The sequence below is a fragment of the Streptomyces sp. NPDC043726 genome (genome assembly GCF_056436565.1).
Window position 1 is genome coordinate 261492 of record NZ_JBWKCI010000009.1, and the last position, 57399, is coordinate 318890.

A 57399-nucleotide genomic window follows, 5' to 3' on the forward strand; every position below is an offset into this window, starting at 1 on the left:
GTCGGCCGTGGGGTGGTTCCCGCCCGTACCGCCCGTGCGGGTTGCGTGGTCGGGTGCGGGTGGCCCTTGTGGGGCGGAATCGCCGTCGGCGGCTGCGGGGTGCTGGCGGCGTCCGCTCGGCCTCGGCTTCGCCGTCGGCCGTGGGGTGGTTCCCGCCCGTACCGCCCGTGCGGGTTGCGTGGTCGGGTGCGGGTGGCCCTTGTGGGGCGGAATCGCCGTCGGCGGCTGCTGGTGGCGATTGGGGGGGGGTGGGTGTGGCGTCGGTGGCTGGTGGTGGCGGTGGGGTCTCGTTGGGCTCGGTTGGTCTCAGGGTCGGCCTCGCCTGGGGTGTCCGGGCGGGCGTCGGCTCCTTGCCGTTCGTGGGCGTGGAGGCTTGGTCGAGTGTCGGGGCAGGGGGGCTCGGGTGCTGGAAATGCCGGTCTTGTCGGGGGTTCTGGCACGTGTAACGCTCAAGTCGGGTGAGTTCACCAGTCGTTGAGTTCCCGGCGTCCTTCGGGGCGGCGTCCGTACAGCACAGGGAGTTCCTATGAGTGGCACTGGTACGGGTCTCACCGTCGCCCCGGAAGAGGCCGAGGCGCTCGCCTGGGTGATGCTGGCGGAGTTGTCTGGGGCCGAGCCCCCGCCGCCGCCCACCGCCGAGGTGGACTCGGTCGTGGGGGACGGCGGCGGGGAATGACCACCGATGTCTCCGTCGGTACCCGGAGCGAGCGCGCGGAGGCCGGCGAGGGGGACGTGCGGGGCGCTGCCCTCGCCGCCCGGACCGCGGCCCGGCTCCTTGCCGGCATCCACGGTGACGTACGCGACGCCGCGCTGTTCGCCATCGCCCGCCGGCTGACCGTCGACCCCGCCGACATCCTCGCCGCCAACGAACGCGATCTCGCCGCCGCCCGTGCGGCCGGGCTCTCCGCGAGCGTGCTGGACCGGTTGACGCTCACCCGTGAGCACCTGGACGCGCTCGCCGGCACCGTACGCTTCCTCGCCGCCCAGCCGGACCCCGTCGGCGCCGGGGTGGACGGCTCCGTCATGCCCAACGGCCTGGAGGTACGCCGGATACGGGTGCCCCTCGGCGTGGTCGGGATGATCTACGAGGGACGCCCCAACGTCACCGTCGACGCCGCCGCCCTCTGCCTGAAGAGCGGCAACTGCGCGCTGCTGCGCGGCTCGTCGACCGCCCGGCACACCAACACCGCCCTCGTCGCGGCCATGCGCAAGGCGCTCGCGGACACCGGCGTGCCCGTCGACGCCGTGCAGATGGTGCCCGGGACCACGCACGCCGCCGTACGCGAACTCATGTCCCTGCGCGGCCTGGTGGACGTCCTCGTCCCGCGCGGCGGTGCCGAGCTCATCCGGACCACCGTGCGCGAGTCCGCCGTACCCGTGATCGAGACCGGCGTCGGCAACTGCCACGTCTACGTCGACGAACACGCCGATCTCGACAAGGCGCTGGCGATCCTGCTCGACGCCAAGACCCAGCGGACGTCCGTGTGCAACGCCGCCGAGTCGCTGCTCGTCCACGCGGCCGTGGCGCCCGTCTTCCTGCCCCGCGCCCTGTCCGCGCTGGTCGAGCGGGGCGTGCTCGTGCACGGCGACGCACGGGTGCGGGCCTGCCATTCCGCCGTCATCCCGGCCAACGGCGAGGACTGGGGCCGTGAGTACCTCGATCTGGAGATCTCCGCCGCGGTCGTCGGTTCCCTGGACGAGGCCGTCGAACACATCCGCCGGTACGGCACCGGGCACACGGAGGCGATCGTCAGCGACTCGCAGTCCGCCGTACGCCGGTTCGTCGCCGCACTGGACACCGCGGTCGTCGCCGTCAACGCCTCCACCCGCTTCGCCGACGGCGGCCAGCTCGGCCTCGGCACCGAACTCGGCGTATCCACACAGAAGTTGCACGCGCGCGGCCCCATGGGTCTCACCGCGCTGACCACCACCAAGTACGTCCTGGTGGGCGACGGTCACACCAGGGGCGGAACCACCGCCCGACTGACCTAGACGGGAGGTCCGTTCATGCAGATCCGCATCATCACGAAGACGAGGCCGGCGGGCCGGCTCGTGTACCGGGACGACGACGCGCGGCGGGGCCGCCGGCGCGCCGTGCCGGCACCGCCGCTGGGGCTCGCCGGGGTCGAGAACGACCCCGGCGAACTCCACATCGTCCGCAGTATCGACTGATCGCCGGAGCACCACACAGGGCGGCGCCCGTCGGATCCCGCGACGGGCGCCGCCCTGTGTCCGGACTCAGATCCCCGGCCCGCCCGCGTCCCGCGCAGCGTACTCGCGGGCCGGCAGGACCCGTACGCTGACCTGGCGGCGCAGCTGGGCCGGCAGGCCACCACGGGCCGCGGCCGGGAGCAGGACCAGGTCGTCCTGGTGCACCACCTCGCGGCCGGACCGCCCGCGCAGCAGCGACAGCTCCTGGAAGCCGAGCGAGGCGAGACCGCGGGCCACCACACGGCCCTCCTCGTCGAGGAGTTCCACCGGGTCGCCCGCCACGAACTGACCCGCGGCGCGGGTCACCCCCGTCGCGGGCAGCGCCCCCCGCCCCTGGACCAGGGCGTGCACCGCGTCCGCGGTCAACTGCACTGTTCCGCGCGGGCTGCTGGCGTGCTCCAGCCACAGCAGATGGTCCGAGTTGCGGTCCCCGGTGCGGTGGAACAGTGTGCCCGTCTCCCGTCCGGCCAGGGCGTCGGCGGCGTGCCGGGCGGCGGTGAGGACCACCGGCACGCCCGCCCCGGTGGCGATCCGCGCCGCCTCCACCTTGGTCTTCATGCCGCCGGTGCCGACCTTGGACCCGGTGCCGCCCAACTCGACGTGCGCCAGGTCCTGTTGCCCGTGCACGTCCTTCAGGCGCTGCGCCCCGGGCCGCCGGGGGTCGCCGTCGTAGAGGCCGTCGATGTCGGAGAGCAGCACCAGCAGGTCGGCGCGGACGAGGTGGGAGACGAGGGCGGCGAGCCGGTCGTTGTCGCCGAAGCGGATCTCCGACGTCGCCACCGTGTCGTTCTCGTTGACGATCGGCACCGCGCCCATGGACAGCACCTTGGCGAGCGCGCGGTAGGCGTTGCGGTACTGGGCGCGGCGGCCGATGTCGTCGGCGGTGAGCAGGACCTGGCCGACCCGCAGCCCGTAGCGGGCGAAGGAGGCCGTGTACCGGGCGACCAGCAGCCCCTGGCCCACGCAGGCCGCCGCCTGCTGCCCGGCCAGGTCCTGCGGGCGTTCGGTGAGTCCCAGGGGGGCGAGTCCGGCGGCGATGGCGCCCGAGGAGACGAGCACGATCTCGGTGCCGGTGGACCGGGTGCGGGCGAGGACGTCGACGAGCGCGTCCACGCGGTCCGAGTCCAGGCCGCCGACGGCCGTCGTCAGCGAGGACGAACCCACCTTCACCACGATCCGCCGGGCCCTCAGGACGTCGGGGCGCAGGGCCTCGCCCGCCGTGTTCGTGGGCCCGGTCATCGTTCCGCTCCCGTTCCGACGGCGAGTTCCCGAGGCTCGCTCGGGGATGGCTCGCGCCGCTCTCGTAGGTCGCGCAGGAGCGCCTGGACGGTCTCCACGACCAGCACGGGGCGCTCGTACGGCAGGTCATGGCCCTGCTTCGGCACGGTGTACAGGGTCGCTCCCGGTATGTCGTCGGCCAGGCGCTGGGCCTGGGCGGGTGGGGTGTAGCTGTCCAGGGCGCCGACGAGGATCCGGGTCGGCACCCGGCCGAGCGGGCCGAGCCGCCCCGCGCAGTCGTGGGTGGTGAGCGCGGCGAAGAACTCGGCGACGGTCAGCGGCGGGATGGCCCGCATCGCGTGTGCGTCGGCCCGTGCGGAGTCGGTCTGCGGGCCCCGCCCGAACAGGGCGTGCCACAGGGGGGCGGTGGAGGGGTGCGAGAGCGGTCCGGTGAGCAGCCGGTGCACGGTCCTGGCCCAGCCGGGGGAGCGCAACAGGCCGTCGGTCAGCAGCCGTTCGGCCTGCGCCCGCCGCTGCGCGCTCCGGTCCCGGGGGACGAACGGCACCGCTCCGACGTCCTCCACGCAGGTAGAGAACAGCGCGGCGCCGGACACCCAGGGTCCGAACAACTCCGGTCGAGCGGCGGCGAGTTGCTGTACGGCCATACCGCCCATGGAGTGTCCGACGAGCAGGACGGGGCCGTCCTCCGGCGCGGTCGCCCGGCGCAGCACGAGGTCGAGGTCCTGCCCGAGCAGCGCCATGTCCAACGGCGCGGTTCCCCTCGTCGACCGCCCGTGCCCGCGCTGGTCGTAGGTGACCGCGCGCAGGGCGGGGAACCCGGGCCGGGGCCGGGTGAGCGCGTCGATGATCGGCCGCCAGTCGATCGCCGACATGGTCCACCCGTGCGACAGCAGGACGGTGGCCTCGGCGTCCGGTGACCCGTGCGCGTATACGACGATCTCGGCGCCGTCGTCCGTGACGACGGTCCCGGCGAGCCGGCGCGCGTCGAGCGCGCTCGCGGCACTCATGACGTCCCGCCGCGGGGCTTGCCCGGCACGGGCCGGATGGTGATGGTGACCCGAGGACTCCCCGGGGCCACGAAGGTCCGCGCGGACCCACTGGTCAACGTCACCCGGGGCCTCTCCGGCAACCGCCGAGCCTTCAACGCGAGCAACACCCGCATCCGATCCGCCGACACCACCCCCGCCCCCCGCCGCCCCTCCACTCCGAGCGGCTCGGGCGAGGGGTTCAGCGGGACGGGCCGAGGGGCGCGCTGCCCGTCGGGGGTGAGCGGTGTGTGGGCGGGGTGGTGGGGGGTGGTGCGCGGGGTGTGTTGTCCGTCGGGGGTGAGCGGTGTGTGGGCGGGGTTGTGGGGGGTGGTGCCTGGGGTGTGTTGTCCGTCGGGGGTGAGCGGTGTGTGGGCGGGGTTGTGGGGGGTGGTGCCCGGGGTGTGTTGTCCGTCGCGGGCAGGCGCCGCGTAGGCAGCGTTCCGGGGGACGGTCCCCGGGGTGCGCTGTCCGTCAGGGGCGAGCGGGCCGCGGCCCGGCTGTGCGGGGATCGGCCCGCGTGTACGCCGGCCGTCGGGGGCCGGCGGCGCGTATGAGGGGTTCCCGGCGGCGGAACCCGGGGTGCGCCGACCGTCGCCGACGACCGGTCCGCGGGCAGGCTGCGCGGGGATCGCTCCGGGCGCACGCCGACCGCTGGGGGCGAGAGGCCCGCGCGAAGGGTTTGTGGGGACGGCCTTCGCGGCCCGCCGACCGTCAGGGGTGAGTGGTCCGCGTGGCGGGTTCGGGGGTGTCCCGCCGGGCAGTCGTCGCCCGTCAGTGGTGACCTGCGTGCGGGTACGGTCCCCGGGATTCGCGCCCGGCGCGCGTTGACCGTCCGCAGGTGCCGCACCTCGCACACCGCCCGGAGTCGGCCGCCCGTCCGCAGGCGCCGCACCTCGCACACCGCCCGCCGCAACCGTCCGCCCGCCCGCGGGCACCGCGCCCCGCGCACCGCCCGCCGCAACCGGCCCCTCGTCCGCGGGCGCCACACCCCGCGTACCGCCCGCCGAAGTCCGCCGCCCCTCCACCGTCGCCGCGGCCCGCATACCCCCTGCGGTCCCCGCCGCCCCCCGGCCCTCCCCCGTAAGGGCTGACCGAGTGCGGTCCGTAGGTACCGGTCCTGCCGGGTGGCCTCCGGCGGGTGGGATCGGGAGGCGTTCCGGGGGCGTGGCCCGGCCTCGGGTGCCGTAGCCGGAGAGCGGCGTCCGGCCCAGGGCCGTCACGCCGCTGCGTATCTCGGGGCGTTCGACGCCGACCACCCCCTGCTCCCCGGCCGGCCGGCGCACCCGCTTGCGCGGTGCCCGGGGCGTCGGCATGCCGCTCACCGGGCCGCGTGTGCAGGAGGACGCCAACTCAGCCAGTTGCCATGCCTGTTGGACCTGTCCGAAGCTGATGCCGAGGGCGCCCGCGATACGGCGCGGAGTCCAGCCGTGCCGACGCAGGTACCACACGTACGCCGGCCGCTCCCGGGGCGTCGCGCTCAACCTGCGCCCGCCGCCCGCCAGATACGCGGCCAGTTGCGCGCCGGTGGCCTCCAGCGTGCCGGCGACACGCAGCAGCTCACGTCGTTCCCGCGCGTTGAACCCGCCCCAGATCCCGGCGCCCTCGTCGCGCAGCAGTGCCTCGCGCAGACACTCCCGGGCCACCGGGCAGCGCCCGCACAGCCGTTTGGCGATGGCCTCCCGGTCGAGGCCGCCGGAGGCTCCGGGGAGCGGGAAGAACGTCTCGGGGTCGGTGTCGCGGCAGGCCGCGCGCTCGGTCCAGGGGTCGGGGTCCGCGTGGTGCGGTGGTGCGTGCATGGCGGTCGGCCCTTTCTCGGTGTGATCCCGGTGGCCGGTGCAAGCGGTTGTCCGCGGCCGGTGTCTCGGCTGTCCGCCCGGATTGAATTCCATGCGCGTTGAATTTCGCTCTAGTTGGAGTCAACTCCGCTCTCGTACCTTCGAGTTCAGAGGCCAGCCCGGGAAGCCACCGGTATCAGAGGGCCTCTGACGCAACGTTTCTGCACCACCTTGTGCCGCCGTGCGCGCCCGTTCGTCGTGTGCGCCCTCGGCGAGTAGCGCCTCTCAGGCGCGCGCGAAGGACAGCACCGTCAGACACCGGGGGGAGTGTTCGGCATGCGCAGATTTCCATGGCGAGAGTCAACGAACGGCGACTGCGACGCCGTTCGGGTGCCAAACCACCGGGCTGGACGTGATCAGTGCCTTCTTCACCAGTTGGCTTCCACCGCTTTGGAGATCTCGTGACCGTCGTCACCGCGCCCGTCGTCGCTCTGCCCCGCCATCAGGTCACAACCGACGAACTCGTCGAACAGATCGTGGAGTTGTACCCGGACCATCCGCGGCTCGAGTCTGCCTGCCGGGCCATTCGTGCCACCACCGTCCAGACGCGCTGGTACACCCGTCCCCCCGGCGAACGGCTGGCCACGCCGCACTCGCTCGCCCAGCAGGCCCGCGACCACCTGCACGACTCCGTGGAGCTGGCCGAGCGGGCCGCCCTGGGAGCGCTGCGGGAAGCCGGCGTGGTGCCCGGTGAAGTCGACGCCGTGGTGGTGACCAGTGCGACTGGACACACCATGCCCGGGCTCGACGTCCGGCTGGTGCAGCGGCTGGGGCTGCGGCCGTCGGTCAGGCGGATAGCCGTGACCCAGGTCGGCTGCTGCGGTGGGGTGTTCGGCCTCTCCACCGCCATGGAGCTGGTCGCCGCCCGTCCGGCCGCCACGGTCCTGGTGGTCTGCGCAGACGTGTTCAGCTACTACCTCAATCCCGTCGACACCGGCATGGACGGGATGATCTTCAAGGGCCTCTTCGGTGACGCGGCCGGCGCCTGCGTGGTACGCGGCCGGGCGAACGGCCCCCACATGGAGCTCCTCAGTTCCTGGGAGTGCCTGCACTCCGGCAGTCAGGACGTGGTCGGTACCCGTACGTCGGGCGACGGACTGCACGGCTACAACTCGCCGGAGCTGCTGAACGCGATCCGGGGTGTTCTGCCGAGGCTGAACGACTGGCTGGACGCCTCGGCGCCGGCCGACTGCGGCGGCGCCCCGGAGTTCGTCGTCTCGCACACCGGGGGCCCCAAGATCATCGATACCCTCGCCGCCGGTCTCGGCGGACCGCCCTTGTTGTTCGGCCCGACCCGTGACTCGCTGCGCGACGTGGGCAACGTCGGTTCGGTCTCCGCGCTGGAGGTGCTGGAGCGGACCTTCGCCAAACCGCCTGCTGACGGGGCGCGCGGACTGCTGCTGGCGGTCGGGCCGGGCGTCACCATGATGGCCGTGAAGGCCGTCTGGCACGACGGCGTCTGACGCGGATACCCGCGGCGAGGCGATAAGCCGGACCTGTGAACCGAAGAGACCCGGAGGGCCCCAGGGGGCCTTCCGGGTCCATGTCGTGCCCTGTGCGACGGCCGAGGGGGCTTGGCCCGCCGGGCTCTTCCCGGCTTCCGGGCGGGCGACGCGACCGGTCCCGACAGTGAGCGCCTAGCCCTCCACGCGCTCACCCGGCCTGCGGGGCTCCAGGTCGATGGACAGGCGCAGCTCGAGGGCCGGTACCACCCAGGCGATGAACTCGTCGTACTCCATGTCCGCCAAAGGCTGGACCTTCAGGACGTAGCGCAGGATGGCCAGCCCGATGATGTGGGCAGAGGCCAGTGCCGCGCGGGCTTCGGAGTCCGCGACCTCCTTGTAGCCCGTCGAATTCGTCCAGGCCTTGGTGCTCGCCTCGATCCGGTACCTGAGCACGTCCGACGTGACGCTGTCGGCGAGTCCCGCGCGGTAGATGGCGGTCATGGCGTAGCGCGTGTGGTCGTTCTCCCAGAAGGAGAAGTAGGTGTGGGCGAGCCAGGTCGCCTCGGAGGTGGCGTCGTCGGCGATCGGCATGCCGTCGAAGGCGGCCGAGACGCTGAAGGAGGAGTTGACCGCGGCGTCGAACACTCCCTCCTTGTTGGTGAAGAAGTGATGCACCAGGGCCGGGTCCACGCCCGCCCGCTCGGCGATCGCGCGGATGGTCGTCCGGGCGTACCCGCGGTCCGCGAAGAGATGGAGCGCAGATTCCAGGATCTGTTCCCTGGTGCCGCTGTCGCCGGGGCGGCGTCCGCTGCGGGCGCGCTTCGGTCGCGTCCGCCGGGCCGGCGGAACGTCTGTGGAACCGGTCCTCTCGGGCTCCCCCGAGGCGGAAGCGGAACCGTTGGAACGCCTGGAAGTCATGAGATCACTGCACTCTGGATGGGGAGCTTCGGAACAAGAATTCACTGTACAGTGAAAATATCTTATCAGGTGGGACACCTCGAGACCATGAACATGCGGAGTCTTGGGTTCTTCCTTACTTCGACCGTTCCTGTTCACTCCGCCGCCAGAACTGTTCGCATCGAGGGGGCGATCAGCTCCGCCAGCGCCGCCACCGGCAGATCGGCGATCGGCCGGAGCCGCAGGACGTAGCGCGTGAAGGCCACACCCAGCAACTGAGCGGCCAGTATCCCGCTGCACACCGCCGCCCGCTCCGCGCCCAGGGCGCCGCGCAGACTGCTGGTGAACTGCTCGTGCAGCATCTGCCGCAGATGCTCCGCCGCCCGTTCGTTGGTCGCCGCGCAGCGCAGCAGCAGCCGCATCGAGCCCTCGTCCAGGTCGTCCTCCCACGGCGCGAGGAAGCGCGTGATCAGCTCCTGCGGAAGCAGCCGCGCGGGAGTGCCCGTGAGGTCGGGTAGACCCAGGTCGACGTCGAGCGCCGCGTCGAAGAGCTGCTCCTTGCTGCCGAAGTAGCGCATGACCATGGACGGGTCGATGGACGCCGTCGCCGCGATGGCCCGTATCGTCGACCGCTGGTAACCGTCGGCAGCGAAGTGCATCCGCGCCGCGCGCAGTATGGCCTCGCGGGTGCGCTGGGAACGCGTCGACAGCAGCCGTTGTGCCATGGCGACGAGCCTTTCTGCGTCCTGTGCGTGCGCGTGCCCGCGCGGCGGTGGCCCGCCGCGCGGGACGCGGGTCGAGAGATCCGGCCGGGCTGAGAGGGTCCTGCACGGTGTCCTCTCGTCACGTGTGCTCGGCGCGAGCGGGCTCCGTTTCGGGTGCCTCAACCTGTTCCCCCTGGGCCGGCCGGGCCGGGGCGGCGGTGGCGGCGGGCGGCCGGCGCCGCGGGGTCGGGCCCTCGGTGCCGCACCAGCGGTGCAGCGCCTGTCGTACGCGCTGTTGCCGGCCGACGGGCGAGGAGGTGCTGTCCACCCAGGCAGCGTAGCCGTCCGGGCGGACCAACACCGTACTGATGCCCGCGAGTTGGGGAAGCGGACCGTCGACCCGGACCGGGCAGACCCGCGAGCCCCAGGCGTCCGCGAGCTCGGCGGCGGCGCCGTCCGCGCTCACGTCGAGCAACAGGAACCTTCCGTCACGCATGAGTTCGTACAGCCGCACCGGAGCCCCCTCCGCCTGCGGCACCGCGAGGTCCGGCACCCGCTGTCCGGGGCGCAGCCGCGCGCCGCCCAGCGCGACGGGACGGCCCCGACCGGCGTACCCGGTCCGCAGCCCCGAGAGCGCCTCGCCCGCCAACTTCTGGATCCTGCGCCGCCCGAGGAGCCGCGCCAGCACCATCCGGCGCAGCCCCGTCACCACCGGCGAGGGGTGGGTCGCCATCCGGGTGGCGTGGTCGGTGGCCTTCAGGATCCGCTGCGCCTGCGGCCGGCGCTCGCTCTGGTAGGTGTCGAGCAGTCCGGCCGGCGCCCAGCCCTGGAGCGTGGCGGCCAGCTTCCAGCCGAGGTTGACGGCGTCCTGGATACCGAGGTTGAGGCCCTGTCCGCCGAGCGGGGAGTGCAGATGCGCCGCGTCGCCCGCCAGCAGCACCCGGCCGGTGCGGTACTGGTCGGCGAGCCGCTGGTGGATTTTGAAGCGGGCCAGCCACCGCGGATCGTGCGGCTTCGGGTCGAAGCCGAGCACCTCCGTCAGCCGCTCCGACAGCTCCTCCAGCGTCACCTCGTCCCGCGTCCACGGGTGGCCCCGGTGCCCCACCGCGACCCGGTAGAACCCGTCCCCGAACGGCACCGACACCATCATCGCGCCGCGCCCGGTCAGGATCGTCACGTCCTCCGGCGGCGGGGTCTCCAGCCGTACGTCCGCGAGGATCGGCGCGATGTCGTACGTACGGCCGCGGAAGGCGATCCCCGACAGCTCGCGCACCGCGCTGTGCGCGCCGTCGCAGCCCACCACGTAGTCGGCGGACTCCTCCCACTCGCCGGACTCGGTGCGCACCTGCAGCCGTACCCCGGTGGCGTCCTGCTCCAGGCCGAACACCTCGGCCCCGCGCTGCACGATCACCCCGAGGTCGATCGCGCGCTGCTGCAGCGCCTCCTCGGTGCGGCTCTGCGGGACCACGTACAAGGCCGGAAAGGGACTGTCGATCGCGGTGAAGTCGATCGTGGCGCCCTGCGCCGGCAGCATCCGGCCGACCGGCCGGCCCACCGCGGTGAGCGAGTCGGCGTGCCCGCGCAGATCGAGCACCTCCAGCGTCCTCGCGTACAGGGCCATGGCACGGGACTGCCCGGACGACTCGGTACGGCGCTCCAGCACGGTGCAGGCGACGCCGGCGGCGGCGAGTTCACAGGCCAGCGCGAGGCCGGTCGGTCCCGCACCGACGATGATGACGGATTGCTCAGGGGTGGGTGCCATGGGTCTCTCCTTGGACATAGGTCAGCGATACGGCCGGTGCGGTCGGCGCACCGGAAACGGCGGACGGCCGGCCGGCTCGCGCCGACCAGGCACCCGAGCCGAGCGCCAGGGCACCGAGCAGCAGCCAGCCCACGGCGCCGGGCTCCACCACGAGGAACGTGACGACGAGCGGACCGTAGGTGTTGCGGGCGGCGTTGCCCAGGCTGAAGAAGGCCAGATAGACCTGGCGCCGGTCCTCCGGCGCGAGGTCGTAGGAGATCGCCCAGGCGCCCGCCTGCTGGTACATCTCCGCGAACGCCTGGAACACCACCGCGCCGAGCAGCACCGTCACCGCGGCGGCCGTCGGCAGCGCCCCGGTGGCGGCCGACGCGCAGCAACAGGCGGCGAGCAGCAGCCCGCTCAGCCGCAGCGCGCGGCCGCCGTCCTCGGCGGACTCGATGCCGCGGGCCGCGCGCACCTGGAAGAGCACCACGACGGCCGTGTTGAGCACCAGCGTCCAGGCGATCACGGACCGGGGCAGCTCGTCGTGGGCCAGCACCCACAGCGGGATGCCGACGGTCAGCACCGTCACATGCAGGCTCGCCACGGAGTTGAGGCAGGTCAGCACGGTGAACCGGCGGTCCCGGAAAACAGCGAGCCGCCGCCTCCACGGCAGCGGCCGGCCCTTGCCGGCCCCGTCCGCCCGCAACCGGGTCAGCACGGCCGCGGCCAGCACGAACGACAGCGCGTTGACGTACACGACGGTCAGGTACACGCCGTCGCTGTCCCGCAGCAGCGCCCCGGCGGCCGCGAGACCGCCGAGCGCGAGCCCCAGGTTCTGCAGCGACCGCGCCGTGCCCATCGCGCGCACCCGCTGCCCGGCGTCCACGGCCGTCCCGAGCAGCCCCTGCACCAGCGGCGAGGCGGCGCGGTCGGCCACCGCGAGCAGGGAGACCACGAGCAGGAAGGACCCGAAGGAGGACGCGAACGGGTAGCACGCCAGCAGCGCCGCCCGGGTCAGATGGGCGGCGATCAGCATCCGGCGCGGTCCCGCCCGGTCCGCCAGGATCCCGGTGGGCACCAGCAGCGCGAAGGACACCGCGCCCGCGACGCCCAGGCCGAGCCCCACCTCGGCGCTGCCCAGGTCCAGGTAGCGGGTGAGGAAGACGACGGAGACCGCCATGTGGAGCCCGCTGCCGAGCGCGTCCACGAACACCGCGGCCAGCAGCGCGAGCGCGCTGCGCGGCAACCGCTGCCGCGCGGCGGACTTCTTCATGCCGGCTCCGATCGTCGGAGGTTCAGTGGGCGGCGGAGGATCAGGGGCGGTCCCGCATCAGTAGTAGTGCCGCATCAACTCGTCGACCCACGCGGGCTGTACGACGTCCTCGCGCGGGCCGAACTGCGTCAGATACGGCTTGAGGTCGAGCACCGGTGTGCCGTCCACGGCGTCCAGGCCGCGCACATGGATGTCGAGCCCGTCCACCTTCAGCAGCCTGCAGCGCGAGACCCCGATGCGGTTGGGGCGGTTCTTCGCGCGCTGGGCGAAGATCCCGGCCCGCGGCCAGTCGGGGTTGCCGCGCGGATGCCGGGCCCCGGTGTGGATCTTCTCCGGTGCCACCCGGTGGAAGTGGAAGACGACCTCCAGGTGGGAGAAGGTGTCGAGGCCCAGCAGTGCCTCGGGGGTGAACCGCTGGGCGTCCAGCCGGATCACCGAGGTCACGTCGCCCCAGTGGTCGTCGGAGAGGCCGGAGCGGTCGGTGTGCACGCGCCCGATCGGCACCAGGTCGGTCACGGCGTCCGGCCGGGGCTCCTCCAGGTGCGCGAACCAGACCTCGTCCCGGACCAGCAACTCACCGGTGACGGCCCGCTGCACGGTCAGGAAGATCTCGTCCGCCGGCACCTGGAGCAGTTCCGCGAGCCGCTCCTGGAGAAGCAGTACCAGCGCGCGCAGTTGGTCCTTGCCGAAACTCTCCTTGCACACCACGAACCCGACCGGGGCCGGGCGGACGTCACGGCTACGCCATTCGGGCCGGTGATAGGTTCCCGGCTCGAGCCGCTGCCACCACACCCAGCAGCGACCGGCGGGCAACTCCAGTAACTCCGTGACGTCGCAGGCGAGTCGCTCCAGGACGGCGCGGCCGGGGCCCGCGTCGGGTGAGAACAGCCTGATGATCGGCATGTCAGCCCACCCCGCCCAGCGGCTTGACGCCGATCGCCAGGCAGGTCCGTACGAGGACGAGGAACTCGTCGCCGCACCGGCGGATCCCCAGCGCCTCACGGTGGGCCGCCGGCGCCCCCGCGACCCGGAGGCGGATCGCGGCCTCTTTCCCGGGGCTGTGCGAGGCGGTCTCGCACCAGCGTCTCACCGGCGCCCCGGCCGGGCTCTCCACCCGGCTGCCGCGCGCGGCCTCGACCTCGAGACCGGCGCCCCGGAAGAAGCGCACCGAGCTTTCCACGAGGTGGCTGCGACGGTGTCCGGGGTCGCGCGGATTCTCCGACTCGTGGCCGAGCGCGTCGATCACAGGGTCCGCGGGGCCCTCCGGGTCGATCACCGCGAGCCGCCCTCCGGGGCGCGGCAGCCGAGTCGTCTCCCGGACGGCCTTCGGCCCGTCGGGGAAGCGGGGCGCGGCGAGCCCGGACACGACCAGCTCGAACGAGCCGCCGGGATGGGGGAGCCGGTCGACCGCCGCCCGCACGGTCCGTTCCGCCATCGACCGCCGCGCGGCGAGTCGCCGGACCGTCTCCAGCGGCGCGGGGTCCTGGCCGGCACTCACCGTACGGTCCGGGAACTCGTCCGCGAAGGACAGGGCCGGCCCGCCGGTGCCGCAGGCGACGTCGCGGAGGGCGCTGCCGGTCCGGTGCCCGAGCACTTGGTGCGGAGCCCGCGTCGTGGGGCACGGCCGGTGGAGCCCGCCTGCGGCGAGGTCGTCGTCGGTGCCTGCGTCCTGCCGACCGGAGAGGGTCTCACTGGCGGGCATCTGATTCCCTTTCCCGTGGTGCTGCGAACTGACGTGACGTCATGAACCGACGCCGACGAGCGAGGTGAGAACCGGCAGCGGATCGCGCGCCGGGCCGGGCCCGCAGGGATGCAGGGTGTGACCCAGCCCTTCGAGCACATGGACCCGGACCGCGGGCGAGTGGGTGCCGATCAGCCGGCGGGCGGACCAGTCGGCGTACATGGCCGGCTCGAACACCACGGGCGGAAGTTCGTCCTCGGCACCCTCGGTCAGATAACCGACCAGGTCGAAACCGCCGTAGATCAGCTCGATCAGGGGAATCCGCGAGGTCAGGAAGGTGTCCGTCTCCACCACCGTGCCGATCAGGACGACGCGGTCCGCGCGCGGCGGCGCGCCCGACTCCAGGAGCCGCAGCAGCGCCTGCCCGCCGAGCGAGAAGCCCACGAGGCAGAGCGGGCCGGTCATCAGATGCCGGTTGCCGTCCAGCAGTCCTCCGAGCCGCCCCGCGCGTCTGAGCTCATCGCTCGCCGAGGCGGGCGCGAGGAGGTCACGGGCGGGCATGTCGCACTGCAACACCTGGGCTCCGGAGCCGACCAGACGCTCCGTCAGGCGGTCGAGGAGGAGGTCGTCGCGGCCCTCGCCGTCGAGAGCGGAGACCGTGCCGGGACCGGCGAGCAGCACGGTCGAGCGGGCCGGGCCGGCGGGAAACGACCGCCGGGTGCGGTAGGCGGTGCCGTCCGGCTCCCGGCGCCACTGGACATGACAGTGAACGCTCATGGGCGCACCTCCGGTCGGCCGTGGGCCGGGCGCTCGCCACGGCCCCTTGCGTTGCGGGGAGTTGGGTGCACACCCTGGAGGACAGCCCGTCGCAGAACGCCTCGACACCGAACGGGGTCGCCGTGGAGGAGGACGTCGCCGGCGTGCGAGTGCCGCGTCACTCCGGTGCCGCCGGAGGTGTTCCAGCCGCTCGCGAGAGTCCGGTGCACCGGCGACGGCGGAGCGATGTCCGTGTCCGCGTCACCCGAGCCGATCGTCTCGCCCATCGCGGTCTCCTCTCCTGTTCCGGCCCGGGCGCTGTGGAAGGCCGCGCCGCGCCCGGCGTTCGCGCGGCCCTTCCCGGCCCGTCCCTCACGGGCCGGGAAGGCCGTGCAGCGCTCGCCCCGAATCCGATCCCTCGGCGGCACCGGGGTTCCCTCGAGCGCTCTTCCGCGGACCCGTCCCTCTACGAGCCCGGGGGGTTTCGCTGTGCTTCGGTTCGTGTAGCCGCGGCAGTGGGGTCAGACCTCGACCTCGATGACCGTCGGCTCCGTGATGTTGGTGGCTTCCAGCAGGAGCGTCTCGCTGGGCGCGGTGGCCGAGGCGGCGCTGACCGCGCTGAGCGTGACGCCGTCCGGGCTCGGCTCCAGGTGGATTCGGATGACCTTGGTCTCTTCGGGCATGTCCGTGTTCCCTTCGATGAGGGGCGGCAGCGATCGCGCCGCCCGCGGACGGGGCCCGCTCACGACGCTGGGAGCGGGGTCGGTGGGTGTCCGGCGAGAGCGCTGGGCACGGTCGGCACGCGGCCCCTCGGGCCCGGTCCGACGCGGGGTGGCATGGCCGGCGTACGTCCGGTCCGGAACGGCGTGATCGTGGCGGAGAAGGGCGTACGACGGTGGGCAGAAGGGGCGGCCGATCCGCCCTCGGTCACCTGGAATGGGATCTTCCGCACGGGTCCCCGCCTCCCGGAAGGCCAAAGTCAACATCCGTTGAACTCATGACCTGATGAACTCTACGGAGGATGAATAAGCTTTGGCAAGAGGTTTCCGGGTGGCTGGTTCCCGCGCGCCGGTGGTGCCGGTGGCATGGTCGGTGCGAGGCTGAGCGTATGAACATCCCTTTCCTCGGCGGCTGGCGCAGACGGCGCGGTCCCGCCTTCGGCGTCGCGGTGTTCTCCGATGGTGACGACAGCCACGAGGGCATCGCGGAACTGCTCTCCGAGTGCGATCTGCTGCGTTCCCAGGCGGCCCGGGAGGGGGTCCGTCTCGACGACTCCGCGGCCTCGCTGGAGGCCCTCGACCAGCTGATTCCGCGCTGGCGGGACGACGAGGAAGTGCTGCCCTGGCTCGGCAACGACGCCGGCCTCTACCTCGGCACGGTCATCGTGCGCACGGTCCCGGGCGCACAGTGGGAAATCTGGCCCAACGGCCAGCCTGTCGTACGGCTCTCCTCGGGCCGTGAGTTCGATGTCGTCGCCTCCGGGCACGAATGGGCCTCCAGTGGCGTGCCGGAGCTGTCGCAGCTCTACGGCGAAGTCGCGGAGGCGTGAATCAGTGGCCTGAGCTGCGGTTTAAATACGGCTTATGCCCGAAAAGTGCGTGTCGGCCGTTAACGCCCGTCTTATCTGGGTAGTTTGCGGCAACCACGACACAGCTGAGAGCGAGTGGGGCTGGGCATGGTCGTCGATCCGCTGATCGAGCTGCGTGACGTCAACAAGTACTTCGGTGAGCTGCACGTCCTCCAGGACGTCAACCTCACCGTCGGCAAGGGGGAGGTGGTCGTGGTCATCGGCCCTTCGGGGTCGGGCAAGTCGACCCTGTGCAGGGCGATCAACCGGCTGGAGACCATCCACTCCGGCACGATCCTGCTCGACGGGCAGCCCCTGCCCGACGAGGGCAAGCCCCTCGCGCGCCTGCGCGCGGACGTCGGCATGGTCTTCCAGTCCTTCAACCTCTTCGCCCACAAGACCGTGCTGCAGAACATCTCGCTGGGCCAGGTCAAGGTCCGCGGACGCAAGAAGGAGCAGGCGGACAAGCGCTCGCGGGAACTCCTGGACCGGGTGGGACTCGCCGACCAGGCAGACAAGTTCCCGGCCCAGCTCTCCGGCGGCCAGCAGCAGCGGGTGGCCATCGCCCGCGCCCTCGCGATGGACCCCAAGGTCATGCTCTTCGACGAGCCGACCTCGGCGCTCGACCCCGAGATGATCAACGAAGTCCTCGAGGTGATGCGCCAATTGGCCCACGAGGGCATGACCATGGTCGTGGTCACCCATGAGATGGGCTTCGCCCGGTCCGCGGCCAACCGCGTGGTCTTCATGTCCGACGGCCGCATCGTCGAGGACCGCGATCCCGAGGGGTTCTTCACCACCCCGGAGAGCGCGCGCGCCCGGGACTTCCTGTCCAAGATCCTCAAGCACTGAGCGGGGAGTGCGACCCATGCCGCGTACCACACGTGTGTCCTCAAGCCCCGCCCACCGCCCCGGAAGTGCCGCGCGCCGAGCCTCGACTACGATGAGCGGTTCGTCCCCCTAAGGACACCGTGCCGGTCGAACAGGGGACGCTGCTGCCGGGGTTCGATCCCTCCGCGGCCCCTCGACCGCGGGGGGCAGCAGACACAGAGCCATACCCGCCCGGCGGCAGCCGGAGATCACTGCTCGCGCAACGGGACCGACACGTAACTCGGGTCGTTCGCCGGCGAGGAGAAGGTCAGCTGCGCGCCGGTCGGGTTGTGCTCGCCGTAGAGCGGGTCGACCGTGTCGACGACCAGGGCGAGCCGGTGCCCTGCCGGGACGTCGTAGGCCGTGGAGAACAGCTCCAGGTCGACGCCGAACGGCTTGCCGGGCGTACGTCCGTGGAAGGTGTACGGCGCGTTGCTGACCAGCTTGCCGAGGCCGAGCGGCCCCACGTCGTAGAGGTAGGCGACGAGGGTGCCGCTCTCCTCGGTCGGGGTGAGGGTGGTGTGCAACCGGGCCGTGCCGCGCACCCGTTGGGCCGTGGCGTACTTCTCCGACTGCCATACGGCCGCCCAGCGGCGGGGGAGCAGCGGGATGGACGCCGTCGGGGGCAGCTTGACGAACTGGTCGAGGAGGCCGGAGAGCAGCACGAGTCCGGCGTCCGCACCGGAGTTGACGTTCGCACGGATCGTGGTGGAGCCCGCCAGGGCGATCTTCCGGCTCGTCGCGCCGACCGACTTCCAGTCCGGGTAGCCCTCGTAGCCGCCGGTGGAACGGGACTTGAGCCGGACCGGCTGCTCCTGGTCGATGCCGTTGGCCTCGCCCTTGAGGTAGTGGTCGAACCAGCGCTCGGTGTCGGTCCACACGTCGTTGGGCAGTCCGAGCAGTCCGGTCAGCTCGGCGGTGGCGTGGTCGCCGGGGCGGAACTGCAGGCGCTTGGGGCCGGTGAGCTTCTCGTAGAAGTCCGCGTACTGGTTGGGCGGGAAGACCGAGTCGCCCCAGGCGTTGGCGAGCAGCACGGCGGGGGCGTTGGTGTTGAGCTGGTCCAGGTGGGTCGTGACTGAACGTTTCTTCCCCCAGGCGATCATCGCGTCCTCCTTGCTCAGGTCGGAGGACCGGAACGCGTCGAAGATCTCCCGGAGTTCGGCGCTCTGCCGGCCGGTGACCAGGCTCGCGCCGTCCAGCAGCGCGGCGGCCTGGGTGTGCTGGGTGCGGCCCGAGTAGATCGAGTCGATCAGGTCCGCCCACCCGCTGAGCGCGGCGACCGCTCTGACCCGTTCGTCCTGGGCGGCGGTGAGCAGGCTGATGCCCGCTCCGTACGACACCCCGCCCATGCCGATCCGGGCCGCGTCGGCCGGGGTGTGGGCGAGCGCCCAGTCGATCACCCGGGAGGCGTCGGCCACGTCGGGCGGTCCGGCCACTTCTATCTCGCCGCCGGACTGCCAGAAGCCGCGGACGTTGTAACTGACCACGATGTAACCGGAGTTGGCCAGCCGCTGGGCCTGGGCGAGGTACTCGACCTGGGGCATGCCCCAGCTCGTGGGGAACACCAGCAGCGGGAAGCGGCGCGAGCCGTCGGCGCCGGCCGGGGTGACGACGTTCGCCTTGAGCGTCGTACCGCCGTCGCCGCTGATGTCGACGAAGCGGACCCCTCCCGTCGACGCCGATGCCGATGCCGAGGTGACCGGGCCGATGCCCGCGACGAGGGTCGCCGAGACGATGCCCACGGCGGTGGCGCGCAGAGCCTTGCGATGTCCCACGGGTCACTCCTCACTCGTGTCAGTGCAAAGTGACCCGACGGTAACCGCGGGCTCTTACCGCAGGTAACCCGTCGGTAAGTTACGTGGGAGTAACGATTGTTGGCCTGTGAACGAATTCAGGAGGCGCGGTGCGAGTTGCGCGGAGCCTCCGTCACCGGCAGCGGCTGCTGGGCGGCCCGGGTCACGTCCGCCACCAGCTCCACCACGTCCGGGCCGTACGCCTGCGAGTTGACGACCTTCAGCAGCAGGACGAAGGAGTTGCCGCCGTGCTTGCGGGCGAGGCGCTCGTGGTTGCGGGCGAGATAGCGGGTGGCGGCCTGGTTGGTGATGGCCCGCTGGCCGCAGAAGAGGAACACCGGACGGGCCTCCCCCCGTTCGCCCACGGTGAGCCGGGCCAGCAGGACGTACTCGGTGACCCCCGCCTCCAGCCGGTAGCGCTCGCTGCCGATCTGGAAGGCGCCGCGGTCGGGGCCGGGTTCGGGGTCGATGTTGACGCGTATCCCGGGCAGCATCGCCGACATGTGGGCCAGCATGCGCCGGTTGGACCCCGGACCGCCCACACAGAACTCGGTGCGCTCACCGAAGCCCTGCTGCACACCGTCCTGGGTCACCATCTGCAGATGCGCCCCGCAGTCCTTGATCAGCGCGGCGAGCTCCAGCAGGGCGAACACGTCGAAGCGGTGCACCGCGGGCTCGGAGGTGGACGGGTCGCGGTTGACGACGAGCAGGGACTCCGAGTTCTCAGGCAGCCCGAAGAACGTCTGCTTGCGGCGGAGCTTGCGCCGCCACAGATAGGTACGGGCGATCCAGCCCAGTCCCGCGCTGATGGCCGCCGCCACCACGCCGAGGACGATGTTGCGCACGTCGTCATTCATGGGGGCGCATGGTAGCGGGTGCTCCTGACGGGGCCATGTCCATCCCCTAGGCTGCCTGAACGGTCCCTGGCTGGAGGTGCGGATGCGTCGTCCTGTCGTGCGCAAGCTGTCGGTCCTGGCGGTCTCGGCCGCCGTCGTGTCGGTGGGGGCGGCAGCGCCTCCCACCGCCGGGAGTACGGGAGTCGAGAAGGTCCCCCTCGCCGTCGGCTACGGCGGCGCCGTCGCCAGTGTCGACCCGGACGCCTCGGCCGCCGGCATCGAGGTGCTCAGGAAGGGCGGCAACGCCGTCGACGCGGCCGTCGCCACCGCCGCCGCGCTGGGTGTCACCGAGCCCTACTCCGCGGGCATCGGCGGAGGCGGCTACTTCGTCTACTACGACGCCGGGTCCCGTACGGTACGCACGATCGACGGCCGCGAGACCGCCCCGCTGAGCGCGGACTTTGGACTCTTCCTGGAGAACGGCACGGCGATCCCCTTCGCCGAGGCGGTCAGCAGCGGGCTGAGCGTCGGTACGCCCGGCACCCCCGCCACCTGGCAGCGGGCGCTGGACAAATGGGGGAGCAGAAGCCTCGGCACGCTGCTGAAGCCCGCCGAGCGGCTCGCCCGGGACGGGTTCACCGTCGACGAGACCTTCCGCGCCCAGACCGCCGCCAACGAGACCCGGTTCCGCTACTTCCCGGACACGGCGAAGCTCTTCCTTCCCGGTGGCGAACTGCCGGTCGTCGGCGCCACGTTCAAGAACCCCGATCTCGCCCGCACCTACGCCGAACTGGCGAAGAAGGGTGCCGGCGCGCTCTACCGCGGCGAACTCGCCGGGGACATCGTCGACACCGTCAACCACCCGCCCGTCGACCCCGCCTCCGGCTGGAAGGCCCGCCCCGGCGATCTCACCGCCCAGGACCTGGCCGCCTACCGCACCAGGCTGCAGGCGCCCACGAAGACCTCCTACCGCGGGCTCGGCGTCTACTCCATGGCCCCCTCCTCCTCCGGCGGCACCACCGTCGGCGAGGCCCTCAACATCCTGGAGAACACCGACCTGTCCGAGGCGAGCGAGACCCAGTACCTCCACCGCTTCATCGAGGCGAGCCGGATCGCGTTCGCGGACCGGGGGCGCTGGGTCGGCGACCCCGCCTTCGAGGACGTACCGACGAAGGAACTGCTGTCGCAGAAGTACGCCGACTCACGCGAGTGCCTGATCAAGGACGACGCGGTGCTGACGAGCCCGCTCGCGCCGGGCGACCCGCGTGATCCGGCGGCCTGCGGCGCGGGCGGTACGGCGGCGCCGACGACGTACGAGGGCGACAGCACCACCCATCTCACGGCGGCCGACAAGTGGGGCAACGTCGTCTCGTACACCCTCACCATCGAGCAGACCGGCGGCAGCGGCATCACGGTCCCGGGCCGTGGCTTCCTGCTCAACAACGAACTGACGGACTTCTCCTTTACCCCTGCCAACCCGGCCGTCCACGACCCGAACCTGCCCGGTCCGGGCAAGCGGCCGCGCTCCTCGATGTCCCCGACGATCGTTCTCGACGGACACGGCCGGCCCGTGGTGGCGCTGGGTTCGCCCGGCGGCGCGACCATCATCACCACCGTGCTGCAGACCCTCACCGGCTTCCTGGACCGGGGTCTGCCGCTGGTCGACGCCATCGCCGCGCCGCGCGCGAGCCAGCGCAACCAGACCACGACCGAGCTCGAACCGGGGCTGTGGAACAGCGAGGTGAGGACCCGGCTGGAGTCCATCGGGCACGGCTTCCGGCAGAACCCGGAGATCGGCGCGGCGACCGCCGTCCAGCGGCTGCCCGGCGGGAAGTGGCTCGCCGCCGCCGAGAAGGTCCGCCGGGGCGGCGGCTCGGCGATGGTCGTGCGCCCGGCGCCGTAGTCACAACTCGGGCGCGGGCATGGCCTCTGCCGTACGGAACGCCAGACGCCCGTCCTCGACGTCCACCGTCACCTGCCCGCTCGCCGCGACCCGGCCGTCCAGCAGCAGCCGCGAGAGCTGGTTGTCGACCTCGCGCTGGATGGTGCGGCGCAGCGGGCGGGCGCCGTACTCGGGCTGGTAGCCGCGCTCCGCGAGCCAGTCGACCGCGCGGTCGGTGAACTCGACCGTGACGTCCTGCGCGTGCATGAGCCGGCGCGTGCGGTCCAGCAGCAGGTTCGTGATCCGCCGCAACTGCTCCGGGTCGAGCTGGCGGAACACCACGATCTCGTCGATCCGGTTGAGGAACTCGGGCCGGAAGTGCTCCCGCAGCGGCCGCAGGATCCGCTCCCGCCGGGCCTCCTCGTCCGCCTCGTCCCCGCCCGCGCCGAAGCCGATCCCGGCCCCGCGCCGGGTGATCGCCTCCGCGCCGAGGTTGCTGGTCATGACGATGACGGTGTTGGTGAAGTCCACCGTGCGGCCCTGGGAGTCGGTCAGCCGGCCGTCGTCCAGGACCTGCAGCAGGATGTTGAAGACGTCCGGGTGCGCCTTCTCCACCTCGTCCAGCAGCAGCAGCGAGTACGGGTGCCTGCGCACCACCTCGGTGAGCTGTCCCGCCTCCTCGTGGCCGACGTAGCCGGGCGGGGCGCCCACCAGCCGGCTGACGGTGTGCCGCTCCTGGTACTCGCTCATGTCGAGCCGGACCATGCGCTCCTCGCTGCCGAACAGCGCCTCCGCCAGCGCCCGGGCCAGCTCGGTCTTGCCGACGCCGGTCGGGCCGAGGAAGAGGAAGCTGCCGATCGGCCGGTCCGGGCTGGCGAGCCCGGCCCGCGAGCGCATGACGGCGTCGGAGACCACGCGCACGGCCTCGTCCTGGCCGATGACCCGCTCGTGCAGATGCTGTTCGAGGCCCAGCAGCCGGTCCTTCTCCTCCTCGGTCAGACTGGCCACCGGGATGCCGGTCAGCCGGGACACGACCTCGGCCACGGCCTCCGCGGTCACCTGGAGGTTCTGCCCCTCGTCGGCCGCGCCGTCCCCGGCGGCGTCCGCGATCCGCTGCTTCAACTCCACGATGCGGTCACGCAGTTGAGTGGCCTGCTCGTAGCTCTCGTCCGCGACGGCCTGGTCCTTGTCCCGGGCCAGCTGCTCGACCTCGCGCTCCATGGCCCGCACGTCCGTGCCCTTGGTGCGCGAGCGCAGCCGCACCCGGGCGCCCGCCTGGTCGATCAGGTCGATCGCCTTGTCCGGCAGCCGGCGGTCGGTGAGATAGCGGTCGGACAGCTCCACGGCCGCGACCAGGGCCTCGTCGCTGTAGCGGACCTGGTGGTGGGCCTCGTAGCGGTCGCTGAGGCCGCGCAGGATCTCGATCGCGTCCGCGGGGGTCGGCTCGGGCACCAGGATCGGCTGGAAGCGTCGGGAGAGCGCCGCGTCCTTCTCGATCCGCCGGTACTCCTCCAGCGTGGTGGCGCCCACGATGTGCAGCTCGCCGCGGGCCAGGGCCGGCTTGAGGATGTTCCCGGCGTCCATCGAGCCGCCCTCGCCGCCGCCCCCGGCGCCGACGACGGTGTGCAGTTCGTCGATGAAGACGATCAGCCGGTCGGAGTGGGCGCGGATCTCGCCCACGATGTTGGTCATGCGCTCCTCGAAGTCGCCCCGGTAGCGGGTGCCCGCGACGACGCCGGTCAGGTCGAGCGCGACGACCCGCCGCCCGCTCAGCACGTCCGGGACGTCCCCGTCGGCGATCCGCTGGGCGAGGCCCTCCACGACGGCCGTCTTGCCGACGCCCGCGTCGCCGATCAGCACCGGGTTGTTCTTGCCGCGCCGGGAGAGCACCTCGATGGTCTGCTCGATCTCCTCCTCCCGTCCGATGACCGGGTCGATCCGGCCCTGACGGGCGAGCTCGGTGAGGTCGCGGCCGTACTTGTCCAGGGTCGGGGTGTCGGCGGAGCGGGGCCGCTCGGGCCGCTGCGCGGTGTCCTGGGCCTCCGGCGGCAGGCCGGCGGCGCCGAAGCGCGCCGAGTTCAGGATGTGCCCGGCGGCCGAGTCGGGGTTCGCCGCGAGGGCGCTGAGCACGTGCTCGGGGCCGATGTAGCCCGCTCCCCGGGCCCGGGCCAGGTCGTGGGCGTCCAGCAGGGCGCGCTTGGCGGCCGGGGTGAGGGACAGCGAGGTCGGCGGCGGGACCTCGCCCGGTGGGTGCTGGACGGGCCCGGAGCGCTCGTCGATCTCCGTGGCGAGGGAGTCGGGGTCCGCCCCGGCCCGGCTGATCAGGCTCCGGGTGGGCTCGGCGGAGACCGCGGCGCGCAGCAGGTGCTGGGTGTCGAGGTCCCGGCTGCCGTGCTCGGCGGCGTACTGGGCGGCGCCGCGGACGAGTTCCCTGGCGGGTTGGCTGAGCAGTTGGCCGATGTTGATCTGGCGGGGTCCCGGGCGGGGGCCGCCGAAGAATCGGGCGAGGAATTCGCCGAAGGGGTCCCCCTCCGGACCTTCCGGGAAGAAGCCGCTGGTCATCGGTACCGTACCTTCGCTGACGACGTACCGGAGTCGGGTAACCCGGACATGGGTGCGCTTATGTCAGGTTGGCATGGATGTCTTCGGTGGGCATGTGCAGGCGCCTGGTGAAGGGGGGGCTGGTGTGGTGTGGCGGGTGCGGCCTCGTCGCGGTGGTCGCGTGGTTCCCCGCGCCCCTTGTACGCGTCTGCGCGTCTCCACTTCGAGCTTTCGGGCGCCAATTTCTATACCGGTATTAGAATGGTGGCATGGTGCGCACCCCCCTGACCCCTGAAGAGCGCGAGCGCGGTGAGCGGCTCGGGCGCCTGCTCCGCGAGGCCCGCGGTGACCGCAGCATGGTGGAGATCGCGGCGAGCGCCGGTGTCTCCGCGGAGACGCTGCGCAAGATCGAGACCGGGCGGGCACCGACGCCGGCGTTCTTCACGGTGGCCGCGCTGGCGCGGGTGCTCGGTCTGTCGATGGACGAGCTGGCCGGGCTGTGCGCGCCGGTCGCCGCGTGAGCGTTCGCACGTCACGTTCCGGCAGGGCGGGCGTACTCTGCGTTCCGCCGGAAAACTCCCCGTAGCGTCCCCGTAACACGACTGGTGTTGCCTACGGACCGGAGTGCTCCGGTCTGGCGGGAGTTGCGCATGACTGTGGAACAACTCCCGGCTCGGGTACGGGAGTTCGCGAACTACCTGAACGGCCTGACGGCGCGCCTCGATCAGGGCGGCGGCTGGTGCGGGGTGTTCTGGCAGCGCGACCCGGACGGCATGCGGGCCTGCCTCGACGGGCGTGAGGTGCCGCCCTGGGACGTGGTGGAGGCGCTGCTGCAGGACCTCGCGGGCGAGTACGGCCCCGAGGCCGCGCGTGCCGAGGCGGAGGGGGCGCGGGCGCTGCACACGGCCGCGCTGCTGGCGTACGACAGCCGTCCCGGCGGCCGGGACGCCCTCGGTGACCGGCTGGACGTCATGCTCGGCGAGCAGCGGTACGCGGCGGAGCGGCAGACGGAACTGGGCCGGTCCCTGGCTGCGGCCGCCGACCCGGCCGAGGCGGAGGCCCTGCGCCTCGACCTCGCCTGGGCCCGCGACGACCACGCCCGTGCCACCGCACGCTGCGCCGAACTCAGGACCCGCATGACGGAGCTGGACCGCCGCGTGGCCGGCGGCGGGGCGACGGCGATACGACGAGAACGCCCCGGCCCCGGACCGGCCCTCACCGCCGAGCCGTCCACCACGGCCCCCGACACGGGACGAACCCCACCGACCCCCGCCTCGCCCCACTCGGAATCCGCTGCCACCGGGCCCGGCACCGACTTCCGGGCGGGAGGCGCCCTGGAGCAGGGCAGTGTGTTCCGGGCTGGGGTTACCCCGGGGTCGGACGCCGAGTTCCGGGCAGGCGGGGCCCTGGGGCGGGACGGCGAGTTCCGGGCGGGTGGCGCTCCGGGGCGGGACGGCGAGTTCCGGGCGGGTGGCGCTCCGGGGCGGGACGGCGAGTTCCGGGCGGGTGGCGCTCCGGGGCGGGACGCCGAGTTCCGGGCGGGAGGCTCCCCGGGACAGGACGCCGCGTTCCAGGCGGGAGGTGCCCTGGAGCAGGGCAGTGTGTTCCGGGCTGGGGGAACCCCGAGGCAGGACACCGCGTCACTGGCAGGCGGGCCCTGGGCGCCCCACGCCGGAGGCGATCCGGCCCGCGGCGCCGCGTTCCCGGCCGAACCGAACCCCATGCAGGGCGCCGCGTTCCCGGCCGAACGGAACCCCGTGCAGGGCGCCGCAGCCCCGGCTGGACGGAACCCCATGCACGGCGCCGCAGCCCCGGCCGTACAGAACCCCGCGCAGGACGCCGCAGCCCCGGCCGTATGGAACCCGGCGCAAGATCCCGCCCCCCGGACCGGCGGAGCCCCCGCCGGTCGTCTGTCCGAGACCTGGGCCCCGCAGACCGTGCCCCAAGCGTTCGCCGCCCCGCACGCCCCGGAGCCTCCGGCACCCCCCGCCCCGCACGCACCGGCACCCCCCGCCCCGCACGCCCCGCACGCACCGGCACCCCCCGCCGAGCCCCAGGCCCAGCCCCAACCCCCTGCCCCCAAACAGCGCAAGCGGCGGCGAGGTGGTGCCCGGTTCGCCGGGATGGTCGAGGAGGAGGGCGCGCCCGTCGTCGTGCCGCCCGTCGCCGTGCCGGTGCTGCCCGAGGCGCCGGCTCGGGGGCGCCGTAGCCCCAGAGGCGCCCGTTTCGCCGGGGCCGCCGAAGCCGTGGCACCGCAGGAGCCACGGGTGGAGAGCGCGGACGGGGGTGACCGGCGGGAGGTCGTGAGGGCCGTCGAGCGGCTGGTGCGGCTGCGCCACGAGGGGCGCAGCGGGGAGGCGCACGCGCTGCTCGCCGAGATCACGTACTCGTCCGCCGCGCGCTACCCGCTGCTCGCCGTGGAACTGCAGCGGGCCGGGCTCGGGGCGGACTGGGCCACGCTGCTGTGGGAGGCCGCCTCGCTGCCCGCCGACCGGCTCGTCGCGGCGGCGGACGCGCTGGTCGCCGCGGGCCGGGGCGCCGACGGGGAGCAGATCCTGCGGCAGGGCGTCGTCCGCCCCGCAGAGGAGATCGGGCGAGCCGTGCTGGCACTCGCCCACGAGGGGCGCCGGCGCGAGGTCCGCGCCCTGCTCGACGCCTACGTCCGGATCCGCACCCCCGAGGAAGCCGCTCGCAGCGTGGCCGCGGACCCGGTGACCCTCGTACCGTTGCTGCTGGAGGCCGCCCGAGGTGTCTCGGACGAGCGCCACTGGGACCTCGTCCACGCGCTGAGGGTCGCCGGATTCGCCGCCTGACCGGGTGGGGCCGATCACCCACAGGAGTGTGAAACCGGATCGACTCAGCGGGTTAATGGCGATGGTCTTGGCAAGCCCGTCCGGGAGGCTTACGTTCGTGCCTCTACGGCCTGCGTCTACGGGCGTAGAGGCTCTGACGTCCCGTCGAAGGAGCAGCTCATGGCCAACGTCGTCCGCGCCGCTCTGGTCCAGGCCACCTGGACCGGCGACACCGAGTCCATGGTGGCGAAACACGAGGAGCACGCCCGTGAGGCGGCCCGCCGGGGCGCCAAGGTGATCGGGTTCCAGGAAGTCTTCAATTCCCCCTACTTCTGTCAGGTCCAGGATCCGGAGCACTACCGCTGGGCCGAGCCCGTGCCGGACGGCCCGACCGTGCGCCGGATGCGCGAGCTCGCGCGCGAGACCGGCATGGTGATCGTCGTGCCGGTCTTCGAGATCGAGCAGTCCGGCTTCTACTACAACACCGCCGCCGTGATCGACGCGGACGGCTCCTACCTCGGCAAGTACCGCAAGCACCACATCCCGCAGGTCAAGGGCTTCTGGGAGAAGTACTACTTCAAGCCCGGAAACGCCGGCTGGCCGGTCTTCGAGACGGCGGTCGGCAAGGTCGGCGTCTACATCTGCTACGACCGGCACTTCCCGGAGGGGTGGCGACAACTGGGGCTCAACGGCGCCCAGTTGGTGTACAACCCGTCCGCGACGCATCGCGGCCTCTCCTCCTACCTGTGGCGCCTTGAGCAGCCCGCGGCGGCCGTCGCCAACGAGTACTTCGTCGCCGCGATCAACCGCGTGGGCGTGGAGGAGTACGGCGACAACGACTTCTACGGCACGTCGTACTTCGTCGACCCCCGCGGCCAGGTCGTGGGGGAGGTCGCGAGCGACAGCAAGGAGGAACTCCTCGTCCGCGACCTCGACTTCGACGTGATCGAGGAGGTCCGGCAGCAGTGGGCCTTCTACCGCGACCGCCGCCCCGACGCCTACGAAGGGCTGGTGCGGCCGTGACCGGAGACGATCTGCTGGGACGCCACCGCCGGGTGCTGCCCGACTGGCTCGCCCTCTACTACGAGGACCCGCTGGAGATCACCCATGGCGAGGGCCGCCATGTCTGGGACTCCGAGGGCAACCAGTACCTCGACTTCTTCGGCGGCATCCTCACCACGATGACCGCTCACGCGCTGCCCGAGGTGACGAAGGCGGTGAGCGAGCAGGCCGGGCGGATCATCCACTCCTCGACCCTGTACCTGAACCGCCCGATGGTCGAACTCGCCGAGTGGATCGCCCAGTTGTCCGGCATCCCGGACGCCCGGGTCTTCTTCACCACCTCCGGCACCGAGGCCAACGACACCGCGCTGCTGCTCGCCACCGCGTACCGGCGCAGCAACACGATCCTGGCCATGCGCAACAGCTACCACGGCCGTTCGTTCAGCGCGGTCGGCATCACCGGCAACCGCGGCTGGTCCCCGACCTCCTTGTCGCCGCTCCAGACGCTGTACGTCCATGGCGGGGTGCGCACGCGCGGTCCGTACGCCTCGCTGGACGACCGGGACTTCGTCGCGGCCTGCGTGGCGGACCTGGAGGACCTGCTCGGCCACACCCGGGCGCCCGCGGCCCTGATCGCCGAGCCCATCCAGGGCGTGGGCGGCTTCACCTCGGGTCCGGACGGGCTGTACGCGGCCTTCCGCGAGGTGCTGGCCGAGCGCGGCATCCTCTGGATCGCCGACGAGGTGCAGACCGGCTGGGGCCGTACCGGCGAGCACTTCTGGGGCTGGCAGGCACACGGCCAGAACGGCCCGCCGGACATCGTCACCTTCGCCAAGGGCATCGGCAACGGCACCTCCATCGGCGGGGTGATCGCCCGCGCGGAGATCATGAACTGCCTGGACGCCAACAGCATCTCGACCTTCGGCGGCACCCAGGTCACCATGGCCGCCGGCCTCGCCAACCTCACCTACCTCCTCGAACACGACCTCCAGGGCAACGCCCGGCGGGTCGGCGGGCTGCTCATCGAGCGGCTGCGGGCGGTCGCCGCGCAGGTGCCGCACGTACGGGAGGTGCGCGGGCGCGGACTGATGATCGGGATCGAGCTGACCCGGCCCGGCACCGACCAGGCCGACCCGGAGGCCGCGGCCGCCGTGCTGGAGGCGGCCCGCGCGGGCGGGCTGCTCATCGGCAAGGGCGGCGGCCACGACACCAGCGCCCTGCGGATCGCCCCGCCGCTGTCGCTGTCCGTCGCGGAGGCCGAGGAGGGTGCCGCGATCCTCGAACGCGCTCTGAGGAGCCTTCAGTAAGGGAACTCCGTCATGTCCACCACCTTGGAACCTGCCCTGTCGGTCCGTCAGGTCCTCAGCCTGGAGCGGGTGCTCGCCGGGGAGCCCGAGGTGGTGGCCGGGGCGGGGCAGCTCGACCGGCTCGTGCGCTGGGTCCATGTGGCCGAGGCCGCCGATGTCGGCGTGATGCTCAGCGGCGGCGAGATGGTGCTGACCACCGGGGTGCTGCTGGCCGGCGACGAGAGCGCGCAGGCCGAGTACGTGCAGTCCCTGCACCGCGCGGAGGCCGCGGCCGTGGTCCTCGGGCTCGGCCGCGCCTTCCCGGCCCCGCCGGAGGTGATGCGCCGGGCGGCCGAGCGGTGCGGGCTGCCCATGGTGGTGCTGCACCGTCCCTTCCCCTTCGCCGAGCTGACGGAGGAGGTGCAATCCCGGCTGGTGCGGCGGAAGTTCGCCGCGGTCAGCCTGTCGGAGTCGGTGCGGACCGCCCTCACGGGCCTGATCACCGCGGGCGCCCCGCTCCAGCGGCTGCTCGACGAGATCGCCCAGCACAGCGCCTGCCCGGTCGTCGTCACCAACCTCGCGCACCGCGTCCTCGCGACGGCCGGGGAACGCCCCGCCGTGGACGACGTGCTGCGCGACTGGGAGCGCATCGCCCGGCAGGCCGGCGGCAGCGAGGGCGACGGCTGGATCCGCGCCGAGCTGGGCGGCCGGGGCGAACGCTGGGGCCGGATCGTGCTGTGCGGGTACCGCGGGGACACCGCCACCGGACGGCTGCTGGCCGACCGGGCCGCCGAGGCCCTGGTGCTGCACCGCATGCTCGGCGGCAACTCCGCCTGCACCTGGGAGGAGCAGTCCGCGCAGAGCCTGCTGACCGACCTGGCCAGCGGGGTCGTACCGGCCAGGCAGCTGCTGCCGCGGGCGCGGGCGGCCGGACTGCCCGTCAACCGGCGGGCCTTCGTGCCGCTGGTGGTCCGGCACGGAGAACCCGCCCAGGTCGAGCGGGTGCTGCGGATGCTGGGCCTGTCCGGCATCGTCGCCGAACTCGCCGACCCGGTCACCGCCGTCCTGCTGAGCCTCGCCCGGGACCAGGACGCGGCCGTGCTCACCGCCAACTTCGCCGGCCGGCTGCGCGCGGAGGCGCCGCGCACGGTCGTGGCCGCCGCCGACCCCAGGGCCGCCTGGGACGACGTACCGGCTGGGCTCCGTGAGGCGCGGCATGTCGCCGACGCCGTGACGGACGCGCTCGACCTCCCCGTCGTGGTGCGCCTGCGGGACGTCCATCTGCGCGGCCTGGTGAGGCTGTTGCGGGACGACCCGCAGGTGCAGTCCTTCGCGGAGCGGGAGTTGGACGGGCTGCTCCGTGGCCCCGAGGAGGATCTGCTGGCGGTGCTGCGCACCTACCTCGCCACCGGCCGCAACAAGTCCCGCACCGCGCAACTCCACCATGTCTCCCGGCCGGCGCTGTACCGCCGGCTCGAGGCGATACAGGCCCGGCTCGGTGTGGACCTCGACGACTTCGAGCAGGCCGCCTCGGTGCACATCGCGCTGCTCGCCCACGACGCGCAACAGGGTTGAAACATGGCACGACCTGGGAAAACGGCGGTGAAACATGGGACCACGGCAGGGTGACACCGTGGCACGCCGGATGCCCGCGGACGTGACACGGTGCAACTCAAAGCAGGCTCGCGGACTTCCTAGTCTCGCTGCACACCGAGCGACCGGAGGTCCCGATGAGCCGAGTGATCCGTGCCGCCCTGTTCCAGACCGCGTGGACGGGCGACAAGGAGTCGATGATCCAGGTGCACGAGCAGGCGGCCCGCGACGCCGCCGCGCAGGGCGCCCAAGTCCTCTGCTTCCAGGAGCTGTTCTACGGACCGTACTTCTGCCAAGTGCAGGACAAGGCGTTCTACGAGTACGCCGAGCAGATCCCCGAGGGCCCGACCGTACGGCGCTTCCAGGCACTGGCGAAGGAGCTGGGCCTCGTCCTCGTGCTGCCGATGTACGAGGAGGAGCAGCCGGGCGTGCTGTACAACACCGCCGCGGTGATCGACGCGGACGGCTCCTACCTGGGCAAGTACCGCAAGACCCACATCCCCCAAGTGCAGGGATTCTGGGAGAAGTTCTACTTCCGCCCGGGCAACAGCGGCTGGCCCGTCTTCGAGACGGCCGTAGGGAAGATCGGCGTCTACATCTGCTACGACCGGCACTTCCCGGAGGGCTGGCGGGCGCTGGGTCTCGGCGGGGCCGAGATCGTCTTCAACCCCTCGGCCACCTCGCGCGGACTCTCCCGCTACCTGTGGCAGCTGGAGCAGCCGGCGGCGGCCGTCGCCAACGAGTACTTCGTGGGCGCGATCAACCGGGTCGGCGTGGAGGACCTCGGCGACAACGACTTCTACGGCACCACCTACTTCGTGGACCCGGAGGCCCAGTTCGTCGGCGAGGTGGCGTCGGACAAGGAGACCGAACTGGTCGTCCGCGACCTGGACCTGGCCAAGCTCCGCGAGGTCCGCGACCGCTGGCAGTTCTACCGCGACCGGGCGCCGGGTGCGTACACGCCGCTGACCGCGCCCTGACCGCACCGTCGACCCTTTGGAGGAGAGGGACATGAGCAGCCGTACCGTCATCACCGGCGGTCTCGTCATCACGGCGTCCGACGAGGTCCACGCCGACGTCCTGGTCGAGGACGGCCGGGTCGCCGCCCTCGCCGTGCCCGGTACGCAGAGCTGGAGCGCGGACCGCGAGATCGACGCCACCGGGAAGTACGTCATCCCGGGCGGGGTCGACGCCCACACCCACATGGAGCTGCCGTTCGGCGGCACCTTCGCCTCCGACACCTTCGAGACCGGCACCCGGGCCGCCGCCTGGGGCGGTACGACGACCATCGTGGACTTCGCCGTGCAGAGCGTCGGGCACAGTCTGCGCGAGGGCCTGGACGCCTGGCACGCCAAGGCCGAGGGCAACTGCGCCATCGACTACGGCTTCCACATGATCGTCTCGGACGTGAACCAGGACACGCTCAAGGAGATGGACCTGCTGGTCGAGGAGGGCGTCACCTCCTTCAAGCAATTCATGGCCTACCCGGGCGTCTTCTACTCCGACGACGGCCAGATCCTGCGGGCCATGCAGCGCTCCGCCGAGAACGGCGGCCTGATCATGATGCACGCCGAGAACGGCATCGCGATCGACGTCCTGGTGGAGCAGGCGCTGGCGCGCGGGGAGACCGATCCGCGCTACCACGGCGAGGTCCGCAAGGCCCTGCTGGAGGCCGAGGCCACGCACCGCGCGATCAGACTCGCCCAGGTCGCGGGCGCCCCGCTGTACGTCGTGCACGTCTCGGCCATGGAGGCGGTGGCCGAGCTGGCGCGGGCGCGCGACGAAGGACTGAACGTCTTCGGCGAGACCTGCCCGCAGTATCTGTTCCTGTCCACCGACAACCTCGCCGAGCCCGACTTCGAGGGCGCGAAGTACGTGTGCAGCACGCCCCTTCGTCCCCGGGAACACCAGGCCAAGCTCTGGCAGGGCCTGCGGACCAACGACCTCCAGGTCGTCTCCACCGACCACTGCCCGTTCTGCTTCGTCGGCCAGAAGGAGCTGGGCCGCGGCGACTTCTCCAAGATCCCCAACGGCCTGCCGGGTGTGGAGAACCGCATGGACCTGCTCCACCAGGCCGTCGTCGACGGGCACATCTCCCGCCGCCGCTGGATCGAGATCGCCTGCGCGACCCCGGCCCGGATGTTCGGGATGTACCCGAAGAAGGGCACGATCGCGCCGGGCTCGGACGCGGACATCGTCATCTACGACCCCGGGGCCGAGCAGGTCATCTCGGCCGAGACCCACCACATGAACGTCGACTACTCGGCCTACGAGGGCAAGCGCCTGACCGGCCGGGTGGAGACGGTCCTCTCGCGCGGCGAAGTCGTCATCAGCGAGCGGGAGTACACCGGCCGCGCCGGGCACGGGGTCTACACCCCCCGCTCCACCTGTCAGTACCTGAACTAGGAGTGGCGCACATGGACTTCGGACTCGTCCTGCAGACCGACCCGCCGGCCTCGAAGGTCGTCAGCCTGATGAAGCGCGCCGAGCGCAACGGCTTCACGCACGGCTGGACCTTCGACTCGGCCGTGCTCTGGCAGGAACCGTTCGTGATCTACAGTCAGATCCTCTCCAACACCACCAGGCTGACCGTCGGCCCGATGGTCACCAACCCGGGCACCCGCACCTGGGAGGTCACCGCCTCCACCTTCGCCACCCTCAACGACATGTTCGGCAACCGCACGATCTGCGGCATCGGCCGCGGCGACTCCGCCATGCGGGTGGCGGGCCGCAAGCCCAACACCCTCGCCCGGATCAGCGAGGCCATGAAGGTCATCCGCGCCCTCGCCCGCGGCGACGAGGCCGACCTCGGCGGTACGGTCGTCCACTTCCCGTGGATCAGGGAGGGCGCCGAACTCCCCGTCTGGATGGCGGCTTACGGCCCGAAGGCGCTGAGGATGACCGGCGAGGAGGCCGACGGGTTCATCCTCCAGCTCTCCGACCTGTACCTGACCGAGTACATGGTCAAGGCGGTGAAGGACGCGGCCGTCGCCGTCGGCCGTGACCCGTCCGACGTGAAGATCTGCGTCGCCGCCCCCGCCTACGTCACCGAGGACGACTCGCCCGAGGCGCTCGCCCACGCGCGGGAGCAGTGCCGCTGGTTCGGCGGGATGGTCGGCAATCACGTGGCCGACCTGGTGGCGAAGTACGGCGAGCACTCGGCCGCCGTACCCGAGGAACTCACCGCCTACATCAAGGCGCGGGAGGGCTACGACTACTCCCACCACGGCCGTGCCGACAACCCCGACACCGCCTTCGTGCCCGACGAGATCGTCGACCGGTTCTGTGTCATCGGGCCGGTGGAGAAGCACATCGAGAAGCTGACCGCGCTGCGTGAGCTGGGCGTCGACCAGTTCGCCGTGTACGACATGCACGACGCCCAGGAAGCCGTCATCGACGCGTACGGGGCTCGGGTCATCCCCGCCCTCAACGGCTGAACACCCGCCTGAGAAAACCCTTTTGAGCTCCCCCTCCCCGCCGTCCCGGGGAGGGGGCCCAGGGCGCTTGTTCCGGAGCGCACCCCCCTCGGCGCCACCCGCACGGCCTTTCCCGTCCCACCGTCCCTGATTGGCCTGCCCATGACCGACACCGCTCCCACGGCGATACCGCCGTCCTCCCAAGTCACCCTCGCCGACGGCCGGGTGGAGCTCGCCCCGGGGTCCCCGCCGCCCAGCGGCCGCTACGCCAACGACGACCTGCTCCCGGTCCCGGTGGAGAAGCGGACCTGGACCACGTACAACTTCTCCGCGCTCTGGGTCGGCATGGCCCACAACACGGCCTCCTGGACCCTGGCTTCGGGTCTGATCGCGGTCGGCATGGACTGGAAGCAGGCGGTGCTGACCATCGCCCTGGCCAATGTGATCGTGCTGGTGCCGATGCTGCTCACCGGGCACGCGGGACCGAAGTACGGCATCCCGTTCCCGGTGTTCGCCCGTGCCTCCTTCGGCATCCGCGGCGCCAACCTGCCTGCTTTCGTACGGGCGTTGGTGGCGTGCGGCTGGTTCGGGATCCAGACCTGGATCGGCGGCGAGGCGATCTTCTTCCTGGCCGGGAAGCTCATCGGCGACGGCTGGGCGGACGCCGGGAAGATCGGCGGGTACGCCTGGACCATGTGGCTGTCCTTCGCGATCTTCTGGGCGATCCAGGTCGCGATCATCTACCGGGGCATGGAGACCATCCGCCGGTTCGAGAACTGGGCGGCGCCCTTCGTGCTGGTCGGGGCCTTCGTGATGCTCTGGTGGATGAGCGACAAGGCCGGCGGCTTCGGCCCGCTGCTGGACCAGCCCTCCAAGCTCGGCTGGGGGAGCGACTTCTGGGCCCTGTTCTGGCCGTCCCTCATGGGCATGATCGGCTTCTGGTCCACGCTCTCGCTGAACATCCCGGACTTCACCCGGTACGGCAAGAGCCAGAAGGCGCAGACCTGGGGCCAGGCCCTGGGGCTGCCCACGACGATGACGTTGTTCGCGTTCCTGTCGGTGATGGTCACCTCCGGCTCGGCGGCCGTGTACGGCGAGCCCATCTGGGACCCGGTGCAACTGGCCGCCAAGACCGACAACGTGGTCGGACTGCTCTTCGCCCTGGTGACCGTGCTGGTGGCGACCCTGTCGGTGAACATCGCCGCCAACCTGGTCTCGCCGGCCTTCGACTTCTCCAACATCGCGCCACGGAAGATCAGTTTCCGCACCGGCGCCCTCGCGACCTGCGTGCTCGGGGTGCTGATCTTCCCGTGGAAGCTGTACTCCGACCCCCAGGGCTACATCTTCACGTGGCTCGGCCTGGTCGGCGGTCTCCTCGGCACGGTCGCGGGCATCCTCATCGCCGACTACTGGCTGCTGCGCCGCGCCCGCCTCGATCTGACCGACCTGTACCGCGCGGGCGGCCGTTACTGGTACGAGGGCGGCTGGAACTGGCGGGCCGTCGTGGCCTTCGTGGCCGGAGGCGTCCTGGCGATCGGCGGGGCGGACTTCGATCCGCTGATCGACGGCACCCCCGTCCCGGCGCTGTCGTCCCTGGCGGACTACGGCTGGGCGGTGGGCCTGGGCACCTCGATGGTGCTGTATCTCGTGCTGATGCTGGCGCGCGGACGCCGGGAGTGACAGGGACGCTGGGGGACGGTCAGCCCTTCTGCCCGTCCTCCAGCGCCGCGACAGCTGCCTTCGCGGCCTGGATGGCACCCTTGTTGATCTCGTCCGAGCTGGGCGCCTCCTTCGTCTCGAAGTCGCTGCCGTTGTACGTGACGACGACCAGCGCGTTGGCCACCCGGGCCAGCACGACGCCCTCGCGGGTCTTCTGCTCGTCCTCGGTGGTCAGGTTCACCACCGAGTAGCCCGCGTCACCGAGACCGGGTACTTCCCCGCCGCCGCTCTTGTCCTCGACGCGCCCCTCGTACGACTTCTGTGCCGCTTCGTCCGATTCCGTGATCTCGAAGGAGACGTCGAGCCAGCGGTAGTCGTACCCCTTGAGGGCGTTCCAGGAGCAGGTGCGGCGCAGGTCGGTGTCGGTCGACGGGATCTCCTTGCCCGCGGACTTGGCGCCCGGGACGAGCGAGCCGACCGTCTTGGCGGGGACGCTGTCGCAGGGTGCCGGAGCGTCGGTGTACGTCTTCGACGCGGCCGAGGTCGAGGGCGCCGAGGCGGACTGCTTCTCCGTCTTCTCCTGTGCCTGGGGCTTGGCCTCCGGTGTCGCGGCGAACGGACCGGACGTCAGCGCCCAGCCCGCCACGGCGAGTACCACGACGGGGGAGAGGCGGGCGGTGAGGGTGAGCGGCAGGGAAAGGGGACGCACGGCGCACATTTCGTGGGGGACGGTGCGGAGGAGTCCGCACTGCGGACGGGACCGCAGTGTTGCACGACTCCCTGTGGGGCGGAAGTGTCAATTCCCTCCGTGCATGGGCGGTGACTCTGGCTCACCGCCCGCGCGCTGTATGCCCCGCTATGTCCGTGCGATCGGCCGGCTCATCGCGGACTCGATCCGGTCGACGGCGGTGAACGCCCCGTACGCCACGAGGTGCACCAGACAGTGGTCGGTGTGCTCGGGGCGCCGCCAGGCCGCCACGTCCTCGTCGGTGATCCGGTACGGCGCCAGCGCCGCAAGCAGTGCGAGCCGCGCCCCCGGCCGTTCCCGACGGTCCGGGATGCCCTCCAGGCCGAGACCCGGGTGCCGCCCGTCCCAGTGCCACATCGTCTCCAGTACGACGGCCTGGTCGTCCGCGTCGAGCACATCGGCGCCCGCCATCGCGGCCCTCAGCAGCGCCGCGTACGCCGGTCCCACGGCGGTGTCGCCCGCCCACGCGGGGGCCTCGCCGGGGTCGGTCCGGTCCAGCAGCGCCAGGGAGTCGCCGGGCACCGCGGGGCGGCGCACGGTCCTGGCGAGCGTGCGGCCCGCGAGACTGCGGACCACCCGGAGGCGCTGGGCGTTGCCCGGCAACAGCTTCTCGGTCAGCAGCGCCGAGACGATCCGGTTGATGAAGTGGAACGAGAGCGCGGTGCCGAGGTAACCGGGGGCGTGCTCGCGCGGGAAGGGGTACGGCTGCCTGGTCGGGCTCGGCACCCGGGTCCGCTTGCCCCAGTCCAGCACGCGCGCGTGCTCCTCGTCGTCCGGTCGCTCGCCCCGCGCGAGGCGCTCGGCGAGGGCGTGGTCGCCGGTGGCGTGCAGCAGCACGGTGTGGGCGTCCACGCAGAACGGGCACTGGTTGGCCTGTGACACCCCGAAGGCCGCGATCTCCTTGCCGGTGCGGTCGCCGGGGCCCGCGATCAGGGACTCGCGCATCAACGCCCACGTGGCCGTGAGGAGTTCCGGTGCCGAGGAGAGCACCACGAAGGTCACCGGTTCGTCGATGCCGAAGTCACGGGCCATCTGCTCGTACGCCTCGGCGACGCGTCCGGTGGCCGCCTTGGGCGGCTGGGGCCGGGTGTAGCGGAAGGGTGAGGTCATGGGCAGCAGCGTGCTCCGGGGGAGGGGGCCGGGTCGTCGTACGGCCGAAGGGAGTTGACGCTGCGCCGGCCGGGCGGCCGGGGACGCGGCACTACTACGCGGGGAGTACTCCCGGAGTTGTCCACAGGGCTGACGCCGGTGTCGGCGGATGCGTCTACTGTGCGGTCATGAGCGGGATCCCGGGCACACGCAGGCATCTCGCCGACGCGGCCCTGGCGGCCGTGGTCGGCGCCCTCGTGCTGACCACGGCCGCCCTCGACGCCGACACGGCCGCCGTGGACTACGTGCTCATCGTCGTGAGCTGCGCGGCACTGGGCTTCTACCGGCCGGCCCCGCGGGCCGTGCTGGCCGTGACGACCCTCGGCGGCGCCGCGTACGTGCTGCACGCCGAGCCCGGAACCCTGGCCGCCCTTCCCGTCATCGGCGCGGTGCACACCGCGGCCCGGGTCGGGCACCGGGCGCTCGCGGCGGCGGGCGGCGCGGTGTTCCTGGCGGCGTACGCGGTGACCGGCCCCGGCACGGCGGAGAAGTCCGCGCTGCTCGCGGGCTGGCTCCTGTGCGCGGTGGTGACCGGGCTCGCGGACCGCAACTGGCAGGCCTACCTGCGCCAGACCGAACAGCGTGCCCTGGAGGCGGAGCGCACCCGGGAGGAGGCCGCCCTGCGCCGCGCGGGAGAGGAACGCCTGCGCATCGCCCGGGAGTTGCACGACTCCCTCACCCACAGCATCTCGATCGTCAAGCTCCAGGCGGGCGTCGCCGTCCATCTCGCGCGCAAGCGGGGCGAGGAGGTGCCGCCCGCCCTGCTGGCCATCCAGGAGGCGAGCGGGGAGGCGATGCGCGAACTGCGGGCGACGCTGGAGGTGCTGCGCACGGACGAGCCGACCGGCACCCCGGCGCTCCTGGTGGAGCGGGCCCGGGCGGCGGGCCTGGCCGCCGAGCTGGCGGTGACCGGGGACGAACGCCCGCTGCCCGCGACCATGGACCGGGCGGTGTACCGCATCGTGCAGGAAGCGCTCACCAACGCGGCCCGGCACGCGGGACAGGCGAAGGTCCGCGTCGAACTCGCCTACGACGACGAGCGGCTGACGATACGGGTGGAGGACGACGGCAACGCGTGCCCGGACCGACCGCCCGTGCCCGGCATCGGCCTGACCGGCATGCGGGAACGCGTCACGGCCCTCGGCGGCACCCTGCACACGGGCCCGCGCGCGGAGGGCGGGTTCGCGGTGCGGGCGGAACTGCCCCTGGGAGGCGCCGCGTGATCAGGGTGGCGCTGGTCGACGACCAGGCGTTGATGCGGGCCGGGTTCCGGGCGCTGCTGGAGGCCGAGGACGGCATCGAGGTGGTCGGGGAGGCGGCCGACGGGGAGCGGGGTGTGGCCCTCGTCCGCTCCGAAGTGCCGGACATCGCGCTGATCGACGTACAGATGCCGGTGATGACGGGCATCGAGGCGACCCGCGCCATCGCCGCCGACCCGGCCCTGGCGGCGGTCCGCGTCGTGATGCTCACCAACTACGGCCACGACAGCTACGTCTTCGAGGCGCTGCGCGCGGGCGCGAGCGGCTTCCTGCTGAAGGACACCGAACCGGCCGACCTGCTCCAGGCGATCGAGGTCGTGGCGCGCGGCGAGGCGCTGCTGTCCCCGTCGGTCACCCGCACCCTCATCGGCGAGTTCGTCGCCCGCCCGCCGGACCGGGCGACGGCACCCGGCCTGGAGTGCCTGACCCGACGCGAACGCGAGGTGACGGCCCTGGCCGCGCGGGGACTCAGCAACGAGGAGATCGCCGAGCACATGGTGATCAGCCCCTTCACCGCCAAGACCCACGTCAGCCGCGCCATGACCAAACTCGGCGCCCGCGACCGCGCCCAACTGGTCGTCTTCGCCTACGAGTCCGGACTGGTGACGGCGCGGGGCGGGAACTGACCAGGGGCGATTCGAGTCGCCGCGAACTGCCCCGGGGCGAACCGACCCACGTACGATCGCACGACCGCCCGCCGTGCAGCGAAGGAGCCGCCCGTGTTCACCAGCCGCCCCACGCTCCAGGGCACCTTCGGCATGGTGTCCTCCACCCACTGGCTGGCCTCCCAGTCGGCGATGGCGGTCCTGGAGAACGGCGGCAACGCCTACGACGCCGCCGTGGCCGGAGCGTTCGTGCTCCACGTCGTCGAACCGCACCTGAACGGACCGGCCGGCGAGGTCCCGATCCTGCTCGCCCCGGCGGGCGGCGAGGTACGGGTGCTGTGCGGCCAGGGCGTCACCCCGGCCGGCGCGACCGTCGCGCACTACCGGGGCCTCGGCCTGGACCTGGTCCCCGGCACCGGGCCCCTCGCCGCCGCCGTGCCCGGCGCCTTCGACGCCTGGATGCTGCTGCTGCGCGACCACGGCACCAAGTCCCTGGCCGAGGTCCTCTCGTACGCGATCGGATACGCCGAACACGGGCACGCGCCCGTGGAGAACGTCGGCGCCACCGTCGAGGCCGTACGGGAGCTGTTCGAGACGGAGTGGACGTCGTCGGCGCGGGTCTACCTGCCGGACGGCGAGCCGCCGCGCCCCGGCCGCCTCTTCCGCAATCGCGACCTCGCCGTCACCTGGAAGCGCCTGCTCGCCGAGGTGGCCGGAGCGGGTGACCGGGAGGCCGAGATCGAGGCGGCCCGAGCGGTGTGGCGCACCGGATTCATCGCCGAGGCACTTCTGCGGCAGGTCCGGCGGCCCACCCTGGACACCAGCGGCGAGCGCCACACCGGCACGCTCACCGGCGACGACCTCGCCGGCTGGTCCGCGACGTACGAGGCGCCGGTGACGTACGACTGGAACGGCTGGACGCTGTGCAAGGCCGGACCCTGGAGCCAGGGCCCGGTGCTGCTGCAGCAGCTCGCGCTGCTCCCCGCCGAGCTGCCGCCCTGCGGCTCCGCCGACTACGTCCACCTGCTGGTCGAGGGCTGCAAGCTCGCCATGGCCGACCGGGAGGCCTGGTACGGGGACGCGGCCGAGGTGCCCCTCGGCGAGCTCCTGTCCGACGAGTACAACGCGGCCCGCCGCGCTCTCATCGGCGACAAGGCGTCCCACGAACTGCGTCCCGGCGGCCCGGGTGGCCGGACGCCTCGAGTGAGCGCGCACGCGCGCGTGGTAATCGACGACGGCCTGTCCGCACCGGGCGCCGGTGAGCCCACGGTCGCGCGGCACCCGACCTCGCCGGTGCCGGGGGAGCCCGCGGTGGGCGGCGACGGCGCCACGCGCGGGGACACCTGCCATCTCGACGTCGTCGACCGCTGGGGCAACATGATCGCCGCCACCCCGAGCGGTGGCTGGCTCCAGTCCAACCCCGTCGTGCCCGAACTGGGCTTCCCGCTGGGCACCCGCCTGCAGATGACCTGGCTGGAGGAGGGCCTCCCGGCCTCGCTCACCCCCGGCCGCCGCCCGCGCACCACCCTCTCCCCGACCCTCGCCCTGCGCGACGGGGAGCCGGTCCTGGCGTTCGGCACGCCCGGCGGCGACCAGCAGGACCAGTGGCAGCTGCACTTCTTCCTGGCGGTCGCGCTGCGCGAGAGGGTGCGCGGGAGCCTGGATCTCCAGGGCGCCATCGACGCCCCGAACTGGCACAACGACAGCTTCCCCGGCTCCTTCTACCCGCGCGGGATGCGGCCGGGCAGCGTCACGGTGGAGTCGCGCACGGACCCCGGGGTGATCGAGGAGCTGATCCGGCGAGGCCACCGGGTGACCCTGGGCGAGCCCTGGTCGGAGGGGCGGCTGTGCGCGGTGGCGCGCGATCCGCTGACGGGGGTGCTGTCGGCGGGCGCCAACCCCCGGGGCATGCAGGGGTATGCGGTGGGGCGGTAGAGCTTGCGGCGAATCCGCGTATTCACGCCCATTCCACCCGGCGTACACCCACCCGGCGGGGATTGTCAGTGCGGCATGCTCTCATGGAGACATGATCGTAGACACGGAAACCATCGACGAGTTTCTCGCTCGGCGCTCCTCCGACGTGGAGGCAGCCGTCCGTCGGGCCGCCGCTCAGGAGATCATGCCGCGCTGGCGCAGGCTCGCCGCGGACGAGGTCGACCAGAAGAGCGGACCGCACGACCTGGTGACGGACGCGGACCGCAAGGCCGAGCTGTACCTCACCGAGGCGCTCGGCGCGCTGCTGCCCGGCTCCGTCGTGGTGGGCGAGGAGGCGGTGCACGCCGACCCCGCGAGCTACGACGCGCTCCAGGGCGATGCGCCGGTCTGGATCGTCGACCCCGTCGACGGCACCCGCCAGTTCGTGCGCGGCGAGACCGGCTTCTGCACCCTGGTCGCGCTGGCCCGCGGCGGCGAACTCCTCGCCTCCTGGACCTACGCTCCCGCCCGCGACCAACTGGCCACCGCGGTCCGCGGCCAGGGCGCCTGGCTCGACGGCGAGCGCCTGCGCTCCGGCTCCCCGGACCCGTCCCGCGACCTCCGCGTCGCCACCTCCCACCCCGACTACACCACCGACGCCCAGAAGCAGGCCCTGCTCGGCCTGTGGACGGACGGCGTGGCACCGCGCGCCTGCGGCTCGGCGGGCCTCGAGTATCTGGACGTCGCCCGGGGCGAGTTGGACGCGGTCGCCTTCAGCTGGGAAGCGGCCTGGGACCACGCGGCGGGCCTGCTCCTGGTGGAGGAGGCGGGCGGCGCCCACCTGACCCTCACGGGCGAACCGTTCCGGATAACCGGGGGCAACGCGTTGCCGTTCACGGCGGCGAGGGACGAGGCGACGGCGGCGCGAATACGGCGACTTCTCCGGCGAGCGGCGGACTGACCCACCAGGGGCGCGGGGAACCGCGCGATCAGCCCCGGCCGCGCCGCACCCGCGATACATCCGCCCGCCCCGAGTCATTGGGCGCACCAGGCATATCCTGACCATGAGTGGCCTTCGGCTGACGATAGGGGACCGAGTCGTGCCAACGATGCTCGACGCCGTCGTAGTGGGGGCGGGACCCAACGGCCTGACCGCCGCCGTGGAGCTGGCCCGCCGCGGCTTCTCCGTGGCGCTGTTCGAGGCCAGGGACACCGTCGGCGGAGGCGCCCGCACCGAGGAACTCACCCTGCCGGGGTTCCGCCACGACCCCTGCTCCGCGGCGCATCCCCTCGGCATCAACTCGCCCGCGTTCCGCGCCCTGCCGCTCGCGCGGTACGGCCTGGAGTGGCTGCACGCCGAACTGCCGATGGCGCACCCGTTCCCGGACGGCACCGCGGCGGTGCTCTCCCGCTCGGTCGGTGAGACGGCGGCCTCCTTCGGCGCGCGGGACGCGGGCGCGTACCGCAGACTCGTCGAGCCCTTCCTGCCCCAATGGGACAACCTGGCCCGGGACTTCATGTCGCTGCCGCTGTCCGCGCTGCCCCGCGACCCGGTCACCCTGGCCCGCTTCGGCCTCGTCGGACTGCCCCCCTCGACCTGGCTCACCCGCCGCTTCCAGGGCGAGCGGGCCAAGACCCTGTTCGCCGGTCTGGTGGCGCACGTCATGGCTCCGCTGGGCGGCTTCGCGACCGGTGCCGTCGGCCTGGTTTTCGCGCTGGCCGCGCACGCCCGGGGCTGGCCGGTGGCCCGGGGCGGCTCGCAGTCGATCTCCGACGCGCTGGCCGCGTACCTGAAGGACCTCGGCGGCACGATCCACACCGACTACGAGGTCAAGCGGCTCGACGACCTGCCGCCCGCGCGGTCGTACATCTTCGACACCTCGCCCACCGCGCTGGCCCGGATCGCAGGCCTCGGCCGCTACTACGAGCGCTTCCGGTACGGCGCAGGCGTCTTCAAGATCGACTACGCGCTGGACGGACCGGTCCCGTGGACCGCGCCGGAGGCCCGCGCGGCCGGCACGGTGCAGGTGGGCGCCGACAGCAAGGAGATCGGCACGGCGCTGCGGGCCGCGTCCCGGGAGGGTAACGCGCCCGAACGGCCGTTCATGATCACGGTTCAGCCGAGTGTCGTCGACCCCGGCCGGGCCCCGGCCGGACAGCACGTCTTCTGGGCGTACGCGCATGTGCCCAACGGCTGGACGGGCGACCTCACGGACCGGATCGAACGCCAACTGGAGCGCTACGCACCGGGGTTCCGGGACCGTGTCCTCGCCCGCGCCACGGCGGGCCCGCCCGAACTGGCCGCCCGCAACGCCAACTACGTCGGCGGTGACATCGGCTCCGGCGCGGCCTCCGGACTGCAGCTCATGCTGCGCCCCAAGCTGTCCCTGTTCCCGTACTCCACCCCGCATCCGGCGGTCTTCATCTGCTCCTCGGCCACCCCGCCCGGGCCCGGTGTGCACGGGATGTCGGGGCACAACGCGGCGAAGGCCGTCTGGAGAAGGCTGAGGCAGACATGACCACCATCAAGCTCGTCCAGGGCGACATCACCCGTCAGAGCGCCGACGCCATCGTCAACGCCGCCAACTCCTCGCTGCTCGGCGGCGGGGGAGTGGACGGCGCCATCCACCGCCGCGGCGGGCCGCAGATCCTGGAGGAGTGCCGCAAGCTGCGCGCGTCCCGGTACGGCCGGGGCCTGCCCACCGGCAAGGCGGTCGCCACGACGGCCGGTGCACTGGACGCCCGGTGGGTCATCCACACCGTGGGCCCCGTCCACAGCGAGACCGAGGACCGCTCCGAGCTCCTCGCCTCCTGCTACCGCGAATCCCTGCGCCTGGCGGACGAGTTGGGCGCCCGCACCGTCGCCTTCCCGGCCATCTCCACCGGCGTCTACCGCTGGCCTATGCGGGACGCGGCCCGTATCGCGCTGGAGACGGTACGGGAGACGGAGACAGCGGTCGAGGAGATCACCTTCGTCCTCTTCGACGAGCCGGCACACGAGGCGTTCGCCGCACAACTGCGCTGATCCGTATCCCGTCCCGTTCCCGGCCTCAGCCCCCGAGCGCCACCCCCGTCGCCAGCGCCGCCGTCACCGGATGGGCCGGCTCCGCGAACAGCCGGTCCGTCGGACCCGATTCGACGATCCGGCCCTCGGAGAGGACCAGGAGGGAGTCGGTGCGGGCGGCGACCAAACGGAGGTCGTGGCTGACCAGGACCAGGGCGAGGCCCCGGGTTTCGCGCAGGGCCGCCAGGAGGTCCATCACGGCCTCGGCGGTGTCGCCGTCGAGCGCGGAGGTGACCTCGTCGCAGATGAGGATGTCCGGGTCGGCCGCCAACGCCCTCGCGATCGAGGCACGCTGGCGCTGTCCGCCGGACAGCTCGTACGGGTAGCGGTCCGCGAAGGCGGCGGGCAGGCCGACGTTCTCCAGCAGTTCCAGCACCCGGTCCGGCGCCTCGGCCCGGCTCGCCCGGCGGTGCAGCAGCAGCGGGCGGCGCAGCGTCGCCCCGATCGTGCGGCTCGGGTTGAGCGTGCCCAGCGGATCCTGCGGGACGAGTTGCAGCCGGCGCCGCTGCTCCCGGGACCGCCCGTGCGCGGAGGGGCGCAGGGCGGTGCCGTCGAGGCTGACGGTGCCCTCGGTCGGCCGGTGCAGGCCCACCAGGGTGCGCAGCAAGGTCGTCTTGCCGGAGCCGGAGGCGCCGACGACACCGAGGCTCGTCGCCGCCGAGAGGCTCAGGTCGATCCCGTGCAGCACCGGGGTGCGGCCACCGCGATGCGTGTACGCGGCGCACAGCCCCGTGGCGGTGAGCGTGACCGGGGCGTCGTCCGGGGCCGGGGTGCAGTCCGGAGCTGGAGTGAGATTCCGCGCTGCGGTGTGACCCCTGGCCGGGGTGTGACCCCTGGCCGGGGTGCAATCCGGGGCCGGGCTCTGATCGGGGGCTGGGCTGTGGTCCAGGGTTGGGCAGGGGTCCAGAGCCGGGCCGCGATCCCGGGCTGGGCTGTGGTCCAGGGTTGGGCCGGGGTCCAGAGCCGGGCCGCGATCCCGGGCTGGGCTGTGATCCCGGGCCGGGCTGTGATTCCGGGCCGGGGCGCGCGGAGCAGGGCGCGGCCGGACCCGCGGCTCCGGACGGACCCCGCCGAGGTCCACCACGTCGTCCGCCAGCCGCTCCACCAGCTCGGGGTCGTGGCACGCCAGAGCGACGGCGAGCCGGTGGTTCTCGGCGAGATGCCGCAGCAGCTCCGCGATCTCGTCCCGCAGCGCCGGGTCGAGCCCGGCGGTGGGCTCGTCCAGGAGCAGCACGGCCGGACGCCGGGCGAGGGCCCGCGCGAGCGCGACCCGCCGCTGCTGGCCGCCGGAGAGACCACCGATGCGCCGCTCCGCCAGTCCTCCGCCGACCGGCAGCCGGACCTCCGTGAGCAGCGCCCGGATCGCCTCCTTGCCGCGGTCCACCGCCACTTCGGCGAGCAGCTTCCGCACCCTCATCCGAGGGTTCAGCGCGGACGCCGGGTCCTGTCCGACGTAGGCGACCCGCTCCCGGCGCAGTGCGCGCAACTCCGTCTCGGACACGGTGAAGGGGTCCTGGCCCAGTACCTCGACCCTGCCCTCGACGCGCCGGGCGCCCGGCGGCAGCGTGCCGGTGACGGCCCGCAGCAGGGTTGTCTTGCCGCAGCCGGAGGGGCCCGTCACCGCGGTGACCCGTCCGGGGCGTAGTTCCAGGCCCGTGCCGTCCAGCAGCAGTCGTCCGTCGGTGGCGGCCACCCTCAACCCCGCCACCAGGACGGCGAGTTCCCCCTCCGCGGCCTGGTCCTTCGGATACCAGTCGGGCATGTGGTTCACAGCGCGGGCACCGCCTTCCGGCCGGTCGCGGGGACGAGGGCGGCGGCGGCCAGGTTGACGCTCATGGCGAGCAGCCCGATGCCGATGCTCGGCGCGAGCACCGCCCAGGGGTTGAGCAGGATGCCGCCCGCGTTCTCACGGATCATCAACGCCCAGTCGGCGGCGGGCGGTTGGGGTCCCACCTGGAGGAACCCGGCGGTGGCGACGAGGTACACGGCGGCGACGAACCGCAGCCCGAACAGCGCCAGCAGCGTCGCCCGCAGATTCGGCAGCACCTCGCGTACGACGAGATGGCCGAGCCGCTCCCCGCCCACGGCCGCCGCCTCCACGTACCCGGACGCGGCCACGGGAGCCGCCGCGCCCGCGACCAGCCGCACGGCGTACGGCACGCCCAGGACGACCGAGACGGTGACGACGGCGAGCCGACCGCCGTCCGGCCAGGACAGCGTGACCAGCAGGATGCCGAGCACGGCCGGCAGCAGCATGAGCACATCGGCGGCGCGCTCGACGAACCGCCCGACCGCGGGCCGCAGCACGCTCACCGCGCCGAGCACGGCGGCGGTGACGGTGACCAGCACGGCGACCAGCAGCGAGGTGACGACCAGCTCCCGCCCGCCGGCCAGCACCCGGCTCAGCACGTCCCGCCCCAACTGGTCGCCGCCGAGCGGTGCTTCACCGCCCGGCTCCGCGTACGGCGCCGAGACCGGCGCGTCGATCGCCTCGGGGGCGAGCCAGGGCCCGGCCAGCGAGAGCGCGGTGAGCAGTACGGCGGGCAGCACCCGCAGGAGTGTGCCCCGGCGCGAACGCACCCCGGGAACTGTGGACTTGAGCGTGACGGCGGTCATGTCCGGCCTCCCGAGGCCCAGGCGCGTACGAGATCGGCGAGCAGCAGGACGCCCGTGATGACGGCCCCCGTCACCACGACCACACCCGCGATGAGCGGACTGTCCCGGTCGGCCACCGCGCCCGCCAGCAGGGAGCCGATCCCCGGGTAGTTGAAGATGGTCTCCACCACGACGGCGCCGCCCAGCAGCATGCCGGTGGAGGTGGCGAGCCCCGCCGCGATCGTGGGCAGCGCCCCGGGCAGCAGATGATGGGTGAAGATCCGGTGCCGGGGGAGCCCGTCCAGTACGGCGGTCTCGATGTGCGGCGCCTTGGACTCGTCGTCGAGGGCCGCCCGCACGATCCGCGTGTTCCAGCCGATCTGCGGGATCGCCAGCGCGAGCACGGGCAGCACCAGCATCTCCCAGGAGGCGGGGGAGCCGTCGGCGTCGGTGAGGGTGACGGCCGGCAGCCAGTCCGTCCACAGCGCGAAGACCAGCACCAGAGCCACCGCGACCACGAACTCGGGCAGCGCGAGGATCCCGGTGGCGCTCGCGGACACCGTGCGGTCCACCGGGCCCCCGGGCCGGGCCGCCGCCCAGCAGCCGAGCGCGATGGAGGCGACCGCGGTCAGGAGCAGGGCCAGCCCGCCCAGGAGGAGGGTGTTGGGGAACGGGCGGGAGAGCAGGTCGGCCACCGACTCGCCGCGTGCGGACGTGCCGAGGTCGCCGGTGGGCAGCCCGGTCATCCACTCCCAGAACCGCTCCGGCACCGGCCGGTCCAGGCCCATCAGCCGGCGCCGCTCGGCGATGTCGGCCGCGCTCTCGCCGCGCTCGGAGGTGGCGTTGGCCGCGTCGCCGGGCAGCAGTTCGACGGCGGCGAAGACGAAGGCGAGCAGCAGCGCCAGCAGCAGCGCCCGGCGCGCGAGCACCCCGGCCAGGCGGAGCACGCCGCGCAGGACGGCCGGAACCGGCCGGGGGCGCGTTGCCCCGGCCGGTCCGTCGGACGGTGGCCGCGTCGCCGGGATCAGCGAGCCAGCCATGCGCTCTCGAGCTGGACGCGTCCGTAGCCGGGCAGCACGGGCAGGTCGCGCACCGCGGCGACGGCGAGATCGATGCCGTCGGCCATGCCCCACAGCAGATAGCCGGACTCGTCGAACTCGATCTGCTGGAGCTCACCCAGCACCTCGGCGCGCGCTCCCGCGTCCTTGGTGGCCATGGCCTTCTTGTACGCGGCGTCGAACTCCTTGTTCTTCCAACCGGCCTCGTTCTGGCCGGACTCGGACACCATCGTCTTGCTGGCGAAGAACACCACGGAGTCGTTGGTGCCCCAGTACGTGGTGTACAGGTCGCCCTTGAGCCAGGTCTTCTCCCAGAACGTCGCCGACTCCTGCTTGACGACCTTCACCTTGACGCCTGCCTCGCGGACCTGGGAGGCGAACAGGGTGGCCGCCTCGGCGAGGCCGGGGATGTCCTCGGTGGTGAGCAGCTCGTAGGTCTTGGAGGTGTCGAACTTGGCCTCGGCGAGCAGGGACTTGGCCTTGCCCAGGTCGCGGGCGCGCTGCGGGATGTCCTTGGCGTAGGCGGGGTCGCCGGTGCCGAGGATGTCGTTGGCGACGGTGCCGTAGCCGGACAGCACCTGCTTGACCATCGCGTCGCGGTCCACGGCCAGCCGCAGTGCCTCGCGCACCTTCGGGTTCGCGAACGGGCCGTCGGCGGTGCGCATCACGATCGGCATCGCCATGTCGTTCGGGCGGCGGACGATCTGGATGTCCTCGCGCTTCTCGGCCGTACGGGCCGCGACCGCGCCGACGTTGGAGGCCACGTCGATCTGCCCGGCGAGCAGCGCGTTGGCCATGGCCTGCGGGCTCTCGAAGATCTTGACCTCGATGGCATCGAGGAGGACCTCGCCGCCGTACCAGTCCTCGTTGCGCACCAGCCGGGCGTTGCCGGAGCGGAACCAGTCGAGCTTGAACGGGCCAGTGCCGGGCGCCTTGTCCAGCTCCTTCTCCGAGGTGTCCTTCTTGAGCACGAAGGTCGTCAGACGGGTGAGCTGCGGCAGTTCGGCGTTGGCGTAGTCGGAGACGAGGACGACGGTGTCGTCGCCCTCGGCCTTGATGTTCTCGGGCTTGATGCCCGGCAGCCGGGAGGCGCCCGCGGGGGTGTTGCGCAGTCGCTTGAGCGACCAGACGACGTCCTCGGCGGTGACCGGCGAGCCGTCGTGGAACTTCGCGCCCTTCGCGAGCGAGAAACGCCAGGTCTTGAGGTCGTCGGACGCCTGCCAACTCGCCGCGAGCCGCGGCACGGTGTTGGGCTTCGTGCCCGGCACGGTGAGCGTGTCGTGGACGAGCGAGATGATCAGGTAGTCGCTCTCGTTGGCCTGAACTCCGTGCGGATCCCGCGTGATGGCCGAGGCGCGGCCCAGGGCGCCCACTCGCAGGGTGCCGCCCTTCCTGGGCTTCTCGGAGCCCTTGGCGGGGGATTTGGCCGAGGTGTCGTCGTCACCGCCGCACGCGGCGAGCAATGCGGACGCGGCTATGGAGCCGCCGGCCCACAGTACTTGGCGCCTGTTCAGATTCACTTCGACCTCGTTCCGCTGGAGTGGGGCACTTTGCTTAGGTGTGCCTACCCTAATGAGATCCTTTGCGCAACCTGTGAGACACGGCCGTGACCTGCGCAAGGGGGGCGCCAACCCGGCGCACGGGGGCACGGTTTGGCGCGGGTGGGGCAGATGGCGACCGAGGGGGGCATTGGTCCCTAGTTAGGGTTGCCTTACCTAAATCGCGTTGGTATACGTTACAGGCCGCCCGCCGCCCACAGCGGACACACAGGGTCGGCATTTCAGACCGAGCGCCATCCCCCCGCACCCGACTTCCTGAAACGGACGACTCACCCATGCTCATGGGAGCCGCACCGCTGCGTCAGCTCGCCCCGCAGGCCGTAGAGCAGCTGGCCGACATCGCCCGGAAGATCCTTGCCGACCAGGGGAGTTCAGCCTCCCGGCCCGAAGTGCTCACACAGGTCGCCCGAGCCGCGAAAGACCTTGACGAAACGATTCAGCACGCCTGTCGCCCCGTCGACACCGACCACGGCCTGTTCGTTCTGCGCGGACTGCCCGTCGACGACACCGAAATCGGCCCCACGCCCGCCAGTTGGGCCACCGCCGACGACGGCGCGGCCGAATGGGACGTGCTCCTGCTCCTCCTCGCCACCCTGATGGGCCGGCCGATCGCCTGGGAGGGCCAGCAGGACGGCCGCTTCGTCCACAACATCGTGCCCTCGCCCGGCCACGAGGTGGAGCAGACCGGCGCCAGCAGCACCGTGCTGCTCAGCCCGCACACCGAGGACGCCTTCCACCCCGGCCGCGCCCACCTGCTGATGCTCGGCTGCATGCGCAACCACGACGCGGTGGCCACCACCGCCGCGAGCGTCCGCCAAGTCCGCCTGAGCGCCGATGACGTGGCACTGCTCTCCCGCCCGGTGCTCCCGATCCTCCCGGACGACGCCTACACCGAGGCCCAGGGCTTCGCCGGCGAGCCGCCCCGGATCCCGGCCCTGTGGGACTCCGGCGACGGGCTCACCCTGCGCTACGACCCCGCCTACACCCCGCTCGACCAGGCCCCCGCCGACTACCGCGCCGCCTACGACCGGCTGACCGCCGAACTGGAGCGCGTCTCGGTCGCCGTGAGCCTCGAACCCGGAGACGTCCTGGTCGTCGACAACGACCTCGTCGTCCACGGCCGCGTGCCGTTCAAGGCCCGCTACGACGGCACCGACCGCTGGCTCAAGCGCGCCTCGGTCCGGGTCCCCGGCCGCAGCAGCCGCCCGCCCGCCGAGGCGGACGAGCACGGCTACGGCCAGGCCGCCCTCGTGGCCGCACCCGCCTGACGTTCGACGAAGGGAACTGCAGTGACCGGCACACCCACCGACGACAAAACCCTGCGCATCCTGAGCACCAGCGACCTCGCGGGCATCGACATCAGCCTCTCCGACGTGGTCGACGTGGTCGAACAGGCCTACCGGACCCTGGCCGACGGCAGGTCCGCGAACCCGCGCAAGCTCACCGTCAAGCCGGACGACGGGCACTCCGTCTCCTACGCCATGCTCGGCCGGGACGGCGTGCGCAACGTCGTCGCCATCAAGACGTCGTACAAGCACGGCCTGGACAAGGGCCGGGACGAGCAGCACTACTACACGACCCTGACCGTCTACGACGACACCACCGGGCTGCCGGTCGCGATGATGGACTGCGGCCGGATCGGCTCGCTGCGCACCCCCGCGGTCTCCGCGCTGCTGGCCCGCGAGTGCGCCGCCCCCGGCAGCCGCAGCGCCCTCGTCATAGGCACCGGAACCCAGGGCCGGCTCGCCCTGCCCTTCCTGCTCACCACCCTGCCCGGCCTCGACCGCCTCATGGTCTACGGCACCCACCCCGACGGCCTCGCCGCGGTCCGCGAGCAGCTCCACCGCCACTTCCCCGAACGGGAGTTGGAGGTCGTGGAAGACGTCCGGGCCGCCGCGGCCGACGCCGACGTGGTGGTCGCCACCGCGGGCAACCACACCCCGGCCGCGGTGGAGTCCGACGACCTCAAGCCGGGCACCGTCGCCATCCTGGTCGGCCACGGCATCGCCCCGTCCACGCTGCACCGGGCCGACCGGGTCATCGCCACCAGCGAGGCGCAGATGAAGGTCACCGGCACCGACATGGCCGACGCGAACGGGGAGTTCCCCGCCGTGGACGCCGAGTTCCCCGAGGTGCTGGCGGGCCGGGCGCGCGGCCGGCAGGCACCCCAGGAGCAGATCTTCGCCTACAACAGCGGCCTGGTCGTCACCGACATCGCGCTCGGCCACCGCTTCGCACAGCTCGCCATCGAGCAGGGCCTGGGAACGCGGGTGTCCCTGTGGCAGTGATCCGGTCCGCGGCCCCGCCGCTGCCCGCCCACGACGATCCGCAGCTGGCCGCCGTCCTCACCGGCGGCCTGCCGCACGAGCTGTCGCACGCCCTCGGCGGCCCGTTCCACCTGCTCCTGCCCGACCGCTTCGACACCAACACGGCGGCCTTCCGCGCCGCGCTCGCCGAGTCCGGCGTCGAGGGCCAGGTGTACTACGCCAAGAAGGCCAACAAAGCCGCCGTATGGATCGAGCGCTGCGCGGTCTCGGGCACGGGCGTCGACGTGGCCAGCGCCGGTGAGCTGACCGACGCGCTCGGGCACGGGGTGCGCGGCGAGCAGATCGTGGTCACCGGGCCCGCCAAGAACGGGCAACTCCTGCGCGTGGCCGTCCTCCAGGGCTGCCTGATCGCCGTCGACGCCCTCGACGAGCTCGACCGGGTCGTCGCCGAGGCACGTGCCCTGCGCCGACAGGCGCGCGTGCTGCTCCGGCGGCTCCCGCCCGCCCAGCCGCGCAGCCGCTTCGGCCTCGACGAGTTCGAGATGGAGACCGCCCTGGTGCGCTGCCAGGAGGCGGGCGAAGCCCTCGACCTCCAGGGCTTCTCCTTCCACCTCTCCGGCTACGACCCGGAGCTGCGCGCCGAACTGGCCGTGGAACTGGTCGACTTGTGTCTGAAGGCACGTCAGTCGGGGTTCCGGGCCGACCGGATCAGCATCGGCGGCGGCTTCGCCGTCGACTACACCGACGCCGGGCACTGGGAGCGCTACCTGCGCGAACAGCGCGCCGAGCACTACCACGCGGGCAAGTCCTTCGCCCCGGGCGACTTCTACCCGTACCACTCGCCGGTCGCGGGCGCGGACGCCCTGCGCGCGGTCCTCGCCGCGCACGGGCTCGCCGAACGGCTGCGCGAGGCAGGGGTACGGCTGCTGCTCGAACCCGGCCGGGCGCTGCTGGACCGGGCCGGCTGCACGGTATTCCGGGTCCAGGGCGTCAAGGACCGCCCCGGCTACGGCATCGTCACCGTGGACGGCAGCAGCCTCAGCCTGTCCGAGCAGTGGTTCGCCAGCGAGTACCTGCCCGACCCGGTCCTGCTGCGCCGGACCCCGGGGAGCGGCGAGCCGTACGCGGCCTGCGTCGGCGGGGCGACCTGTCTGGAGTCCGACATGGTCACCTGGCGCAAGGTGGGCCTGCCCGCCCGGCCCGCTCCCGGCGATCTGCTCGTCTACCCCAACACCGCCGGATACCAGATGGACTCCAACGAGTCGCCGTTCCACGAGCTCCCGCTCCCCCCGAAGGTCGTGCTCGACCCCGCGGGCTGCGGTGTCACCCGCTGGCGCCTGGACCGCAACCACCTCATCTGATCCCTACGGAGGAACCTTCCGATGGACAAGGCGCTCACGCGTCCCGCCGTGGTCAGCCGGGTCTCCGACCTCATCGGCCACACTCCGCTGTTCGAACTGTGCCGCACGCCCACCGGAAGCCGACTGCTGCTGAAGCTGGAGCAGTTCAACCCGACCGGCACGGCGAAGATCCGGATGGCGCGCCAGATGGTCCTGGACGCCGAGGAGCGCGGGCTGCTGCGCCCCGGCGGCCGGATCGTGGAGTCCACCTCCGGCAACACCGGACTCGGCCTCGCCGTCGTCGCCGCCGAACGCGGCTACACCTTCACCGCGGTCGTCGACCACCACGCGGCCGTGGACAAGCTGCGCGGCATGAAGGCTCTCGGTGCCGAGCTGGTCTACGTCGCCGACGAGGGCGACGAGGAGCTGGCCACCGCCGCCCGCGAGGAGTTCGCCGAGAAGCTGGCCGCCGAGAGCGACAACGCCTACTTCACCGAGCAGCACAACAACCCGGCCAACGGCGACGGTTACCGGCCCGTGGCGCACGAACTGCACGCGGCTCTGGACGGCCGTATCGACGTGCTGATCGGCGCCGTGGGCACCGGCGGCGGACTGTTCGGCTGCGGGGGAGAGCTGCGCGCGAGCGTGCCGGACGTGCGCATCGTGGGCGTCGAGCCGAAGGGCTCCATCGCCTTCGGGCCGCCCGCGCACGACTACTACCAGTCCGGCACCGGCACCCCCGAGGGCGCCACCATCGGCGCGATGGTCGACTACGACCTGCTCGACGAGGGCGCGAAGGTCGGCGACGTCGAGGCGTTCGCCACCGCCCGCGTCCTCGCCCGCCGCCTCGGACTGCTCATCGGCGGCTCCGCGGGCGGAGTCGTGTACGAGGCCCTCACCCGCATGTCCGCCCTCGCGCCGGGCACGACTATGGTCGCCCTGGTCAACGACGGCGGGGAGAAGTACATGGACACCGTCTTCAACGACGACTGGATGAACGCCCGTTCGCTCATCGACCCCGACATCGAACGCGAGGTCGACGAGCTGCTGACCAAACTCCGCGAGAACTGAGCCCGATGCCGACACCGTTCACCACCCTGCTCCAGGACAGCCGCGCGCTGGCCGCGCTCGCCGTCCCGCTTGCCCTCACCCAGCTCGCCCAGGTCGCCCTCACCACCACCGACACGGTGATGATGGGCCTCATGGGCACCGAGGCCCTGGCGGGCGGCGGCCTGGCGCTGGTCATCTTCAACCAGCTGCGCACCATGGGCGTCGGCATGGTCACCGCCGTGGGCAACCAGGTCTCCGCCGCCTCCGCGCACGCCGAGGACGCCGAACTCACCGACGCGGCCCAGGAGGAGGTGCGGGACGTGGTGCGCGCCGCGCTGGCGCTCGCCACCCTCTCCGGCCTCGTCGGCGCCCTCGCCATCCTGCTGATCGGGCAGGCCGTCCGCTTCCTCGGCCAGGACCCGGACGTGGTCGACACGGCGTGGCCGGTCCTGCTCGCGCTCGCCCCGGGCCTGGTGCCCTGCCTCTGGTTCCAGGCGATCCGCCAGTTCACCGTCGGCATGCGCCGCCCGCAGGCCCTGCTCCGGATCACCATCGCCTCGGTCGCCGTCAACGCGGGCCTGAACTGGGTCCTGATCCACGGCACCTGGCTGTTCCCCGAGCTGGGCCTGCCCGGCATCGGCGTGGCCACCACCACGGTGTACGCGCTGACCTGCGTGGCGCTGTACGTCTCCGCGCGCCGCGACCCGCTGCTGGCGCCCCTGATGGACGTCCGGATCTGGAAGACCCGCAAGGCCACCCTGCGCCGGCTCACCGGCCTCGGGGTGCCGATCGCCGCCACCTACGGCTCCGAGGCGGGCTTCTTCTCCGTCGTCGCCCTGCTCATCGGCACCTTCGGCAGCGCCGCCCTGGCCGCGCACACCGCCGTCAACCAGCTGATCTACATCGTCTTCCAGATCGCCGTCGGCCTCTCCCACGCGGCCTCCATCAACGTCAGCCGGGAACTCGCCCTCGGCCGGGTCGCCGCGGCGCAGCGCATCAAGAACACCGCGCTCGCCTGCGCGGCGGCCGTGATGGCCGTGGTCGGCGTGGTCTACCTGGCCGTGCCCGAGCTGGTGCTCCGCCCGTTCCTGGACTCCTCGTCCGCCGCCGAGCGCATCGCGACCGACCTCCTGCTCGTCGCGGCCGTGCTGCAGTTCTTCGACTGCGCCCAGAACATCGGCGTGGGCCTGCTGCGCGGCCTGGACGACACCAAGAGCGGCTTCCGGATCACCCTCGTCGGCTACTGGCTGATCGGCCTCCCCGCGGCCTGGCTCTTCGGCGAGGCGGCGGGCTGGGACACGGTGGGCGTCTGGTTCGGCCTCCTCACCGGCCTGGCCGCGACGGCCGTCCTGCTCCTGCGCCGCTACCAGCGGGCGCTGTCCCTACGGGCGGTGGAGCAGCCGGCGGCGGCGTGACGGCGTACAGCGGCAGCGGCAGCGGCAGCGGCAGTCGGCGGCACGGCGGCCGTGCGGCGGCGGCAATGCGTGGCGGCGGCCCGACGGCCGTGCGGCGGCAGCGGGCGGTGTCCCGGAACCCATAGAGCACCGGCCGCCGGCTGTCTGAGGGGCGTACGCCGAGGACCGGGCCGGCCGCCGGAGGCCGTATGCCGGTTGCCCTGAAGGCCGTACTCCATCCGAGGGCCCGGCCCCGCCCGATCACCCGTACGGCCCGCCGTGAATCGCCTCCCTCCTGCCCCTGGGATCTGCTGACCCCAGGGGAGCAGGAGGGAGCAGGGCATGGCGGGCGACGGGAACACGCCGGAGGATTCCGAGGCGGCGGAGCTGGCGAGGCTGCGGGCCCGGGTCGCCGCGCTGGAGGCCGAGCAGGCGGAGCGGCCCGCGCGTCCCGAACGGCACCGGGTGCGGTCGGTGTTCGCCGTCGTGCTCATCGTCCTCGGCTGCATCCTCGCCCCGCTGGGCGCCGTGGCCGCGTGGACCGCCAGCATCACGGGGGACACCGACCGCTACGTCGACACCGTCGAACCCCTCGCCCGCGACCGGGACATCCAGAACGCCGCCGCCACCCGGGTCACCGACGCCGTGATGTCCCGCCTCGACCTGAAGGCGCTGCTGGCGCAGACCCCGGTCGCCGACCGGCCCCTGGTGGAGAAGGCCCTCGGCAAGCTCGGCGACTCGATCGAGGACGCGGTCCGCAGCTTCGTGCACGACAAGGCGCAGGCCGTCGTCGCCTCGGACGCCTTCGACCGGATCTGGACGCAGGCCAACCGCCGGGCTCACGACGCCGTGGTCAAGGCGCTGACCGGCGAGGGCGGCGGAGCCGTGAAGCTCGAAGGCGACGCTGTGGAGCTGGACCTGGGGCCGGTCGTCGAGGAGGTCAAGGAACGCCTCGTCGACGAGGGCATGACGGTGGCCGGGAACATCCCCGAGATCCACACGCAGATCACCGTCGTGCAGTCGGAGGACATCGGCAAGGTCCGCACCGCGTTCCGGCTGCTCCAGCTCATCGGCTTCTGGCTCCCCGTGATCTCGCTCCTGCTCATCGTGGGCGGGGTGCTCCTCGCCACGCACCGACGCCGGGCGCTGGTCGCCGGTTCCCTCGGCTTCGCCTTCGCCGTCGGCCTGGTCGGCATCGCCCTGAGCGTGTTCCGCGTGGTCTACCTCGACGCCCTGCCCTCGGGCGTCTCCCAGCCGGCCGCCGAGTCGGTCTACGACACCCTCGTCCGCTACCTGCGCACCGGGGTGCGGGTGTCGATCGCCGTCGGTGTGGTGGTCGCCCTCGCC

Annotated in this window: 48 protein-coding genes (1 of these 48 cut by a window edge); 28 read left to right on the forward strand and 20 right to left on the reverse strand. The window is 72.5% G+C overall.

From position 1 onward, the window contains the following. The first annotated feature begins 526 nt into the window (after positions 1-526). The 3 genes from AC068Z_RS26620 to AC068Z_RS26630 are packed head-to-tail and all read left to right on the forward strand — an operon-like array spanning position 527 to position 2172. Complete coding sequence (locus tag AC068Z_RS26620) at positions 527-676, forward strand: hypothetical protein (protein ID WP_478560490.1); 150 nt, start codon at positions 527-529, stop codon at positions 674-676. Beyond that, the gene (locus AC068Z_RS26625) at positions 673-1992 is read left to right on the forward strand and encodes a glutamate-5-semialdehyde dehydrogenase (RefSeq protein ID WP_478560493.1); all 1320 of its coding nucleotides are present in this window, start codon (positions 673-675) and stop codon (positions 1990-1992) included. Before AC068Z_RS26620 ends, AC068Z_RS26625 begins: the two co-directional genes overlap by 4 nt. Positions 1993-2007: 15 nt before the next feature. Beyond that, positions 2008-2172 (forward strand): hypothetical protein, encoded by a 165-nt coding sequence (locus AC068Z_RS26630; RefSeq protein ID WP_478560496.1) that lies wholly within the window; start codon positions 2008-2010, stop codon positions 2170-2172. A gap of 66 nt (positions 2173-2238) precedes the next feature. Here the strand turns inward: AC068Z_RS26630 and proB are convergent, their stop codons facing one another. From proB to AC068Z_RS26645, 3 genes are read right to left on the reverse strand one after another with little or no spacing between them, the layout of a single operon-like run. Continuing rightward, on the reverse strand, positions 2239-3450 hold the full coding sequence (proB, locus tag AC068Z_RS26635; protein WP_478560499.1) for a glutamate 5-kinase: 1212 nt from the start codon (positions 3448-3450) through the stop codon (positions 2239-2241). Continuing rightward, on the reverse strand, positions 3447-4457 hold the full coding sequence (locus tag AC068Z_RS26640; RefSeq protein WP_478560502.1) for an alpha/beta fold hydrolase: 1011 nt from the start codon (positions 4455-4457) through the stop codon (positions 3447-3449). The genes proB and AC068Z_RS26640 overlap by 4 nt, the downstream gene beginning before the upstream one ends. Next, the gene (locus AC068Z_RS26645; protein WP_478560505.1) at positions 4454-6367 is read right to left on the reverse strand and encodes a WhiB family transcriptional regulator; all 1914 of its coding nucleotides are present in this window, start codon (positions 6365-6367) and stop codon (positions 4454-4456) included. The genes AC068Z_RS26640 and AC068Z_RS26645 overlap by 4 nt, the downstream gene beginning before the upstream one ends. Before the next feature lie 347 nt (positions 6368-6714). Between AC068Z_RS26645 and AC068Z_RS26650 the strand changes: the two genes are divergently transcribed. Beyond that, complete coding sequence (locus AC068Z_RS26650; RefSeq protein WP_478560508.1) at positions 6715-7776, forward strand: beta-ketoacyl-[acyl-carrier-protein] synthase family protein; 1062 nt, start codon at positions 6715-6717, stop codon at positions 7774-7776. Positions 7777-7950: 174 nt separating this feature from the next. Here the strand turns inward: AC068Z_RS26650 and AC068Z_RS26655 are convergent, their stop codons facing one another. The 8 genes from AC068Z_RS26655 to AC068Z_RS26690 all read right to left on the reverse strand — a co-directional run bounded on the left by AC068Z_RS26655 (position 7951) and on the right by AC068Z_RS26690 (position 15496). Next, a complete protein-coding gene (locus AC068Z_RS26655) occupies positions 7951-8676 on the reverse strand; it encodes a TetR/AcrR family transcriptional regulator (protein ID WP_478560511.1) in 726 nt (241 codons plus the stop codon). A 134-nt stretch (positions 8677-8810) separates the two neighbouring features. Beyond that, the gene (locus AC068Z_RS26660; RefSeq protein ID WP_478560514.1) at positions 8811-9380 is read right to left on the reverse strand and encodes a TetR/AcrR family transcriptional regulator; all 570 of its coding nucleotides are present in this window, start codon (positions 9378-9380) and stop codon (positions 8811-8813) included. Between the two features lie 118 nt (positions 9381-9498). Next, complete coding sequence (locus tag AC068Z_RS26665) at positions 9499-11121, reverse strand: FAD-dependent monooxygenase (RefSeq protein WP_478560517.1); 1623 nt, start codon at positions 11119-11121, stop codon at positions 9499-9501. Continuing rightward, positions 11105-12376: an MFS transporter gene (locus AC068Z_RS26670; RefSeq protein WP_478560520.1), complete on the reverse strand. Its 1272-nt coding sequence runs from the start codon at positions 12374-12376 to the stop codon at positions 11105-11107. Before AC068Z_RS26670 ends, AC068Z_RS26665 begins: the two co-directional genes overlap by 17 nt. Positions 12377-12433: 57 nt before the next feature. Continuing rightward, a complete protein-coding gene (locus AC068Z_RS26675) occupies positions 12434-12880 on the reverse strand; it encodes an SAM-dependent methyltransferase (RefSeq protein ID WP_478561002.1) in 447 nt (148 codons plus the stop codon). A 400-nt stretch (positions 12881-13280) separates the two neighbouring features. Then, positions 13281-14078 carry a class I SAM-dependent methyltransferase gene (locus tag AC068Z_RS26680; RefSeq protein WP_478560523.1) on the reverse strand — a complete coding sequence of 266 codons (798 nt, stop codon included), beginning with the start codon at positions 14076-14078 and terminating at the stop codon, positions 13281-13283. A gap of 39 nt (positions 14079-14117) precedes the next feature. After that, positions 14118-14834: an alpha/beta fold hydrolase gene (locus AC068Z_RS26685; RefSeq protein ID WP_478560526.1), complete on the reverse strand. Its 717-nt coding sequence runs from the start codon at positions 14832-14834 to the stop codon at positions 14118-14120. Between the two features lie 500 nt (positions 14835-15334). Next, positions 15335-15496, reverse strand: a complete 162-nt coding sequence (locus tag AC068Z_RS26690) for a hypothetical protein (protein WP_451724008.1) — start codon at positions 15494-15496, stop codon at positions 15335-15337. Positions 15497-15921: 425 nt separating this feature from the next. Between AC068Z_RS26690 and AC068Z_RS26695 the strand changes: the two genes are divergently transcribed. Continuing rightward, positions 15922-16362 (forward strand): DUF6278 family protein, encoded by a 441-nt coding sequence (locus AC068Z_RS26695; RefSeq protein WP_478560530.1) that lies wholly within the window; start codon positions 15922-15924, stop codon positions 16360-16362. A gap of 126 nt (positions 16363-16488) precedes the next feature. Beyond that, positions 16489-17232: an amino acid ABC transporter ATP-binding protein gene (locus AC068Z_RS26700; protein ID WP_478560533.1), complete on the forward strand. Its 744-nt coding sequence runs from the start codon at positions 16489-16491 to the stop codon at positions 17230-17232. Between the two features lie 227 nt (positions 17233-17459). Here AC068Z_RS26700 and AC068Z_RS26705 read toward each other — a convergent pair whose 3' ends face one another. Together AC068Z_RS26705 and AC068Z_RS26710 are read right to left on the reverse strand one after the other, a co-directional pair. After that, complete coding sequence (locus tag AC068Z_RS26705) at positions 17460-19025, reverse strand: CocE/NonD family hydrolase (RefSeq protein ID WP_478560536.1); 1566 nt, start codon at positions 19023-19025, stop codon at positions 17460-17462. 116 nt (positions 19026-19141) lie between these two features. After that, complete coding sequence (locus AC068Z_RS26710) at positions 19142-19900, reverse strand: hypothetical protein (protein ID WP_478560539.1); 759 nt, start codon at positions 19898-19900, stop codon at positions 19142-19144. An 82-nt stretch (positions 19901-19982) separates the two neighbouring features. On the opposite strand from AC068Z_RS26710, the gene ggt reads away from it, so the two are divergent. Beyond that, complete coding sequence (ggt, locus tag AC068Z_RS26715) at positions 19983-21782, forward strand: gamma-glutamyltransferase (protein ID WP_478560542.1); 1800 nt, start codon at positions 19983-19985, stop codon at positions 21780-21782. Here ggt and AC068Z_RS26720 read toward each other — a convergent pair whose 3' ends face one another. Further along, complete coding sequence (locus tag AC068Z_RS26720; protein WP_478560545.1) at positions 21783-24323, reverse strand: ATP-dependent Clp protease ATP-binding subunit; 2541 nt, start codon at positions 24321-24323, stop codon at positions 21783-21785. 248 nt (positions 24324-24571) lie between these two features. Here AC068Z_RS26720 and AC068Z_RS26725 point away from each other — a divergent pair, with 248 nt between their 5' ends. The 9 genes from AC068Z_RS26725 to AC068Z_RS26765 all read left to right on the forward strand — a co-directional run bounded on the left by AC068Z_RS26725 (position 24572) and on the right by AC068Z_RS26765 (position 36071). Further along, entirely contained in the window at positions 24572-24823 is a 252-nt protein-coding gene (locus AC068Z_RS26725; protein WP_478560548.1) for a helix-turn-helix domain-containing protein, read from the forward strand. A gap of 129 nt (positions 24824-24952) precedes the next feature. Then, on the forward strand, positions 24953-27115 hold the full coding sequence (locus AC068Z_RS26730) for a hypothetical protein (RefSeq protein WP_478560551.1): 2163 nt from the start codon (positions 24953-24955) through the stop codon (positions 27113-27115). Between the two features lie 159 nt (positions 27116-27274). Continuing rightward, on the forward strand, positions 27275-28117 hold the full coding sequence (locus AC068Z_RS26735; RefSeq protein ID WP_478560554.1) for a nitrilase-related carbon-nitrogen hydrolase: 843 nt from the start codon (positions 27275-27277) through the stop codon (positions 28115-28117). Continuing rightward, on the forward strand, positions 28114-29403 hold the full coding sequence (locus AC068Z_RS26740; protein WP_478560557.1) for an aspartate aminotransferase family protein: 1290 nt from the start codon (positions 28114-28116) through the stop codon (positions 29401-29403). The genes AC068Z_RS26735 and AC068Z_RS26740 overlap by 4 nt, the downstream gene beginning before the upstream one ends. Positions 29404-29415: 12 nt before the next feature. Continuing rightward, the gene (locus AC068Z_RS26745) at positions 29416-30957 is read left to right on the forward strand and encodes a PucR family transcriptional regulator (protein ID WP_478560560.1); all 1542 of its coding nucleotides are present in this window, start codon (positions 29416-29418) and stop codon (positions 30955-30957) included. Positions 30958-31112: 155 nt separating this feature from the next. Next, positions 31113-31955, forward strand: coding sequence for a nitrilase-related carbon-nitrogen hydrolase (locus tag AC068Z_RS26750; RefSeq protein ID WP_285514726.1), 843 nt, complete (start codon positions 31113-31115; stop codon positions 31953-31955). A gap of 31 nt (positions 31956-31986) precedes the next feature. Continuing rightward, entirely contained in the window at positions 31987-33381 is a 1395-nt protein-coding gene (hydA, locus tag AC068Z_RS26755; RefSeq protein WP_478560564.1) for a dihydropyrimidinase, read from the forward strand. An 11-nt stretch (positions 33382-33392) separates the two neighbouring features. Next, positions 33393-34412, forward strand: coding sequence for a TIGR03842 family LLM class F420-dependent oxidoreductase (locus tag AC068Z_RS26760; protein ID WP_478560567.1), 1020 nt, complete (start codon positions 33393-33395; stop codon positions 34410-34412). A gap of 141 nt (positions 34413-34553) precedes the next feature. After that, a complete protein-coding gene (locus AC068Z_RS26765) occupies positions 34554-36071 on the forward strand; it encodes an NCS1 family nucleobase:cation symporter-1 (protein WP_478560570.1) in 1518 nt (505 codons plus the stop codon). 19 nt (positions 36072-36090) lie between these two features. On the opposite strand, the gene AC068Z_RS26770 is transcribed toward AC068Z_RS26765, so the two are convergent. Further along, on the reverse strand, positions 36091-36759 hold the full coding sequence (locus AC068Z_RS26770) for a hypothetical protein (RefSeq protein ID WP_478560572.1): 669 nt from the start codon (positions 36757-36759) through the stop codon (positions 36091-36093). A 147-nt stretch (positions 36760-36906) separates the two neighbouring features. Beyond that, positions 36907-37908, reverse strand: a complete 1002-nt coding sequence (locus tag AC068Z_RS26775) for a carboxymuconolactone decarboxylase family protein (RefSeq protein ID WP_478560575.1) — start codon at positions 37906-37908, stop codon at positions 36907-36909. A gap of 167 nt (positions 37909-38075) precedes the next feature. Between AC068Z_RS26775 and AC068Z_RS26780 the strand changes: the two genes are divergently transcribed. The 6 genes from AC068Z_RS26780 to AC068Z_RS26805 all read left to right on the forward strand — a co-directional run bounded on the left by AC068Z_RS26780 (position 38076) and on the right by AC068Z_RS26805 (position 44750). Then, positions 38076-39170, forward strand: a complete 1095-nt coding sequence (locus AC068Z_RS26780) for a sensor histidine kinase (protein WP_478560578.1) — start codon at positions 38076-38078, stop codon at positions 39168-39170. After that, entirely contained in the window at positions 39167-39832 is a 666-nt protein-coding gene (locus AC068Z_RS26785) for a response regulator (RefSeq protein ID WP_478560581.1), read from the forward strand. The genes AC068Z_RS26780 and AC068Z_RS26785 overlap by 4 nt, the downstream gene beginning before the upstream one ends. A 93-nt stretch (positions 39833-39925) precedes the next feature. After that, entirely contained in the window at positions 39926-41746 is a 1821-nt protein-coding gene (locus AC068Z_RS26790; RefSeq protein ID WP_478560584.1) for a gamma-glutamyltransferase family protein, read from the forward strand. A 91-nt stretch (positions 41747-41837) separates the two neighbouring features. Then, positions 41838-42686, forward strand: a complete 849-nt coding sequence (locus AC068Z_RS26795) for an inositol monophosphatase family protein (protein WP_478560587.1) — start codon at positions 41838-41840, stop codon at positions 42684-42686. A 148-nt stretch (positions 42687-42834) separates the two neighbouring features. Then, positions 42835-44244 (forward strand): phytoene desaturase family protein, encoded by a 1410-nt coding sequence (locus AC068Z_RS26800; protein ID WP_478561005.1) that lies wholly within the window; start codon positions 42835-42837, stop codon positions 44242-44244. Beyond that, on the forward strand, positions 44241-44750 hold the full coding sequence (locus tag AC068Z_RS26805) for an O-acetyl-ADP-ribose deacetylase (RefSeq protein WP_478560590.1): 510 nt from the start codon (positions 44241-44243) through the stop codon (positions 44748-44750). Before AC068Z_RS26800 ends, AC068Z_RS26805 begins: the two co-directional genes overlap by 4 nt. A 25-nt stretch (positions 44751-44775) precedes the next feature. Here AC068Z_RS26805 and AC068Z_RS26810 read toward each other — a convergent pair whose 3' ends face one another. From AC068Z_RS26810 to AC068Z_RS26825, 4 genes are read right to left on the reverse strand one after another with little or no spacing between them, the layout of a single operon-like run. Beyond that, positions 44776-46560 carry an ABC transporter ATP-binding protein gene (locus AC068Z_RS26810; protein WP_478560593.1) on the reverse strand — a complete coding sequence of 595 codons (1785 nt, stop codon included), beginning with the start codon at positions 46558-46560 and terminating at the stop codon, positions 44776-44778. After that, a complete protein-coding gene (locus AC068Z_RS26815) occupies positions 46557-47405 on the reverse strand; it encodes an ABC transporter permease (protein WP_478560596.1) in 849 nt (282 codons plus the stop codon). The genes AC068Z_RS26810 and AC068Z_RS26815 overlap by 4 nt, the downstream gene beginning before the upstream one ends. Beyond that, a complete protein-coding gene (locus AC068Z_RS26820; RefSeq protein ID WP_478560599.1) occupies positions 47402-48424 on the reverse strand; it encodes an ABC transporter permease in 1023 nt (340 codons plus the stop codon). Before AC068Z_RS26820 ends, AC068Z_RS26815 begins: the two co-directional genes overlap by 4 nt. After that, on the reverse strand, positions 48409-49962 hold the full coding sequence (locus AC068Z_RS26825; RefSeq protein ID WP_478560602.1) for an ABC transporter substrate-binding protein: 1554 nt from the start codon (positions 49960-49962) through the stop codon (positions 48409-48411). The genes AC068Z_RS26820 and AC068Z_RS26825 overlap by 16 nt, the downstream gene beginning before the upstream one ends. A gap of 314 nt (positions 49963-50276) precedes the next feature. On the opposite strand from AC068Z_RS26825, the gene AC068Z_RS26830 reads away from it, so the two are divergent. The 6 genes from AC068Z_RS26830 to AC068Z_RS26855 form a co-directional block, all read left to right on the forward strand. After that, entirely contained in the window at positions 50277-51269 is a 993-nt protein-coding gene (locus AC068Z_RS26830; protein ID WP_478560605.1) for a TauD/TfdA family dioxygenase, read from the forward strand. 21 nt (positions 51270-51290) lie between these two features. Continuing rightward, the gene (locus AC068Z_RS26835) at positions 51291-52289 is read left to right on the forward strand and encodes an ornithine cyclodeaminase family protein (protein WP_478560608.1); all 999 of its coding nucleotides are present in this window, start codon (positions 51291-51293) and stop codon (positions 52287-52289) included. Beyond that, positions 52280-53629: a Y4yA family PLP-dependent enzyme gene (locus AC068Z_RS26840; RefSeq protein WP_478560611.1), complete on the forward strand. Its 1350-nt coding sequence runs from the start codon at positions 52280-52282 to the stop codon at positions 53627-53629. Before AC068Z_RS26835 ends, AC068Z_RS26840 begins: the two co-directional genes overlap by 10 nt. A 21-nt stretch (positions 53630-53650) precedes the next feature. Then, complete coding sequence (locus tag AC068Z_RS26845; RefSeq protein ID WP_478560614.1) at positions 53651-54679, forward strand: cysteine synthase family protein; 1029 nt, start codon at positions 53651-53653, stop codon at positions 54677-54679. A gap of 5 nt (positions 54680-54684) precedes the next feature. Next, a complete protein-coding gene (locus tag AC068Z_RS26850; RefSeq protein ID WP_478560617.1) occupies positions 54685-56073 on the forward strand; it encodes an MATE family efflux transporter in 1389 nt (462 codons plus the stop codon). A gap of 321 nt (positions 56074-56394) precedes the next feature. Next, a protein-coding gene (locus tag AC068Z_RS26855) for a hypothetical protein (RefSeq protein ID WP_478560620.1) crosses the window boundary here: on the forward strand, positions 56395-57399 show its 5' portion. The gene runs 318 nt beyond the window's last position; only the first 1005 of its 1323 coding nucleotides appear in the window; the start codon lies at positions 56395-56397; the stop codon falls past the right edge of the window.

Excerpts from the sequence above, each read along its gene's own strand:
- AC068Z_RS26765 (WP_478560570.1), top strand. The coding sequence starts at position 34,554 with ATGACCGACACCGCTCCCACGGCGATACCGCCGTCCTCCCAAGTCACC.
- AC068Z_RS26720 (WP_478560545.1), bottom strand. The coding sequence starts at position 24,323 with ATGACCAGCGGCTTCTTCCCGGAAGGTCCGGAGGGGGACCCCTTCGGC.
- AC068Z_RS26660 (WP_478560514.1), bottom strand. The coding sequence starts at position 9,380 with ATGGCACAACGGCTGCTGTCGACGCGTTCCCAGCGCACCCGCGAGGCC.
- AC068Z_RS26845 (WP_478560614.1), top strand. The coding sequence starts at position 53,651 with ATGGACAAGGCGCTCACGCGTCCCGCCGTGGTCAGCCGGGTCTCCGAC.
- AC068Z_RS26730 (WP_478560551.1), top strand. The coding sequence starts at position 24,953 with ATGACTGTGGAACAACTCCCGGCTCGGGTACGGGAGTTCGCGAACTAC.
- AC068Z_RS26805 (WP_478560590.1), top strand. The coding sequence starts at position 44,241 with ATGACCACCATCAAGCTCGTCCAGGGCGACATCACCCGTCAGAGCGCC.
- AC068Z_RS26620 (WP_478560490.1), top strand. The coding sequence starts at position 527 with ATGAGTGGCACTGGTACGGGTCTCACCGTCGCCCCGGAAGAGGCCGAG.
- AC068Z_RS26795 (WP_478560587.1), top strand. The coding sequence starts at position 41,838 with ATGATCGTAGACACGGAAACCATCGACGAGTTTCTCGCTCGGCGCTCC.
- AC068Z_RS26820 (WP_478560599.1), bottom strand. The coding sequence starts at position 48,424 with ATGGCTGGCTCGCTGATCCCGGCGACGCGGCCACCGTCCGACGGACCG.
- AC068Z_RS26625 (WP_478560493.1), top strand. The coding sequence starts at position 673 with ATGACCACCGATGTCTCCGTCGGTACCCGGAGCGAGCGCGCGGAGGCC.
- AC068Z_RS26830 (WP_478560605.1), top strand. The coding sequence starts at position 50,277 with ATGCTCATGGGAGCCGCACCGCTGCGTCAGCTCGCCCCGCAGGCCGTA.
- AC068Z_RS26725 (WP_478560548.1), top strand. The coding sequence starts at position 24,572 with ATGGTGCGCACCCCCCTGACCCCTGAAGAGCGCGAGCGCGGTGAGCGG.
- AC068Z_RS26680 (WP_478560523.1), bottom strand. The coding sequence starts at position 14,078 with ATGCCCGCCAGTGAGACCCTCTCCGGTCGGCAGGACGCAGGCACCGAC.
- AC068Z_RS26745 (WP_478560560.1), top strand. The coding sequence starts at position 29,416 with ATGTCCACCACCTTGGAACCTGCCCTGTCGGTCCGTCAGGTCCTCAGC.
- AC068Z_RS26815 (WP_478560596.1), bottom strand. The coding sequence starts at position 47,405 with ATGACCGCCGTCACGCTCAAGTCCACAGTTCCCGGGGTGCGTTCGCGC.
- proB (WP_478560499.1), bottom strand. The coding sequence starts at position 3,450 with ATGACCGGGCCCACGAACACGGCGGGCGAGGCCCTGCGCCCCGACGTC.
- AC068Z_RS26655 (WP_478560511.1), bottom strand. The coding sequence starts at position 8,676 with ATGACTTCCAGGCGTTCCAACGGTTCCGCTTCCGCCTCGGGGGAGCCC.
- AC068Z_RS26665 (WP_478560517.1), bottom strand. The coding sequence starts at position 11,121 with ATGGCACCCACCCCTGAGCAATCCGTCATCATCGTCGGTGCGGGACCG.
- AC068Z_RS26750 (WP_285514726.1), top strand. The coding sequence starts at position 31,113 with ATGAGCCGAGTGATCCGTGCCGCCCTGTTCCAGACCGCGTGGACGGGC.
- ggt (WP_478560542.1), top strand. The coding sequence starts at position 19,983 with ATGCGTCGTCCTGTCGTGCGCAAGCTGTCGGTCCTGGCGGTCTCGGCC.
- AC068Z_RS26685 (WP_478560526.1), bottom strand. The coding sequence starts at position 14,834 with ATGAGCGTTCACTGTCATGTCCAGTGGCGCCGGGAGCCGGACGGCACC.
- AC068Z_RS26850 (WP_478560617.1), top strand. The coding sequence starts at position 54,685 with ATGCCGACACCGTTCACCACCCTGCTCCAGGACAGCCGCGCGCTGGCC.
- AC068Z_RS26710 (WP_478560539.1), bottom strand. The coding sequence starts at position 19,900 with ATGAATGACGACGTGCGCAACATCGTCCTCGGCGTGGTGGCGGCGGCC.
- AC068Z_RS26670 (WP_478560520.1), bottom strand. The coding sequence starts at position 12,376 with ATGAAGAAGTCCGCCGCGCGGCAGCGGTTGCCGCGCAGCGCGCTCGCG.
- AC068Z_RS26775 (WP_478560575.1), bottom strand. The coding sequence starts at position 37,908 with ATGACCTCACCCTTCCGCTACACCCGGCCCCAGCCGCCCAAGGCGGCC.
- AC068Z_RS26645 (WP_478560505.1), bottom strand. The coding sequence starts at position 6,367 with ATGGAATTCAATCCGGGCGGACAGCCGAGACACCGGCCGCGGACAACC.
- AC068Z_RS26690 (WP_451724008.1), bottom strand. The coding sequence starts at position 15,496 with ATGCCCGAAGAGACCAAGGTCATCCGAATCCACCTGGAGCCGAGCCCG.
- AC068Z_RS26700 (WP_478560533.1), top strand. The coding sequence starts at position 16,489 with ATGGTCGTCGATCCGCTGATCGAGCTGCGTGACGTCAACAAGTACTTC.
- AC068Z_RS26640 (WP_478560502.1), bottom strand. The coding sequence starts at position 4,457 with ATGAGTGCCGCGAGCGCGCTCGACGCGCGCCGGCTCGCCGGGACCGTC.
- AC068Z_RS26735 (WP_478560554.1), top strand. The coding sequence starts at position 27,275 with ATGGCCAACGTCGTCCGCGCCGCTCTGGTCCAGGCCACCTGGACCGGC.
- AC068Z_RS26630 (WP_478560496.1), top strand. The coding sequence starts at position 2,008 with ATGCAGATCCGCATCATCACGAAGACGAGGCCGGCGGGCCGGCTCGTG.
- AC068Z_RS26780 (WP_478560578.1), top strand. The coding sequence starts at position 38,076 with ATGAGCGGGATCCCGGGCACACGCAGGCATCTCGCCGACGCGGCCCTG.
- hydA (WP_478560564.1), top strand. The coding sequence starts at position 31,987 with ATGAGCAGCCGTACCGTCATCACCGGCGGTCTCGTCATCACGGCGTCC.
- AC068Z_RS26800 (WP_478561005.1), top strand. The coding sequence starts at position 42,835 with ATGCTCGACGCCGTCGTAGTGGGGGCGGGACCCAACGGCCTGACCGCC.
- AC068Z_RS26760 (WP_478560567.1), top strand. The coding sequence starts at position 33,393 with ATGGACTTCGGACTCGTCCTGCAGACCGACCCGCCGGCCTCGAAGGTC.
- AC068Z_RS26695 (WP_478560530.1), top strand. The coding sequence starts at position 15,922 with ATGAACATCCCTTTCCTCGGCGGCTGGCGCAGACGGCGCGGTCCCGCC.